The organism is Streptomyces sp. NPDC039423, assembly GCF_055598725.1.
Window position 1 is genome coordinate 1 of the sequence record NZ_JBVKAH010000014.1, and the last position, 56,044, is coordinate 56,044.

Below are 56,044 nucleotides of genomic sequence, written 5' to 3' on the forward strand. Positions count from 1 at the left end.
GTGGAGACGCTGATCGAGGAGGCGATGAAGATCGCCGAGCAGATGGAGAAGGACGGCGTGATGTCCGGCGAACCCGCCGTCACCGTGAGCTGACCGCAGCAGAGAGGGGCCCGAGCGTGACGATTCTCGAGACCATCCGGGGGCCGCACGACCTCAAGGCGCTTGACGGCGCGAAGCTCGACGAACTGGCCGACGAGATCCGGGACTTCCTGATCCGGGCCGTCTCCCGCACCGGCGGCCACCTCGGCCCCAACCTGGGCGTCGTGGAACTCACCATCGCCCTGCACCGGGTCTTCGACTCGCCCGCCGACCGGATCCTGTGGGACACCGGCCACCAGAGCTACGTGCACAAACTGCTCACCGGCCGGCAGGACTTCTCCAAACTGCGCGGCAAGGGCGGCCTGTCCGGCTACCCCTCCCGCGAGGAGTCCGCGCACGACGTCATCGAGAACTCCCACGCCTCCACCGCCCTCGGCTGGGCCGACGGCCTGGCCAAGGCGCGCGACCTGCGGGGCGGGACCGAGCACGTCGTCGCCGTCGTCGGCGACGGCGCGCTCACCGGCGGCATGGCGTGGGAGGCGCTCAACAACATCGCCGCCGCCAAGGACCGCCCCCTGATCGTCGTCGTCAACGACAACGAACGCTCCTACGCGCCGACGATCGGCGGCCTCGCCGGCCACCTCTCCACCCTCCGCATCACCGACGGCTACGAACGCTTCCTGGCCTGGGGCAAGGACGTGCTCCGCCACACCCCCGTCATCGGACCGCCCCTGTACGGGTCGCTGCACGGCGCCAAGAAGGGCTTCAAGGACTTCATCGCCCCCCAGGGCCTGTTCGAGGACCTCGGGCTGAAGTACGTGGGCCCCATCGACGGGCACGACATCGGCGCCGTCGAGTCGGCGCTCCGCCGCGCCAAACGCTTCCACGGCCCGGTCCTCGTGCACTGCCTGACCCAGAAGGGCCACGGCTACGGACCCGCCCTGGAGGACGAGGCCGACCGCTTCCACGCCGTCGGCGCCATGGACCCGCTGACCTGCGAGCCCCTGGTGCCGTCCGCCGGCCCGTCCTGGACGTCGGTGTTCGGCGACGCCATCGCCGAGATCGGGGCCGAGCGGCCGGACGTCGTCGCCCTGACGGCCGCCATGCTGCATCCGGTCGGACTGACGAAGTTCGCCGAGCGGTTCCCCGACCGGGTCTGGGACGTCGGCATCGCCGAGCAGCACGCCGCCGTCTGCGCGGCCGGCCTCGCGACCGGCGGGCTGCACCCGGTCGTCGCCGTCTACGCCACCTTCCTCAACCGGGCCTTCGACCAGCTACTGATGGACGTGGCCCTGCACCGGTGCGGCGTCACCTTCGTCCTGGACCGGGCGGGCGTGACCGGAGTGGACGGCCCCTCGCACAACGGCGTCTGGGACCTGTCCCTGCTCCAGGCCGTGCCCGGGCTGCGGATCGCCGCCCCGCGCGACGCCGGCGAGCTGCGCGCCCAGCTCCGCGAGGCGGTCGACGTGCACGACGCGCCGACCGTGCTGCGCTTCCCCAAGGAGTCGGTGGGTCCCCTGGTACCCGCCCTGGGGCGGATCGGCGGCATGGACGTCCTGCACCGGGCGGACGACGGCCCCGACGTGCTCCTGGTGGCCGTCGGCGCCATGGCGTCCGTCTGCCTCGGGGCGGCCGCGCTGCTCGCCGAACGCGGCATCGGGTGCACCGTCGTCGACCCGCGCTGGGTCAAGCCCGTCGACGCGCGCCTCGCCCCCCTCGCCGCCACCCACCGGCTGGTCGCCGTGGTCGAGGACAACATCCGCAGCGGCGGGGTCGGCTGGGCGGTCGGGCAGGCGCTGCGCGACGCCGGGACCGACGTACCGCTGCGGACCTTCGGCGTCCCGGAGCAGTTCCTGGCCCACGCCAAGCGCGGGGAGGTGCTGGCCGACGTCGGGCTCACCCCGGTGGAGATCGCGGGCCGGATCGGCGGAGCGCTGGCAGGCAAGGAGCACGACGTATGAGCACGAAGTTCGACCTGGCGGCCCTGCTCGCCGAGCGCGGCACGGAGGGCTACGGGCTGCACGCCCGCCACCTCAACCCGCAGCTTCCGCGCATGCTCCGGACGATCGGCTTCGACCGGGTCTACGAGCGCGCCGAGGGCGCCCACTTCTGGGACGCGGACGGCAACGAGTACCTGGACATGCTCGCCGGGTTCGGCGTCATGGGCCTGGGCCGGCACCACCCCGTCGTCCGCAAGGCCCTCCACGACGTCCTGGACGCGGACCTCGCCGACCTCACCCGCTTCGACTGCCCGCCACTGCCCGGGCTGCTCGCCGAGCGGCTGCTGACCCACTCGCCGCACCTGGACCGGGTCTACTTCTCCAACAGCGGGACCGAAGCGGTGGAGACGGCGCTGAAGTTCGCCCGCCGGGCGACCGGCCGGCCCCGCGTCCTGTACTGCTCGCACGCCTTCCACGGGCTGACCACCGGATCCCTGTCGGTCAACGGGGAGAGCTGCTTCCGGGACGGCTTCGACCCGCTGCTGCCCGACACCGCCGTCGCGCTCGGCGACCTCACCGCCCTGGAACGTGAGCTGAAGCGGGGCGACGTGGCCGCCCTCATCGTCGAGCCCATCCAGGGCAAGGGCGTGCACGAGAGCCCGCCCGGCTTCCTGCGGGCCGCGCAGGAGCTGCTGCACCGGCACAAGGCCCTGCTGATCGCCGACGAGGTCCAGACCGGCCTCGGCCGTACCGGCGACTTCTACGCCTACCAGCACGAGGACGGCGTGGAGCCGGACCTGCTGTGCGTCGCCAAGGCCCTGTCCGGGGGCTATGTGCCCGTCGGGGCCACCCTCGGCAAGGACTGGATCTTCAAGAAGGTCTACTCGTCGATGGACCGGGTGCTCGTCCACTCCGCCAGCTTCGGGTCGAACGCCCAGGCGATGGCGGCCGGGCTCGCGGTCCTGGCGGTCATGGAGGACGAGGAGACCGTGGCGAACGCCCGGCGGACCGGTGAGCTGCTGAAGGAACGCCTCACCGCGCTGGTCGACCGCTACGAGATGCTGTCCGAGGTGCGCGGCCGCGGCCTGATGATCGGCATCCAATTCGGCCGCCCGTCCTCGCTGGGCCTGCGCAGCCGCTGGACGATGCTCCAGGCGGCCCGCAAGGGCCTTTTCGCACAGATGGTCGTGGTGCCGCTGCTCCGGCGCCACCGCATCCTCACCCAGGTGTCCGGCGACCGCCTGGAGGTCATCAAGCTGATCCCGCCGCTGATCATCGGGGAGCGGGAGGTCGACCGGTTCGTGGCGGCGTTCACCGACGTGATGGAGGAGGCGCACAGCGGCGGGGGGCTGATCTGGGACTTCGGCCGGACCCTGGTGAAGCAGGCCCTCGCCGACCGCTGACCCGTTGCCGATCACCTGCCCCAGCGCCTACGCCCCGGGGCTTTTGCCTCCGGGGCAAGAAATTTGCCTCTGGGGGAAGGTAGTGGCGCAATGGGCGCATGACCACTTCAGCCGGAGCTCCCTCGGAGCCTTCCGGGCCGGCCGGCGCCGAGCCGGACCCCGGGGCGCCCGCCGCGGTGCCGGACGTCGCGCCGCAGCTTCGGGCGCTGCGCCGGCGCCGGGGCCTGACCCTGGAGGCCGCCGCCCAGCGCGCCGGGCTGTCGCCGGCCCACCTGTCACGGCTGGAGACCGGCCGCCGCCAGCCGTCGCTGCCGATGCTCCTGGGCCTCGCCCGGGTCTACGGTACGACGGTCTCGGAGCTGCTGGGCGAGGTCCCGCCGGAGCGTGACCCGATCGTCCGGGGCGGCCGGGCCGAACCCGCCGAGGCGGACGGCTGGGTCTACCACCAGGCCGGCAGCCCCGGGCGGGCGATGCAGGCACTGCGCGTGCAGGTCCCGTACGCCACCCAGGGAGACCTGGTGCGCGTGCACCCGGGGGAGGAGTGGCTGTACGTCCTCGACGGGCGGGTGCGCCTGGTCCTGGGCGAGGCCGTACACGTCCTCGACCCGGGGGACAGCGCCCACTTCGACTCGCTCACCCCGCACCGCATCGGCGCCGCCACGCGCGGCGGCGCCGGGCTGCTGTTCGTCCACACCCTCATGCAGAGCCCCGCGGCCGACCTGTGCCTCGGCGCGGGCGTCCACCGCCGCTGAACCGATCGGAGAGATCCACCATGACCCAGGAACGGACGTTCCCCCGCGGGCTCGCCATCCGGCTCTTCGCCTACCTGGTCGCGGGCCACCTCTTCGCGGCCTTCCTCTACCTGCTGTTCGCCCTCGGCGCCGAGTAGGACGTCTCCGGTGGATCAGGCCTCGTCGAGCAGCCGCTCGCGCAGCCGCTCCCGCGTGGCGGGGCTGAGCCCCAGCCCTTCCGTCAGGTAGCGCTCGGTCGACCCCCAGGTCTCCTCGATCGTCGCGAAGGCCGCGTCCAGGTACTCGACGCGGGCCTCGAAGAGGGGGTTGAGCAGCTCCATGACCTGCGGTGACATCGCGGAGGGGGAGTCGTCGCTGCGGCGCACCCGGTAGCGGCGGCGGGGGTCGTTCGACTTGAGGTAGTCCTCCTCGATCGCCTCCCGCTCGACGCCGACGGCCAGCAGGGACACCGCTATGGACAGTCCCGCCCGGTCCTTGCCGGCCGCGCAGTGCATCAGGGCCGGGACGCTGTCCTCGGCGAGCGCGTGGAGGACCCGGCTGTGCTCGGCCGTGCGCTCGCGGATGATCATCCGGTACGAGGCGGTCATCCGGGCGGCGGCCTTGCCGTCGGCCAGGAGAGCGCGTAGCTGGTCGAGGTTCCCGTCGCGGACCATGGCCCAGAACTCGGCGCCGTCGGCCGGGTCGGAGAGCGGGAGGTTCACGTTGCGGACCCCGGGCAGCTCGACGTCCGGGCCTTCGATCTTCTGGTCGGCGGCGTTGCGGAAGTCGAAGATCGTGTGGAGGCCGAGGCCGGCCAGGAAGGCGGCGTCCTCTCCCGTCGCGTGCGCGAGGTGTCCGCTGCGGTAGAGCCTGCCGTGCCGCACCCGCCGGCCGTCCACGGTCGGGAGCCCACCGACGTCACGGAAGTTGCGGACTCCGGTCAGCTCGGGCTCGGTCGACGGGACCTGCGGAAGCTGCTGCGTCACGGGGGCTCCTCCGTGTCTGCGGTCGGCGTCGGGCACCGACAATCTCGCCATCCGACGATACGACATCGGTTCGTGACGCGATCAATCTCCGTGCAGGTCGCACATTCGTTGCCCCGCGCAGGTCAGCGACCGGCGGGGCACGCGTCGCGGCTGGGCGGGGCGGTGCCGCCGGGCCGGGGCGGAGCCGCGCGACCCGGGTAGTGGGGGAGGTGTAGGCATCTGTCCGGATTGGTCATCATTGGTCGACCCGGAGTCGGGCTGTCGACATGGCTTGGTGTGGTGCATGGGGATGAAGGTATTGCGGAGGTCCGTCAAGTATTGGGCTGTCTGTCCGTATTGGGGGATTGGGGATAACGTGCCCTGGTCGCGGGGGAGATGACCCCGGCCACGTGAGCAGCGTCATAAACGTGACGGTCCGTGGCGGAGGTCGATTCCTAAATGCCGTGCCCACAGCGGAAATACATGATCCGCAATGGACGCAGGGTGACCGGAATTCCATGACCGCCGAACCTTCCCGAATGCGGGTCGGAAAGCGGCGGCTTGTTCAGGCCGACCCGGCTCGCTTAACGTCACGGCAATCCGGCCGGACCGCCGAATCCTGCCACCGGTCGGAATTCCCACCCACCCACGCGTGGCAGGAGCGGGGGACCCAGGTAGTTCGCCGGCCCGGAATTTCCGGGACCCGGCTCGGGGTGAAGTCGCGTCCATGGCGCGGCCGGACAACTCCAGTCCGAACCCGACAGCTCACCTCGCAGGCGCCGGAGAGGAAAAGCCATGCCCGCGAAGGGTAAGCACCGCCGTCCCAAGTCCAGCCCCATCACGCGTGGTTTCGTCGCCGCCGGAACCGGTGGCGCCGCCATCGCCCTCCCGCTGCTCGGCGCCACCGGCGCACACGCCGCGCCGGCCGCAGCCCCGGCCACCGCCCCGCAGGCGGCCGTCACCGCCGCCAAGGCCGCCCCCGAGGCCGCCGCGAAGAAGGCCGCGCCGCGCACGTACACCGTGGTCGCCGGCGACTACCTCTCCAAGATCGCTTACAACAAGAACGTCAAGGGCGGCTGGCACAAGCTCTACAAGGACAACCGCCAGGTCATCGGCGAGGACCCCTCCCTGATCCTCCCGGGCATGAAGCTCACCCTCGGCGCCAAGTCCACCGCCGCCCCGGCGAAGCCCAAGGCCGACGACACCCGCGCCGAGAGCCGCGCGTCCCGCTCCGCCGCCAAGACCGAGGCCCCGGCCAAGACCCAGGCCCCCGCCCAGGCCGCCCCCCAGGCCAGCGGCTCCGGCTTCACCGCCCCGGTCGACGCCGGCGTCACCACCCCCTACCGGGCCTCCGGCTCGAGCTGGTCCTCCGGCTACCACACGGGCGTCGACTTCGCCGCCTCCTCCGGCACCACCGTCAAGGCCGTCGGCCCGGGCACCGTCGTCTCCGCCGGCTGGAGCGGCGCGTACGGCAACGAGGTCGTCATCCAGCACGCCGACGGCAACTACTCGCAGTACGCCCACCTCTCCTCGCTGTCCGTCTCCTCCGGCCAGACGGTCGGCGGCGGCCAGCAGATCGGCCTGTCCGGCTCCACCGGCAACTCCACCGGTCCGCACCTCCACTTCGAGATCCGGACCAGCCCCAGCTACGGCTCGGACATCGACCCCCTGGCGTACCTCCGCCAGCACGGCGTCTCCGTCTGACACCTGCCCCTGACGGCATCACGAGCGTGAGGCCTCCGCCCGGCACCCCTCCCGGTGCCGGGCGGAGGCGTATTCCGGCTTGGGTGAATCTTGACCGGTGGGAAATATCACGCCCCGTCAACCCCTCCTTACGGTCGCGTAAGTCACATCCCCGGGTGAAGGATGTGTCCCCGTGGCAGACGATTCGGGATTCAGAGACAGTGACGTGTTCGGGTCGTACGCGGCGATCGGTGACAGCTTCACCGAAGGCGTCGGAGACCCCGGCCCCGACGGTACGTTCGTCGGCTGGGCGGACCGCCTCGCGGTGCTCCTGGCGGACCGGCTGCCGGAGCACCAGGGCTTCCGGTACGCCAACCTCGCCGTACGCGGGCGTCTCCTCGACCAGATCGTCGAGGAGCAGGTGCCGCGAGCCAAGGAACTCGCCCCCGACCTGGTGACCTTCTGTGCCGGCGGCAACGACATCATCCGCCCCGGCAGCGACCCGGACGAGGTCGCCGAGCGCTTCGAACGGGCCGTCGCCGATCTGACGTCCGTGGTCGGCACCGTCCTGGTGACCACCGGGTTCGACACCCGCGACGTGCCGGTGCTGCGCCGGCTGCGCGGCAAGATCGCCACCTACAACGGGCACGTGCGCGCCGTCGCGGACCGCTACGGCTGCCCGGTGCTCGACCTGTGGTCCCTCAAGACCGTCCAGGACCGGCGGGCCTGGGACAGCGACCGGCTCCACCTGTCGCCCGAGGGCCACACCCGCGTCGCCCTGCGGGCCGGCCAGGTCCTCGGCGTGCCCGTCCCCGCCGACCCCGACCAGGCATGGCCGCCCCTGCCGCCGCGCGGGCCCCTCGAACTGCGCCGCGACGACATCCAGTGGGCCCGCGAGTACCTGGTCCCGTGGATCGGGCGCCGGCTCCGCGGCGAATCGTCCGGCGACCACGTCTCGGCCAAGCGCCCGGACCTGCTCCCCCTGTAACCGCGCCGCCCTTTTCCTGGTCCGGTTCGCCTTCGGAGCGCTCGGTCCGGTGCCGACGGGCCGTCGTGCTCGGTCGCTGGTGCCTCGCGACGGCCCTTTGGGCACCGGAGCGCTCCTCGGCTCACCCGTGCGAGCCGGGGCGGGGCTCCGGGAGACCTATCTCGCGGGCGAGGGCCTCGTCCGCCCAGGCGCGCATCACGGCGCCGGAGAAGGCGGGGGCGTAGGCGGTCCGCTGCACGGCCAGTCCGTCCAGGAACGCGGTCAGCCGCCAGGCCGCCGCGACCGGGTCACCGCAGCGGAACTCGCCCGCCGCGGCACCCTCCGCGATGACCTCCGCCAGCGCCGCCTTCCACCGCCGGTCGAGGTCCTGGGCCACCTCCCGCAGCGCGGGCTCGCGCAGCGCCGCCGCCCAGCCCTCGATCCACAGGCGCCACCCCTTGGCCCGGCCGGTCGGCGCGTACCAGTGCACGGCCGCCCGCAGCCGGCGCGCCGCCGTCGTCCGGCGGCCCAGCAGCCGGCGCAGGTGCGCGAGGTCGCCCTCGGCGGCGTACGCGAACGCGGCCGCGACGAGCCGTTCCTTCGTGGCGAAGTGGTACAGCACCAGCGCGTTGCTCACGCCCAGCGCGGACGCCACGTCGGCGATCCGCACCGCCGCGACGCCCCGCGCCTCGATCTGCTCGACGGCGGCCCGCAGCAGCTCCTCCCGCCGCTCGGCCACGCTCAACCGCACTCTGCCCACGCCGACACCCTAGGTGCCGTACGGTCCCGCCGTCCGTCACCGGCGGCCGAGGTCGCACTGGTCCCGGAACCCCTGACTGGTCAGGTCAAGCGCGGAATTGATCCGCGAGCGCATGTTCTCCAGCGCCACCATGGCGGTCAGCTCCACGAACGCGGCCTCCCCGAGCGCCCGGCGCAGCCGTTCCGCCAGGGCGTCGCCGACGGCCGGCGGGGTGGCGGTCATCGCCTCGGCGTACTCCAGCACGTCGCGCTCCAGCTCCGTGTACGCGTCGCTGTCCCGCCACACCGGCAGGTCGCGCAGCTTGCGCGCGTCCACCCCGCGCCGGGTGCTCTCCCAGTACCCGAAGTCCAGGCACCAGCCGCACCCGATGGACGCGGCCGACCCCAGCTCCGCCAGCGCCTTGAGGTGCGGGTCCAGCGCGTTCCAGCGGGCGGCGGCCAGCTCGAAGCCGATCGTCGCCCGGAGCACCCGGCCGTTGTGGGCCGCCGCCGACAACGGATCGAGGACCTTCCCGCCGTACGCGCGCTTCGCGTACCACGCGACGGCGCGGAAGAAGAGGGTGCGCGGGGGATCGAGCGATATGCGGGCCATGACGGGCCTCCAGGGGTGTGGTGAACGACCTTCCGCCCGGTACGACGGACGGGCCGCCGCCGATGTGACATCACCCTCGTCGGCCCGGCTCCCGTCCTGTCACACCCCCCGCCCATAATGGAGGCACCCTCACCCTCTGGAGGTTCCGTGACCGGCGCCGGCTCCCCGCACCCGCTGCGTTCCCGACTGCGTGCCCTGCGGCCCGCCGCGTTCGGCGCGGAGCCCACCGGGGAGCGGATGGAGCGCATCCGCCGCTCGCCGAACTTCGCGGACGGCGTCTTCCTCAACCCGGTGGGGACCAGGCACCGCCCGTCCGGGTCCACCGTGGACTTCGCGAAGACCTACTTCGAGAAGGAGTCGCGGGCCCGCCGGGCCCCGGCGGGCCCCATCCCGGTGCACCCCACCACCGTCGCCGACCTCGCCCGCCCGCCGGCCACCGGACTGCGGCTCACCTGGGCGGGGCACTCCAGCGTGCTGGCCGAGATCGACGGCGGCCGGGTCCTCTTCGACCCGGTGTGGGGCGAGCGCTGCTCCCCCTTCCCCTTCGCCGGCCCCCGGCGGCTCCACCCCGCCCCGCTGTCCCTCGCCGCGCTCGGCCCGGTCGACGCCGTCGTCATCTCCCACGACCACTACGACCACCTCGACCTCCCCTCCATCCGCGCCCTCGCCGCCACGGACACCGTCTTCGCCGTACCGCTCGGCGTGGGCGCCCACCTGGAACACTGGGGCGTACCGGCCTCCCGGATACGGGAGCTGGACTGGAACGAGTCCACGGAGATCGCCGGCCTGCGGCTGACGGCCACCCCGGCCCGCCACTTCTGCGGCCGCGGCCTGCGTAACCAGCAGCACACCCTGTGGGCCTCCTGGGTCGTCGCCGGGCCCGAGCACCGCGTCTTCCACAGCGGGGACACCGGCTACTTCGAGGGCTTCGCCGGCATCGGCGCGGAGCACGGCCCGTTCGACGCCACCATGATCCAGCTCGGCGCGTACAGCGAGTACTGGCCGGACATCCACATGACCCCGGACGAGGCCGTGCGCGCCCACCTCGACCTCCAGGGCGGCACCCCCCGGGGCGTGCTGCTGCCCATCCACTGGGGGACGTTCAACCTCGCGCCGCACCCGTGGGCCGAACCCGCCGAGTGGACCAAGGACGCCGCCGGGGACGCCGGTCAGGCGGTCGCCTTCCCCCGTCCCGGCGAGCCGTTCGAGCCGTCCGGGAAGCTGCCCGGGGAGCCGTGGTGGCGAGCGGTGTCCGCCGCCCTGGAGCACCCCTGGCGCGCGGCGAAGGGCTCCGCCGGCACCCCGGCCACGGCCTGAGCCCGGGCGGACGACGCCCCTTCCGGCAGACCCTCTCTACGGCCTGCCGAAGGCGGCCACCATGATGTCCTGCGCCACCTGGTTCATGCCCTGTCCCTTGGCGTCCGTGGAGTTGACGCTGTAGACCAGTGTCCGCGAGCCGTCGCGGGTGGAGGCGATGGCCGCGTTGTACCCCCAGCGGCCGCCGCTCTTCCCCCACACCTCGCGGCCGCCCAGGGTCTTCACGGACAGGCCGACGGAGTACGCGGCCGGGTCGCCGGTCCGCAGGTCCGTCACCCCGGGCACCGTGAACATCTCCGCCAGGAGCGGACCGCGCACGACCTCGCCCCGGAAGAGGGCGTGGGTGAAGCGTTCCAGGTCGGCCGTGGTCGAGACGAGGTCGCCGGCCGCCCAGCCGTCGGTCGCCCCCCAGACCGACACGTCGCGCAGACCGGTCGTGCCGTCCTCCAGCCGCATCGTCTGGTAGCCGTGGTTGTGCCGGCCGGCGATGCGCGGGTCGGACCCGGGGAGGCAGGTGTCGCGCAGGCCGAGCGGACGGAGGACCCTGCCGGCCACCTGCTCCTCGTACGAGTCGCCGGTGACCCGCTCGATCAGCAGTCCGGCGATCGTGTAGCCGATGTTCAGGTAGTGCTGCCGGGTGCCCGGCGCGAACTCGGGCTCCTTCGAGGTGGCCGAACGGACCATGTCCTCCGGGTCATGGATCTCGAAGCGCCGCGCGTACCACTCCTCGACCGTGTCGCCGGGGAGGTCGGCCGCCGGGATGCCGTGCGTGTGGTTGAGCAACTGCCGGACGGTGACGCCCCCGTACGTCGCGGGGATCAGCTCCGGCAGGTACGAGCGCGCGCTCGCGTCCAGGTCCAGACGGCCCTCCGCGGCCAGTTGCAGGGCCACCGCCGCCGTGAACACCTTCGTCACCGAACCCGCCCGGAAGCGGGCACCGGGGTCGGCCGGCCGGCCGGTCCGCAGGTCGTGGACGCCCGCGCTGCCCCGCCAGACGCCCTCCGTGCCGCCGACCCGGACCAGAGCGGCCGTGGCGGCGGCCGTCGGCAATCCCGCGACGGCCCTCTCCAGCGCGGCCGTCCCGGACGGCGCGGCCGGGTGGGGGGACGCGGCGGGGGCGGAGGCGGGGGGCGCGGAGGCGGCGGCCGGCAGGACGGCCGGTCCTGCCACGACGCCCAGCACCAGTGTGGCGGCCAGCAGCGCGCGGGTGGTGCTCTTCATGGTCAACTCCTTGGGTGTGAGCCGTTTTCCCGATGGCCCCATCCTGCTGACCGGCGACTTCCCGCGGATCCCTCCCACCGGCGGTCTTCCCCGGTCAGTTCCTCACCGGCACGGGGGAGGGGCCGCAGCCGGGTGCTCCCCCGTGCGGGGGATCCCCGGCCACGACCAGCCCCGTCTCGTACGCGCAGATCACCGCCTGGATCCGGTCCCGCAGCCCGAGCTTGGCGAGCACATGTCCCACGTGCGTCTTCACCGTGTGGTCGCTGACCACCAGCTCGGCGGCGATCTCCGCGTTCGACAGCCCTCGCGCGAGCAGCAGCAGCGTCTCCCGCTCCCGGCCGGTCAGCACCTCCAGGCGCGGGTCCGGCCGCCGCCGGGCCGCCGCCGGGCGGGTGTACTGCTCCACCAGGCGCCGGGCCACCGGCGGCGCGAGCAGCGAGTCTCCCGCCGCGACCACCCGTACCGCGTGCACGAGATCGTCCCGGCGCACGTCCTTCAGCAGGAACCCGCTCGCGCCCGCGTGCAGCGCCTCGTACACGTACTCGTCGGTGTCGAAGGTCGTCAGCATCACCGTCCGGCAGGCACCGGAGGCGCTGATCGCACGGCACGCCTCGATCCCGTCCGTGCCCGGCATCCGGATGTCCAGCAGCGCCACGTCCGGCGCGTGCCGCCGTACCGCCTCCACCGCCTCCGCGCCGTCCGCCGCCTCCGCGACCACCTCGATGTCCGGCTGGACGTCCAGGATCATCGCGAAGCCGCTGCGCACCAGTTCCTGGTCGTCGGCCACCACCACCCGGATCGTCACCGCGTCACCTCCGCCGCGCACGGTACGGGGACCCGCACCCGCACCTCGAAGCCCCGGCCGCCCGGGCCCGGCCCGGTGACCGCCGTACCGCCGTGCGCGGCGGCCCGCTCCCGCAGCCCGACCAGCCCGTGTCCACCGGCGGACCCGGCCCGTGGACCGCGTCCGTCGTCCGTCACCCGGACCTCCACGTCGTCCTCCCCATAGGCCAGCCGCACCCGCACGGTGCGGGCGTCCGCGTGCCTGACCACGTTCGTGAGCGCTTCCTGGACGACACGGAAGAGGGTCGTCCCGGTGGCGCCGGGCAGCGGCCGCACCCGCCCGGTCGTCCCGTACCGGACGTCGAGCCCGCCGGCCCGTACCCGGTCCAGCAGCGCGGGCAGGCCGGCCAGGCCGGGTTGCGGTGCGCGCGGGGCGCCGCCCGGCTCACCGGCCTCGCGGAGGACGCCCAGCATGCCGCGCAGTTGCGCCATCGCGTCCCGGCCCGCCTCGGAGATCGCGTCGAAGGCGGCCTCCGCGCGCTCCGGCGCCGTGCGCACCGCCACCGGACCCGCCTCCGCCTGCACGACCATCAGGCTCACCGCGTGGGACAGGACGTCGTGCATCTCCCGGGCGATCCGGGCCCGTTCGCGGGCGGCGGCCTGCTCGGCCTCGATCCGGTTCGCCCGCTGCCTGGCGTCCGTCAGCCGTCCGAACACGTACGCCGCCGCGAACACGAAGAGGGAGAAGGTCAGTTCACGGGCCGAGCGCGTGTTCAGCCACACCGACACCGGCACGGCGACCAGCAGCAGCGCCCCGGCGGCCAGCCGCTGCCACGCCGGGCACAGCGCGGCGATCGTGTAGACGATGACGAGCCCGGTGTACGGCAGGGGCTGCCCCGGCCCGTCCAGCGCCAGCCGGTACAGCGCGCCGGCCGCCAGGATCGCGCACAGGACCGCCAGCGGAGCGCGCCGGCGCCATACGAGCGGGACGACGGTCAGCGTCGACAGCGCGTACGCCGGCCAGGTCGCCGGTTCGAGGCCGGGCGGCCGGGGCACCACGAACGGCATGGTCATCGCCGCCTGCACCAGCAGCGCGATGCCGATGTCCACGAGCAGGGGGTTGGCCGCGCCCAGCGCCTCCCCCCGGACCCGCCACTCCCGCGCCCGTCCCCGCACATCCATGAACCACCGCCCCCCGGACGGGTGTCGGTCGACCCCGTCGTCGTCACCGTACGCGACACCGGCAGCGGCGGCGTGCCGGCCCGGGCGGCTTATCGGGCGGCCGTGCGAGGGCTCATACCGGAGCGGGACGCCGGGTGGGCAAGTTCATCAACCGCGCACCACACCCGACCGATGGACGACTACTGTGTGTGGCCGGTGAGCAACGGTGGGCGCATGGGGCGCACGGCGCCCCCACGACACCGGATCCCGACGACCGCCCGCACGCCCAAGCGTCACCACGCCACATCCGCGCATCCCCACCTTGCCGAATCCTGTTCCTGGGCCCCACGTACCGAGGACGCCATGTCTCCACTTCGCCCGCCCGCCGTGCGGCCGGACCGCCGAGAAGGCGGGCGGCACGGCCGGCCAGGCGGCCGCTCCCTGTCCTGCACGGGGAGGCCGCGCCCCTCCTCCGGCTCGCCCGAGACCCGGCTGCGCCCCCGGCTCGTGCGGGCCGCCGTCCTGCCACCGGTGGCGGTGGCCCTCGGCGGGGCGGCCGCCGTGCTCTTCACCATCCGCTCCACCGGGGCTCCCCTCACCCCCGCCCTGTGGGCCGCCCTCTCCGCCTCGGCGGCCCTCGCCGTGGCGGCCGTCGCCACCGCCCTGCTGGGCGCCCACCGCGCGGCCACGGCCGTGCTCGACCGGTGCGACGCCCTGCGCCGGCGCAGCGCACGCGGCCAGAACGAGCTGCGCGCCCTGGTCGAACTGCTCCGCCGGGGGGAACGCCCACCCGCCCGGCAGGGCCCGACGGCGCCCCCCGCCGGCGGGGACGAGTGGGACCTGCTGACGGACGAACTGGGCCGCGCCCACGAGGTGGCGATGGCGACCGTCGTCCAGGCGTCCCGGCTGTCCAGCAGCGTCGGCGACGAACAGAAGGTCGAGGTCTTCGTCAACCTCGCCCGGCGCCTCCAGTCCCTCGTCCACCGCGAGATCCAGCTCCTGGACGAGCTGGAGAACGAGGTCGAGGACCCCGAGCTGCTCAAGGGCCTCTTTCACATCGACCACCTGGCCACCCGGATCCGCCGGCACGCCGAGAACCTCGCCGTCCTCGGCGGGGCCGTCTCCCGCCGCCAGTGGTCCCACCCGGTCACCATGACCGAGGTGCTCCGTTCCGCCATCGCGGAGGTCGAGCACTACCCGCGGGTCAAGCTGGTGCCGCCCGTCGACGGCACCCTGCGCGGGCACGCGGTCGCCGACGTCATTCACCTGCTCGCCGAACTGGTCGAGAACGCCACCCTGTTCTCCGCCCCGCACACCCCGGTCCTGCTGCGGGCCCAGTACGTGACGGCCGGACTCGCCATCGAGGTCGAGGACCGGGGCCTGGGCATGTCCGTCGTCGAGCAGAACCGGATGAACGCCCTGCTCACCGACCCCGATCAGGTGAACGTGGCGCACCTGCTCCAGGACGGCCGGATCGGGCTGTTCGTCGTCGCGGCGCTCGCCCGCCGGCACGGCATCGCCGTACGGCTCCAGTCGAACATCTACGGCGGCGTCCAGGCCGTGCTGGTCCTGCCGCATGCCCTCCTCGGCGGCGAGCCCGACGAGCTGCCCGGCGCCGAACCCGGTGGCGTCCCGGGAGGCGTGCCCGGCGCGGTGCCGGCCCCGGGGCCCGCACACCACGAGTCGGCCCACGCGGCCCCCGTCCCGCCGACGGCCCCGCCCCGGCACGGCGGCCACGCCCCCTTGCCCGTACGCGGCGAACGGCCCGGCCGGCCCGGCCCCGCAACGGCGGTACCCGGCCCGGCCGGCCCCGCCGGTCACCCGGGCCCCGCCGGTCTCCCGGGCCCCGCCGGTCTCCCCGGCCCCGCCGGTCACCCCGGTCCCTCTGGACCCGCCGAGGCCCCCGACCGCCCGCAACTGCCCAGGCGGCGGGCGCAGGAGCACCTCGCACCCCAGCTCCGGGACGCCCCCGCCCCCCGCGCCACCGGTGACGACACCCTGCACGACCCGGGACTCATGGCGGCCTTCCGGCGCGGCATCGGCCTGGCCGAGGCCATGCCCACCATCGAGGATCCCCACCGTCCCGCCCACCCCGGACACCCCGGGCCCCCGGAACCGCAACCCCACGACGAAGCGCACAAGGAGTAGATGCACCATGGCGAGCGATGTGCGGACCGGCCAGTCACCGGATCTCGACTGGCTGCTCGGCGGCCTGGTCCAGCGGGTGCCGTACACCCGCAGCGCGGTCCTGCTCTCCTCGGACGGCCTGGTGAAATCGGTGCACGGCCTCGACCCCGACAGCGCCGACCACATGGCGGCCCTGGCCTCCGGCCTGTACTCCCTCGGCCGCAGCGCCGGCAGCCGCTTCGGCGACGACGGCGAGGTCCGGCAGGTGGTCGTCGAGCTCGACTCCACCCTGCTGTTCGTCTCCACCGCCGGATCCGGCACCTGCCTGGCGGTGCTCGCCGGACGCGAAACGGATGCCGCGGTCCTCGGCTACGAGATGACGATGCTGGTCAAGAGCGTGCGGCCCTACCTGGTCACGCCGGCCAGACAAGCGGCGGCCCCGGGCGGCCCGGGGCGCTGACCCGTGCCGCGCCGACAGGACGGGCCCTGGCTCGACGACGCGGCCGGCCGGCTGGTCCGGCCGTACACGGTGAGCGGCGGCCGCACCCGGCCCACCGCGGCACTGGACCTGCTCTCCCTGGTGATGGCCACCGGAACGGCACCCCAGCCGCACCTCGGCCCCGAGCACCGCACGGCCCTCGGCCTGTGTGCCGGGCCGACCTCGGTGGCCGAGGTCGCGGCGCACTTACGGCTGCCCGCGGTGGTGACGAAAGTGCTGCTCTGCGATCTCGTCGACTGCGGGGCGCTGACCGCCCGGGCGCCCCGCCTCCACGACACCCCCACCGACCGTTCCCTGCTGGAGGCAGTGCTCGATGGCCTACGACGACGGCTCTGAGCGCCGGCCCGGGCAGCGTCCCGGGACCCACGACGACCACGACGCCTTCCCCACCGCGCTGAAGATCCTCGTCGCGGGCGGCTTCGGCGTCGGCAAGACCACCTTCGTCGGAGCGGTCAGCGAGATCCCGCCACTGAGCACGGAGGAGATCCTCACCACGGTGAGCGCCGCGACCGACAGCCTCGAAGGCGTGGAACGCAAGACCACGACCACGGTCGCCATGGACTTCGGCCGCATCAGCCTCGACGGCCGGCACGTGCTCTACCTCTTCGGCACGCCCGGGCAGGAGCGCTTCTGGTTCATGTGGGACGAACTGTCCGAGGGCGCCCTCGGGGCGGTCGTCCTCGCCGACACCCGGCGCCTGGACGCCTCCTTCCCGGCGGTGGACTTCTTCGAACGGCGCGGTATCCGCTTCCTTGTCGCCGTCAACGAGTTCGACGGCTCCCACCGGTACGGACCGGACGAGGTACGGGCGGCGATCGACCTCGCGCCGGAGGTCCCGGTCGTCCTGTGCGACGCCCGGATCGCCAGCTCCGGCATCCAGACCCTGGTCAGCCTCGTCCAGCACCTGCTGGACTCCCATCCGGCCCCCGCGCCGACGCCCAGCCACGGAGCACCGACATGACGTACGACCCGACCGGCCACCTGCTGCTCACCCCCGTCGACCGCGAGGCCCCGCTGCGCGTCCAGCGGCTCCGGACGCTCGGCATCGGACAGCACCCCGACCCCGACTTCGACGCCTTCGCCGAGGAGCTCGCCGAGGTGACCGGCGCGCCGTACGCCATGGTCAACTTCATCGACGAGCACCAGCAGTTCTTCGCGGGCCTGCACACCCCCGACGCCACCCGCGCCCCGGACGTCACCCGTGCCGCCCGGTGGCCCGGCGGCACGACGGCCGCCGGCGGCGTCGGCCGGTACATGGCCCGCGACCACGGCTACTGCCCGCACGTCGTCGTCCGCCGCAAGGCCCTCGTCCTGGAGGACGTCCGCGACTACCCGCGGTTCGCCGGCAACCCGGTCGTCGACGAGATCGGCATCCGCTCCTACCTGGGCGCGCCCCTCATCGACCGTACGGGCACGGCCCTCGGCACCGTCTGCGTGGTCGACACCGAGCCCCGGCCGTGGGGACGGCCGGGGCTGGAGACCATCAAGGCGCACGCCGCCGCCCTGGTGGAGCGGATCCACCGCCGGGAGGACGGCGGCGTGTGACCGGCCCCGCGCGGGGCCCGGGGCAAAGCGGTTCGTGATCACCGGCAGGAGTGCGGTATTGTTCTCGTGCACGCCGGGCCGGGGGAAACCCCAGGTCAGACGGGCACCGGGACGTGGCGCAGCTTGGTAGCGCACTTGACTGGGGGTCAAGGGGTCGCAGGTTCAAATCCTGTCGTCCCGACTGTGCGGAAACGCAGGTCGGAGGCCGTTCTCTCGTGATCGAGAGGGCGGCCTTTCGTGCGTCTGGGGGCGTGGTGGTCGCAGTGTGGTCGCACGTCCGGGCTGGGATTGATTGGCTGCAGCGCTGGAGGAGGGCAGCGCGGGGGAGCGGAGCCGGCCGAGGGCTTCGCGGAGGCGGTGGAGGTGGTCGCGCGGTGGTCGCAGCCACGCGGGCCGGTCCGTACGGTCGGCCGTCTGCTGGGCTCCGCTGAGGACGTGGTCGATGGTGTCGACGGCTGCGTGGGCTGCTTGTTGGGTGAGGTGGCCGTAGAGGTTCGCTGTGGTCGACAGGGTGGAGTGCCGCAGCGTCTTGGAGACCACGGTGAGCGGGACGCCGGCGGTGATGGTGATGGTGGCGGCGAGGTGGCGCAGGTCGTGGACGGTGACTCGGGGGACGCCGGCTTCCTCGGACAGTCGGTGGAGTCGGTCGAGCACCAGGTGCGGCCCGAGCGGGCGGCCGTCGGGTCGGCAGAAGACCAGCCCCGCGAACGGGTCGTTGGGGTCTCCGCGGGTCCGTGCTGCCGAGCGTGCCCGACGCCGGAGGGCTGTGGCGACGCGGGGGGAGATGGCGACCCAGCCTCTGCTCGACCGGGTCTTCGGTGCCGTGAGAACGAGGTGGTTGTTGTCGACGGCGGAGAGCGTGCAGCGGATGTAGAGCACGCCCTCGTTGAGGTGGACGTCGTCCCAGTGCAGGCCGAGGGCCTCGCCCTTGCGCATGCCGGTGCCGATGAGAACCTCGAACAGATCGGCCATCTCCGGGTCGGCCTGGTGCAGTAGACAAGAAAGCGGGCCGCCTCCTCCGCCGTCCAGATCCGCCGCTCCGGGGACGGAGGCCGGCGCAGGACCGAGGGAGAGGCCGGGTTATGGGGGAGGCGGTGCTGGCGGACGGCGTCGCCGAGGGCGCTGGAGAGGGTGGCCAGGCACCTGTAGAGGGTGGTCCGGCCGCGGTCGGCGGCGAGCTGGCCGGTGACGAAGGCCGAGATGTGCCGGTGCGCGAGCTCGTCGAGCTTGAGGGTGCCGAACGCGGGGACGAGATCATTGCGCACGTAGTCCCGGTACCGGGCCATCGTCGTCGGCTTCAGTACCAGCGCCTTCGCCACCAGCCACGCGTCCAGGTACGCGGCGACGGTCTGGTTCGGATCCGCGTCGAACCCGCCGGCCTCACCCTCGAGGAACCGCCGCAGTGCCTCTTCGGCCGCATCCTGGCTGACGAAGCCACCCCGGCGCACCGTCGACCGACGGTGGCCCGGGGCGGGGACGTCGACGGCGAAACCCCACGTCCCGTGCGTGCTGTCGGTGACCAGGTGTGGACAGCGGGCACCGACCTGGTGACGCTGGGTGTCCCGGCAACCACAGCGACGGTAGACACGGCCGCGGCCGACGCTGGTACGCATGGCGATCACCTCCACGAGGCGGGAAGGTCCGACACCCTCATCCTGCGACCACACACGACCACCACACCAGTCAGAGAGGCCGTGACCAGCGAATTTCCCTTGTCTGCGCGCCAAGAGACCCGCAGACGCTCAGTAGATTCTTCGCTGCTGGCGGTACAGCTGGGGTGCCCATGCTGACCTGGTATGACGACGGCCAGTGCGCGGCTTCATGGCGTGGGCTCGTCCGTCAGTGTTCCAGATCTTGGTGCGCGCTGGCCAAGGCGGCAGGGATGGGGAAGGTGTAGGAGTGATGGGGAGCGGGGGCTCTCCAGGGGTGGGGCTTGCCCTCTTGGCTACGGTAGGTGGACGCCGCAGGGCCACCCGGCGGGATAGAAGTACATGGGCGCACCGCATGGCTGTCTCCCTGCCCCGGTCGGCGATCGAGAGTGCTCCCGTCACCCCAGGCACTGTGTGCCTTCTGTCGAGTGGCGGCATCCTGCCATGCCCAGGCACACCTTGCCCTTCGGCGAGCAGGTGAAGCGGGCCGGTTCGGTCAGCGTGTCACCGTCCAGGGCTGGCCGGGTGCAGGGCGGGGAACTAGGTTGTCAGTGAGACTGGCAGCGCTTGGGGGATATGTGGACGAGCGGGAGTTCAACGAGACCGTTGCCCGGTTGATCCGTGAGGCGCGGATGCGTGCCGGGGTGACGCAGGAGTACGTAGGGCGTCAGGCGGGGCTGACGCGTGGTTCGATCACGAACATCGAGTCCGGAACCCAGTCCCCGCCTCTTTACCGGCTTGCCCTGATCGCCGCAGCGGTCAACGCGGATCCTGCCGACCTGCTTCCCTCGCTCCACCTGGACGAAGCGTCCGGACTCGCCGCGCGTCATGCCGCCGATGTCGCCGCGGTGTGGGCGCAGGCCTCGAAGAGGAGGAGCGCCGGTGGCGAAGGCTGACCTGGCGGCCCGCGGGCTGCTGCGAGAATTCCGGATCGACGCCCCACCGGTGGACCCCTTCGCTCTGGCCGAACACCTCGGCGTGCTGGTCGTCCCGCAGCACATGGACGACGATGTCTCCGGCATGCTCCTGCGCAAAGACGGAGCCTGCGTCATCGGGGTCAACCAGTCGCATTCCTTCGAACGGCGACGCTTCACGGTGGCGCACGAATTGGGGCACCTGCGCCTGCACGAAGGACGCCCGCTGATTCTGGACACCGACGCGCGCGTGAACTACCGCAACGCGGTCTCGAGCATGGCCACGGACCGCGAGGAGATCGACGCCAACCGATTCGCTGCGGCACTGCTGGCCCCGGAGGACATGGTCCGCCGGGCGGCACAGCACATCAGTTTCCGCACGACGGACGATCTCGTGCGGGTCTTGGCCAAGCGTTTCCAGATGAGCGAGATGGCCATGACCTACCGCCTGATGAACCTCGGTATCGTCTCCGGCCCCGCTCACTGAAGCCGCCCGGCCAGGCCGCCGGCTCGACCTCCTGCCACCCCTTGTGCGTTCCCGGTGCCGCCCTGCCACGTCTGCTGGGGAGTCTTGCCTTTCCCCCTCCCGCCTCAGATGGCTAAAGACGGGGGAGTCGAACCAGCCGCTGTCTAATCCGCGCTGAAGGGATGTCAGCCAGACTGACCTTCGAAAAGTGTCTTGCGTGAGTGTCGCTGTATGTGGTGCACTGGTTACCGCAGAGAGTGACGGTCTCTGTGTGTAACGGGTGGCCGCTGCTCGGCGTGAGGCTGACGGGTCAGACCACCCCCCTGGGCGATACCGCGTACGCGTGCCTGGCCGTGATGGTCGGCATCGTCGACCGGACCGCACCGGCTCCACTCGATGGCCAGCCGTCACCTAAGGCCATCCGCTGATGCCGCGCATCGGCCGACCCTCTGCCCAGTGCCATGGTCGGCCTCCTCCGCGAGCCCACACCAGGCCCCTCGCGCAAGCACACCCATGTCCGCAGTCGTGCGCCCCCTCATGGGCAAGCTCCCGGACCTTCCCGATCCCTTCATGCCCTGTGCCGTCACGTCTCCCGTCGGCATGCCCCAAACCCATTTCGTCACCCCGAGCCCTCAGCCGGCTCGCCGCAGAAAGGAACCCTCGCCATGGAGTGCCGCAAGAACTTCGACACCTTCCTCAAGAACACCGTGAACCTCAGCCAGGCCAAGCTCACCCTCCTCGACGTACGCGTCGAGGCCATCTATCAGGCCCTCAAGGCCGACCCCGAACTCGGCCCGCTCATCCGCGGCAAGAAGCCCCAGGGGTCCTGGGCGCAGCGCACCATCATCAACCCGGTCGGCGACAGCGAGTTCGACGCCGACTTCATGCTCCACCTCACCGAGAACACCGAGTGGGCCGACAGCCCCAAGACCTACATCGACAAGGTCTACGCCGCACTCCACCGCCACAGCATCTACGGCGCCATGCCTCACACCCGCAAGTGCCGCTGCGTACAGTTGAGTTACGCCAACTCCATGCACGTCGACATCGTCCCCTACCTTCAGCTGGCCGACGGCCGCGAGGTGATCGTCAACCGTGACGCCAACACGTGGGAGCAGACCAACCCGGCCGGGTTCACCGCCTGGATGCAGAAGAAGGACGGCATCGCCAACAACAACCTGCGCAAGGTCATCCGCCTGATGAAGTACCTGCGCAACCACCGTGGCTCCTTCACCGGTACCCGCTCCATCATCCTCACCACCCTGCTCGGCGAGCGCGTCGAGGAGATCAAGCCGCTCACGGACCCCGGCTGCTACAGCGACGTGCCCACCACCCTGCTCACCATCGTCGAGGACCTCGACCGCTGGCTGCAGGCGCGTCCCTGCAAGCCCTCCATCGCCGACCCCTCCGGGTCGGGTGTCACCTTCGACCACCGCTGGGATCAGGTGACCTACAGCTACTTCCGGGCCCGCATCCACACCCACGCCCGCGAGATCCGTGAGGCCTACGACGAGCCGGACTACGACCGGAGCGTGCGGCTGTGGCGCAAGTTGTTCGGCGACGCCTTCCCCGACCAGCCGCGTGCCACCGCTTCCCTCACCCCCACGGCGGCCAAGTTCGCTACCCCACTGCTCATCACCACGACCTCCCGCACCGGACGTGCCGGATGACCAAGCGCAAGCCGCCCGCGGCCCGCCCCAACCCCTCCCAGCGCCGCCTCCTGGAGGAGCTCACCGCGCTGGCAGCCGCGCACGAGCCGGACCTGCGCATCACCGGCCGCCCGCAAACCGACACTGATGGGCTGGTCACCGTCCCCATTAGTGTCCGCACCAGTGGCATGCTGCATGCTCCAGGAGGACTGCAGCTCAAGGAAAATGAGGACTTCCTCCTCACTCTGCCCGCCACCCCGATGATCCCACCCTCGGTGCGCACCACCCACATCCGATTCGCCGGCACCCCCCACGTCCTGCAAGGCAACCGGCTGTGCCTCTACCTCGACCCAGCCCGCGAATGGGACCCCGCCGCCGGAATCGCCTCCGTCATCAACCGGCTGTGGCAGTGGCTCACCGACGCCGCAGCCAGCAGGTTCGACCCCGCCACCGCGCTCTACCACCCCGTCGGCGGTGTCCTGCATCACACCCCAGGCACCCCCACCGTCGTCGTACGAGAATCCGTCTCCCACGGGTCGGCCACAGCCTGGCTCACCCAGCGCACCACCGATCGGCTCGACCTGACCAGCGCCGCCACAGCCTCCACCAGCCACCGCACCCCGATCCTGCCCGTGGCCACGCTGCCCCTGGGGGCGGGCAATACCCTGGCCGAACTTCTTACCCTCACCCATTCCACCACTGCCCACGACCCGCCACCGGCCGATGCATCCTCGGCGCTGTTGACCGCACTTGCTGCCAGCGCCCTGCGTAACCCCGAAGGCACCGCCCAGCACTTCCTCCTGGCCGTCCGACACCCCACCACACCCGCAGCACCCCCCTTCCTCCTCGCCGGCCGGCTGCCGCCCCAGGCAGGCGACACGCTGCGCCGCCTCGCACGCCGCGCGACCCCCAGCCGCCTGGGCAGCCTGCCTGAGGACCTGGCCCACGCCCCCATCGCATGGTGCTACCTCTCCGACGAACGCTCCGAAGTCACCACCCGCCGTGACACCCTCCGCCCCGTCCGCGCCTTCCAGGACCGTCACATCCACATCTGGGGCTGCGGCGGCATCGGCTCCTGGGCCGCCGAGATGGTGGTCCGGGCTGGCGCCTCACATCTCACCCTCAGCGACCCCGGCCGTGTCACCGGCGGCCTGCTGGTGCGGCAGAACTACACCGAACACCACATCGGCATGAGCAAGGCGACAGCTCTGGCCTCACACCTGCGCACCATCCGCGACGACATCTGTATCGACATCGCCACCCCGCCTCCCGCCCCCGCTCTCCTGACCGCCGCGGACCAAGCCGACCTCATCATCGACGCCACCGTCAGCATCACCGTCGGACGCTTCCTCGACCTCCTCGCCCAGCAGCCCCACCGCAAAGCCGTCCTGGCCCAGCTCGCCACGGACAGCCTCACTGCCAGTCTGGGAATCCTCACCATCGCCGCCCCCGGCACCCACACCCCCCTGTCCACCATCGATCACACCGCCGGCGGCCACGTCCTTAACGACCCGCACCTCGAGGCGTACCACGCACTGTGGGCTGAACCCGCCCCGGACGACGAACTGCGCCCCACAAGAGGCTGCTCCACTCCCACATTCCACGGCTCCGCCGCCGACCTGATGGCAACCACCGCCACCCTGGTCACCCTGCTGGGCACCCAGATACGCCACCCCGTATCCGGGACCCACCTGTGCGCTCAGCCCCACACCGGGACAGCCCCGGCGTACCGCTTCGTCCCTCACACCACGTAGGGAGCCTTCCCGCGTCGCTGGACCAGCGGCCCTGCATGCCCGGCAGGGCCGTCAGCGCCCTGAGGTTGCCGGGCGTCGGCAACAGGCCGCACCCCCAGCCGCTCCGGCAGAACTCCGCACACCCTGCCGCGGCTACACACCTCCAAGCCAGGATGAGAAGGCGCTCCACGGCGCCACACGGCGGGCCGCCGTGCGCAGGTTAGCCGGGGACCTGCCCCACCTCCAAGGTGGGCACGTAGCTGCCCGCCAGGCGCTCGTAGATCACGAACTGCGGGTGCACCTGCGGATGGTGGGTACGGCCCAGGGCGACAGCCGCGGCGAGGGGAACGGCAGGCAGGACATGTAGGCGGCGCAACGACTTCGCCTCCCTTTCCAGCCGCGCGAGAAGCATCCGCAGCGTTTCCTCCAGCTGCCGCAGTGACGCCCGGCACCGCAGTATGTCCGGACCGGCCTGCGCGCCCACCGGGCTGACCTCGTAGCGGCGCAGCGCCGAAAGCTCCGGCGGAACCTCATAAGGGGCGATGATCCCGGAGACGTTCACCACGACGACAGCCTCGTCCCCGCCCGAACCGGCCTGAACCGGATGCGCGGCGAACTCGGTGACCGGGCCGCTCTCGGCCGGCCACACCCAGGACTGCTCGTGCCGGTGACGTTGGTAGATGTCTGTCGGCACGGTGTCGTCCAAAAGCGACCCGAGATAGACCAGCAATGGCAGACGCGCGAATCCGAACACGCTCACGTGCTGCACGGATTCCCGCTCTATCCCCGGCCGCAGCCGGTTGCGGACTACGTCATCGATGACCTTGGTCGCGTGCCGGTAGTAGTGACGGCTGGCCTCGGCGGCAGATTCCGCGTCCCAGGTAGCGGCTGCCTGCTCGCCGGGAGTGTGCCGCAGGTCTATCTCCACACCGTGCCGGGTGTAGGACTCCAGGTACAAAGGAAACCGGCGGCCTGCCGTCACAGCGTCCGCAGCGGTCTCCCGCGACAGCTCGACCGCATTTCCGTGCACCGACCCCACCATCCGCACCACCGTGGTGGCCCTCTCCGGCCCCAGCGCGGTCAGGTGCCTGACACGGTCCTCATGTTCCTGCTTCACACGCCGCAGCCACTCGACGGTGAAGACGTCCAGCGAGGCCTTCGCATCGATCTCCATATGCTGCTGGGCACACAGCAGCATCAGATTGTCCGCCTCATCCCGCAACGCCTTCTCCAGCAGATCCCCGCCGCGTGGCGAGCGCGGATCAGTGCTCTGCCCGACAATGTGCGCAACCTCCCCCAAAGGAAGCGTCCGTCCCGACATCGCCCCCTCCAGTAGGTACGCGTTGCACAGCATGCACCTGCCTCCACTGCGCACCCACACGGCGAGAACCGTCTTGGATGAAAGACGGCTCCGTTTCCCGCCGCTCCCGCTCATCAGCACTGCCTCCATCCCTTTGCGACAGACCAGACGCTAGACGACACCTCCCCTGACACCAGCGGGATTTGACAAAGCACGGCACACCCTAGAAGTGCGTCTTCCGCGCGAGACGTGTCCGTGGCGGACTGATACACGCCGGTAGGGGGCGCCGTCGGAAGCCTCAGAAGAGCGCTGGCACAACCAGCCCCCGCTGCACCTGCGGGTCATACGGCCGACTGGACGCCAACTGCGCCTCGACTTCACCCCCGTCCCGTGGGGCGCCCCCTTCCGGCAGCGGCGCTGGGAATTCGGCACCCACCCGCGTGCCTGATCCCGAGCAGAGCCAACCCGTCGGTCGGGCAGATCGTGCTGGTCCCAGCCGGCCCGTGGTGCTCATGGGAGACGGCGGCCGTTTCGGCGGGCCGTACGAAGGAAGCGCTCGACGTGCGGGGGCAGCCCGCGTTCCGCGCACCAGGTCAGGACGACCGGCGTCGGCGGGGTGGCTCGCCGGGTCCCGTCAGCGTCGTGGAGGATGTCGTCCGGGTGGTCGGCGGAGACGAGGGGCGGGGCGTCGAGGTACTGGAGCGTTGTGCGGATGAGGGGACGGGGGTGGCGGCGGTGAGGGGGGCGTGCCAGAGGCGCTCGCCGACCGGGTTTTCTGTCAAGTTCAGCATGTTGAAGTGGACCAGGCATCTGGGGGCATCGGACGAGTCCACCTCGCTCACAGCGGCGCCAAGCGGCAGGATGAGACTGTCTGTGGGATGAGGCCACCGGCAAGCTCGCGCAGAGCGGCTTCACGGCTTCGCCGAATGGGACGTCGATCTGGTCCACTGAGGGTTGACCGCAGACTGACAGTCCGCCGGTCAATCCGCCCTCTCCCCCCTGCAGGGACCAGAGATGCCAGAGCGTGCCTCGCCGCTAGGACGGTGATCCTGGGGACCACTTGGGGACCACACGCTACGCGCGGTGGTGCACGATGCATGCTTCTACGCACAACTTGCGCCCGGATTAAGTCTGTTATATCCAGAAAATACCCCTGACCCTCACTCCTGGGGGTCAAGGGGTCGCAGGTTCAAATCCTGTCGTCCCGACTTGCGACAACGCGAGTCGGAGGTCGTATCGGAGTGATCCGGTACGGCCTCTCGGTCGTTTCCGGGCCCTTTCGCCCGGTGGCCGGGGCCGGTGCGCTCACCGGCCGGTGCGGGCGGTGCGCTCGAACGCCGCGAAGGCGGCCTCCTGACGCCACTGGACGGCGGCCTTGGGGCTGGTGGCCAGCAGCCGCCGGCAGGGCCCGGGGAGGGGGCGGCCGCCGGTGGGGTGGAGGCCGGCGCAGGCGGGTACGGGGCGGTAGCCGCCGGCGGTGGGGTTGCCCCGCCAGAGGCTGCGGCCGGGGAGGAACGCGTACTCCAGGGACGCGCGGGCGAGGTCCTTCAGCTCGGGGTACGACAGGCCGTGGGCCGTCGCGGCGTACTGGTACTCGTGACCGAGGTCGGTCCGCGAGACGCCCGGGTCGTCGGTCGCCAGGACCACGGGCACGCCGTGGGCGCGGTAGGTGGCGAAGGGGTGGTCGTCGCCCCGGACGCCGAGGATCTGGGCGTTGCTGGTGAAGGCCACCTCGACGGCCACCTCGCGGGCCGCCATCGTCCGGGCGGTGGCCCGCCAGTCGTCCTCGTGGACCAGGCCGACGCCGTGCCCGATCCGCTCGGCGCCCGCCACCGTGACCGCTTCCCGGATGTGGAAGGCCAGGTGCTCGGGCCCGGCCAGGCCCGGCCACAGCTCGCCCGCGTGCAGGGTGACGTGCGCCCGGGGGTGGACGCCGCGCAGGTACCGGAGCATGCGCATGTGCAGGCGGTAATGGGCCAGCGCCCCGGCCTCGTCCTCCGGCTGGACCAGGTTGACGGCCACGAACCGGGCGTCGCGTTCGGCCAGCCGCATGGCGAGCGCCAGTTGCGTGAAGACCCGTACGGGTGAATCGCCCCGTGCGACCTGGGAGATCCGGCGCACGGTCAGCCGGCACGCGGCACCGGGCCGCCCGGTGCCGCAGCGCGCCGCCGTACGGAACCCCGCGTCGGCGTCGTCGGCCTCCCTCCGCGCCGCGGCGACCAGCCCGTCCAGCCTGCCGCCGGCGGTGAGCCGGCCGTACAGCCGCCTCAGGTCGGCGTCCCATCCGACGTCGTCGGCCAGCTCCCTCGCCGCGCCCGGCACCGACGTCACCATCGTCTCCAGATAGGACTGGTTCCCGGCGGCCGCCTTCTCCGCCACCTCGGCCAGCAGCTCTCCGGGGTGGCGCGAGGCGACCTCGGCGAACCTGCCGAACGTACCGAAGAAGTGGTCGTGACCGTTCCGCCCCGGCGGCAGGTCCTGCATGGACCAGGCACGCACCAGGGCGGTACGGAAGGACGCGTCCGCCCGGGCGTCCGCGGCCGGCCGCGTACCCGGCCCGCAGGGCGGCGGCACCGCCGTCATGGTCGAGGTGTCCACGCACAGGCCGTCGTCACCGGCCAGCCGGACCAGGTACTCCGTCGTCACCGCGCCCCACAGGTGATGATGCAGGTCACCGCCCTTCGGCAGGCGCCGGAAGAAGTCGCGCAGCAGCCGGGGATCACGGCGGGCGTGCCGCAGCAGGGCGTCGGTGCGCACCTCGGCGGCGGTCGGGGGACGGGGAGCCGGGGGCCGGGGGAGCGGCCCCGCCGAGGCGGGGAGCGGGGCCGGCGGGCCCAGCAGGCCGAGCGCCGCGACGACGGGGACGAGCAGGGTCCGCAGCCGGCGGGCGGTACGGCGGCGGGCGGTACGGCGGGGGTCCGGGATCACGGCCCCATGATCGGCGCCGGGCCGCCGCCCGGACGGCCCCCGGCGCCGTACCCGCCCGGACACCACCCGCCCGAGGGAGCCGGCGAGTGAGCCGAAGGGGCGCGGCGGGTGCCGAGAGGGAGAACGCGCGGAGGGTCGCGAGGCACGAGCGACCCGAGCACGATCGACCGGTCGGCGCACGCTTGAGCGCCCCGGAGGTGAACCGAGCCCGGAAGAGGGGCGGCCGAAGGGGCGCGACGGTGTCGAAAGGGAGAACGCGCGGAGGCCCCGAGGAACGAAGGGTCGAGCACGATCGACCGTCGACGCCGGCTGAGGCGCCCCCGGAGGTGAACCCAGCCCCGGAAAGGGGCGAACGGGCCGGTGGACCCCGGGCCCGTGGGACCGCCCGGTGCGCCCGGTTTGTATTCTCGGCAGGCGCCCCCCGCCCGAGCGGTACCTGTGAGAGGACACACACCATGACCACCGAGCTGAGCCCCGACGTACTGGGCGGGCTCCTCGAGCGCGCCCGCCAGGACTACCAGGACCTCAAGGGGCGCGGCCTCTCGCTCGACCTGACCCGGGGCAAGCCGGCGCCGGAGCAGCTCGACCTCTCCCTCGACCTGCTGGGCCTGCCCGGCGGGACGTACACCTCCGCCGACGGCACGGACGTGCGCAACTACGGCGGCCTGCACGGACTGCCGGAGCTGCGGGAGATCTTCTCCGAGGCTCTCCAGGTCCCGGCCGCGCAGCTCCTCGCGGCGGGCAACTCCAGCCTGGAGCTGATGCACGACTGCCTGGTGCACGCCCTGCTGAGCGTGCTCCCGGGAGCCGGCGCCCGCTGGGTGGAGCAGGAGCGGATCGCGTTCCTGTGCCCCGTGCCCGGCTACGACCGGCACTTCGCGCTCTGCGAGCGGTTCGGCATCGACATGATCCCGGTGCCCATGACCGACCAGGGCCCCGACATGGACGTCGTGGAGCGGCTCGTGGCCGAGGACCCGTCCGTCAAGGGCATCTGGTGCGTCCCGAAGTACAGCAACCCCGACGGCGTCTGCTACAGCGACGACACGGTGGCCCGGCTCGCCTCGATGACCACCGCGGCGCCCGACTTCCGCGTCTTCTGGGACAACGCCTACGCGGTGCACCACCTCACCGACGAGCCCGTCGAGATCGCCGACCTGCTCGCGGCCTGCGCGGACGCGGGGAACCCGGACCGGGCGTTCGTGTTCGGCTCCACCTCGAAGATCACCGCGGCCGGCGCGGGCGTCGCCTTCTTCGGGTCGTCCCCCGACAACGTGCGCTGGCTGCTCGCCAACAACGCCAAGCGGTCCATCGGCCCCGACAAGGTCAACCAGCTCCGGCACGTGCTGTTCCTGCGCGACGCAGACGGCGTGCGGGCCCACATGGAGCGTCAGCGCGCCCTGCTCCAGCCCAAGTTCGAGGCCGTGGCGCGCATCCTGGACGCCGAACTCGGCGGCACGGGCCTCGCGACCTGGACCTCCCCGAAGGGCGGCTACTTCGTGACCCTCCAGGTGCCGGACGGCTGCGCCAAGGAGGTCGTGCGCCGCGCCGCGGAGGCGGGCATCGTGCTGACCCCGGCCGGCGCCACCCACCCGTACGGCGACGACCCGCGCGACGCGGTCATCCGCATCGCGCCGAGCTACCCGGGCCTCGCGGAGCTGGAGCAGGCCATCGAGGGCCTGGCCGTCTGCGTCCGGCTGGCCGGCTACGAGCAGCGGGCCGCCTGAGCGGCGGTACGCGCACGGCCCCGCGCCCCGCGCCCCGCGCCCCGCGCCCCGCGCCCCCCGCCCCGCGCGCCGGCCCGGCGGGGGGCCGGAGCCGGCTCCGGGGGCGGCGCGGTCCCGGTCCGGCCCGACGAGCCGGTCTCCACCGGCATTGCAGGGCGGACCGGCAGGCTGGGGGCGATCGGCACGGCCACCGGGCCGGCCGTCTCGAAGGGAGCATCCATGTCTCAGCCGGTCGGGACCCTGCCCAGCCAGGTCACCGGGGACCTCTACGCCGAGGTGCAGACGTTCTACGCCCAGCAGATGCGGCGGGTGGACGCCCTCGACATCGAGGGGTTCGCCGACACCTTCACCGAGGACGGCGAGGTGGTGCACGCGGGCGGCCACCGGCAGCGGGGCCGGGCCGAGATGATCGCCGGCATGAAGGCCAGCCTGCCCCGGTACCGGGACATCGCCGTACGGCACTGGTTCGGCCACCTGATCATCGAGACGGACCCGGCGGACGCCGATCTGCTCCGCGTCTCGTACTACACCCTCGTCACCCAGACCGACCGCGAGGGCAAGGTGAACTTCCAGCCGACCTTCACCGTCGAGGACGAGCTCGTCCGGTGCGACGGCCGGCTCCTGACCCGGTCGCGGGTCATCCACCGCGACGGCCCCGCGACGCCGCCCGCCGCCTGAACCACCACATGGGAATGGGGCCCCTCCACAGGGGCCCCATTCCCATGGGTCGCGCCGCCTCAGTCGATCCCCCGGCAGATGTGCGGCTCGCCGTCATCGTCGTCCGCCTCGCCCGCGAGCAGCAACAGCGGTACCAGGAAGGGGTCGTCGGGGACCTGCTCGTACGGTGTTCCGTCGCGGCGCTCCAACAGGCTCGTGACCATGTCCGTCTCCTCTCCGGTGTGTCAGGCGTGGCACGTGGGCAGCGCCCCGTGGAACGCGACCATCTCCTGGAACGAGGTGATCACGTCGATCCGTGCGGCGGGCGGCAGCCCGTCCTGCTCGGCGTACGCGCGGTGCAGGTTGCCCACCAGGCGCTCGGAGTCGACCAGCTCCTTGAACCGCCCGAGGTCCGCGCGGTGTGCCGCCTGGAGCGGGGTCAGCCCGTCGCTCACCCCGTCCTCCGCCAGCCGCTGGAGCCAGCGCAGGTAGTCCTCGGTCTCGTCCAGCAACTCCGGCCCGCCCACCGGGCCGTGGCCCGGGACGACCGTACGGGCGCCCAGGGCGCGCATCCGGTCCAGCGCCCGCAGCGACCCGGTGATCGACCCGAAGAGCACGAAGGGCGTCACCCCCGACCAGACCACGTCACCGGTGAACAGCACCTTCCGCCCCGGCACCCACGCCACCACGTCGTTGGCGGTGTGCGCGGGGCCGACGTGGAGCAGCTCGGTGCGCAGGTCGCCGGCGTACAGCGTCAGCGAGCCGCGGAACGTCAGCGTGGGCAGGACCAGGGGCGTCTCGCCCCACTCCACGGCGGGCCACAACTGCCGCAGCCCCAGCCCCGCCTCCGCCGAGTCGGCGCGGGTGCCCTCGTGGGCCACGACCACGGCGCGCGGTGTGAACTGGCCGTTGCCGAAGGTGTGGTCGCCGTGGAAATGGGTGTTGACGACGAAGTCCGCCCCGCCGGGCGCGACCCGCTCGACCTCCGCGCGCAGCCGGCGGGCGCGGGCCTCGGTCGCCGCGGTGTCGACCAGGACGGTCCGGCCCTCACCGACGACCAGGCCCGCGTTGTTCAGGCACCACCCGCCGTCCGGCTGGACGAAGGCGTACACCCCGTCGGCCACCTCGTGCAGCGTCCCGGGCCCGGCCGCGGGGCCCGCGGTGTCCCCGGCGCTCACGCGGCCTCCGTCCGTGCCGTGCCCGGCAGCCGGGTGAAACGGCCGCGGTGGAACACCAGCGGGTCCGGGTCGCCCGGCCCGTCGGACAGGGCCACCACCCGGCCGATCAGCAGCGTGTGGTCACCCGCCTGGTGCTGCGCGTCCAGCACGCACTCGAAGTACGCCTCGGCGGACGGGATCACGGCGTTGCCGGTGACACCCTCCACCGCGGCCAGCCGCAGCATCGCGGCCTGCCCCTCCGACCGGTCGGGACGGCAGAACTCCTGCGCCAGGTCGCGCTGCGACTCCGTCAGGACGTTCACCGCGAAGCTCCCGGCGCCGACCACCCGGGGACGCATCCTGCCGTCCCCCTTGACCGACACGAGGATCAGGAGCGGGTCCAGGGACACCGAGGTCAGACTATTGAGGGTGATCACCATGGTGTCGTCGCCGCTGCCCTGGGTGAGCAGCGTGACACCGGTGGGAAACCGGCCCATCACGGACCGGAAGAGGGCCAGATCGGGCTCGGCGAGCGTTGCGCCTGCGGCTGTCATGTCCTGGGCTCCGTCTCTGTCGGCGCGGCATCGGTGGGGATCGGTGGTCACTCAGTAGTTGCCGAGTCCGCCGCAGACGTTCAGCGCCTGGGCGGTGATCGACGCGGCGATGTCCGAGGCGAGGTAGCCCACCAGCCCGGCGACCTCCTCGGGGGTGGAATAGCGGCCGAGCGGGATCTTGGCGTTGAACTGCTCCTGGATCGCCTCCTCGCTCACGCCGTAGTGGCCCGCGTAGCCCTGGCGCACGCGCTGCGCCATCGGCGTCTCGACGTACCCCGGGCAGACCGCGTTCACGGTGATGCCGCTCTTGGCCAGCTCCTTGCCGACCGCCTTGGTGAAGCCGACCACACCGTGCTTCGAGGCGGAGTACGGCGCGGCGAGCTCCACGCCCTGCTTGCCACCGGTGGAGGCGATGTTGATGATCCGGCCCCAGTCGCCGTCCCGCATCCGGCCGGTGCTCAGCACCTCGCGCGTGACGCGGAACGTACCGGTGAGGTTCGTCTCGATGACGTCGTCCCACACCGAGTCCGCCAGCTCGGCCGTGACACCGCCGCCGCCCCGGCCCGCGTTGTTGACGAGCACGTCGATCCGCCCGTAGGTGTCCACGGCCTCCCGGACGGCGGTACGGATCTGGTCGAGGGAGGTGACGTCGCACACCGCGCCGGCGACCTCCAGGCCCTCCTCGCGGAGCTGCTTGACCATGGTGCGCACGCTCTCCTCGCCGCGGGCGACCCCGAACACCGCCATGCCCTGCCGGGCCAGCAGCTCGGTCACGGCGAGGCCGATCCCGCTGGTCGCGCCGGTGACGAAGGCCACCCGTCGTCCCGCCTGTGTCATGGTGCTCTCCCGTTCACGTAGGTGATGTGGTGCGCTCTGGGTGGGGACGACCGTGACCGGGCAGCCTCGTGCGGCTCTCGGCGCCGGGTGGAGAACGGCCGGAACGCGGCGCTTCGAGCGGTACTCGACAAGCGGCCTAGCGGCCACGGCGAGCGTGGGGGGCGTTCCGTGCGGCGGCCGGTGACCGTGACCGGCCGGCCACAGGCCCGGGACACCGGGCGGCAGCAGGTGACACCCGGCGAGATCGAGCGAGGAGGCCCCGTGCCCGAACAGCAGCAGACCCTTCCCGATGTACGGAAGTCGGTGACCGTGGCGGCCACGCCGGAGCAGTGCTTCGCCGTCTTCACCGAGCGGCCCAAGGACTGGTGGCCCGCCTCCCACATCCTGGTCAGGAAGGAGCGGGCCGGCCTCGCCTTCGAGCCGGGTGTCGGCGGCCGCTACTACGAGTGGGACGTCGACGGGACCGAGATCGCCTGGGGCCGGGTCCTCGAGTGGGAGCCGGGCCGCCGGCTCGCCATGACCTGGCGGATCGACCCCAACTGGCAGTCCATACCGGACGACGAGCGTGCCAGCGAGATCGAGGTCGACTTCGAGCCCGTCGACGACCGGCACACCCGCGTCACCCTCGCGCACGTCAAGCTCGACAAGCACGGTGAGGGCGCCGAGCGGATCTTCAGGGCGCTGGACGGGCCGAGCCCGGGCGAGACGCTGGAGCTCTTCGCCAAGGCCGTCGCGAACGGGCCCCGGGCATGAGCGGCACGGCCCCCGCGGGGACGGTCCTGGAGGAGGCGGCCGGGACGGGCCTGGGGGAGGCGGCCGAGAAGGTACGGATCCTCGCCGCCCAGCACGCCGCCGACGCGGACGCCGACCGCGCCATGAACCGCGAGGTCGTCGCCGCGCTGCGCGAGGCCGGCTTCGCCCGGCACTTCGTCGCCTCCCGCTTCGGCGGCGCCGAGGGCTCGTTCGCCGAGCTCACGTCGGCGGTCATGACGGTCGGCGAGGCCTGTGCGGCCACCGCGTGGTGCGCCTCGCTGTGCGCCTACTCGGCCCGCTTCGCCGCGCACCTGCCGGAGGAGGGGCACCGGGCGCTGTGGGGCGACGACCCGGACACGGTCGTCGCCACGGCGCTGATGCCGGTCGGCCGCGCCCGCCGGACGGACGGCGGCTGGCGGCTGACCGGCCAGTGGGCGTACGTCAGCGGCATCGACTTCGCCGACTGGGCCCTGGTGTGCGCGGTGGTCCCCGGCGCGGGCGAGGGCCCGCCCAGGATGCGCTTCTTCGCGCTGCCCCGGGGGACGTACACCGTCCGCGAGACCTGGGACAGCGTCGGCATGCGGGCCACCGGCAGCCACACGGTCGTCGTCGACGACGTCCTGGTGCCCGACCACCTGTCGTTCGACCGTGGGGACATGCTGAGCGGCCGCAACGGCACCTCGGACCTGCCGGCGCACAACGTGCCCTTCCAGGCGGTCGGCGGACTGACGTTCATCGCCCCGGTCGTCGGGGCCGCCACCGGCGCGCTGTCGGCCGCGGCGGGCACGCTCACGGGGCGCAAGCGGAGCCAGACGGGCGAGCTGAAGGTGGTCCGCGCGTCGGGCCGGATCGACGCGGCCCGGCACCTCGTCCTCGAGAACGCCCGGGTGCTCGACGAACGGCTCTTCACGCCCGGGCACATGGCCCGCAACGAACGCAACGCCACGTTCGCCGCGGAGCTGCTCCAGGAGGCCGTGGGCCTGCTGGTCGGGGCGGCGGGCACCGGCGGCCTGGGCGAGGGGCAGGCGCTCCAGCGCTTCTGGCGGGACGTCACGTCGGCGACCAGCCATGTCGCGTTGCAGTACGACACGGCGGCGCGGAAGAACTACGGGGCGGTGCTGCTGGGTCCGGAGGACTGAGCGGCGACGGGACGGGGGAGGGGGTGTCCGGGACGACGAGGTCCCGGACGCCCCCTCCTCCCGTCCCGGGGGCCCGTGCCTCCCGCCCACCGGCGGTGACCGCACCACCCGCGCCCGGAACGCACCCGTGCGGCGCACCGCCCCGGGGGGAACGGAAAAGGGGCGCCGCCCCGGTTCCGTTGTGCCCACCCGTTCCGCCCCGGCGGAACGAATGCCCACAACGGCGCGGGCAACGCCCCGGCGGAACGAATGCCCACGACGTGGGGGGCCGGAGGCGCGGTCCGGCTCCAGGAAGGAGCGACCCGGTCTCCATCGGGGGTTCCTAGGGTGCTGCGTGACTGTAGCGACCCAAGCGGAGGTGTCACCATGACCGCCCCTCAGGAGACGGACGTCTTCCCCCTCACCGGATCGACCTACCGGGGTCCCGCCCCGCGGTACGCGGAGTTGCGGGCGGAGCAGCCCGTGGTGAAGGTGCCGACGGCGGGCGGTGTGGACGCCTGGCTGATCACCCGGTACGAGGACGTGCGCCGGCTGTCCGCCGACCCGAGGCTCAGCCGCGCGCTGGCCTGCGGCCCCGGCGCGCCGCGCATCGGCGGGACGATGCACACCACGCCCGAGATGATCATTTCGCTGGACTCGCCGGAGCACTCCCGGCTGCGCAAGCTCGTCGCGGGCGCCTTCACACTGCGCCGGGTCGAGCGGATGCGGGCCAACGTGCAGAAGGTCACCGACGAGCTGCTCGACGACATGGAGGCCAAGGGCGGCACGATCGACCTGGTGCAGCAGCTCGCGCTGCCGCTGCCGCTGACGGTCATCGGTGAGCTGCTCGGGGTGCCGTCGGAGGACTTGCGCAAGTTCGAGAAGTGGGCGCGTGCCTTCGCCACGGTGGACGACCGGGCGGGCGGCGAGGAGTCGCTGAACGGTCTGGCGAAGCTCAGCGAGTACATCGTGGGGCTGATCGCCGACAAGCGGGCCACCCCCACCGACGACATGCTGTCCGAGCTGATCGCCGCCCGTGACAACGACGACCGGCTCAGCGAACCGGAGCTGGTCACCTTCGGCTTCACCCTCATCGGCGCCGGCTTCGACACCACGGCCAACCAGCTCGCCAACTCGGTGCTGGCGCTGCTGGCGGACGGCGGGGAGCAGTGGCGGTGGCTGGCCGAGGACCGCGGCCGCATCCCGACCGCGGTGGAGGAGCTGCTGCGGCACGTGAACCTGTTCGCCACCGACACCTCGGGCTTCCCGCGCATCGCGGCGGAGGACATCGAGGTCGGCGGGGTCACCATCGAGAAGGGTGACGCGGTGCTGCTCGCGCTCGCCTCCGCGAACCGGGACGAGAGCGTGTTCCCGGACGCGGACCGGCTGGACCTGGCCCGGGAGCACAACCCGCACATCTCCTTCGGCCACGGGGTCCACTACTGCCTGGGCAAGCACCTCGGGCGGATGGAGATGGAGATCGCCCTCGACGGCCTGGTGCGGCGCTTCCCCGCCCTGCGGCTCGCGGTCCCGGAGGACGAACTGCCCTGGCACAACGGCGAGATCAACCACACGCTCACCAGCCTGCCGGTCACCTGGGGCCGGTGAGGCGGCGGTACGCCGGTAGGTGTTCGGCCCCCGGGGCGCCGCGAGGAACTTCGCGGCGCCCCGGGGGCCGTTCGGCGGCATACGGAAAAGCCGGTCCCGTCGGCCGGGACCGGCTTCTCGTCACGCGTGCCGGAGGGCTCAGCCGGCGTCCTTCACCGGGCCCATGACGGCGAACCGCGCGCCCTGGTCGTCGGAGACCAGCGCGGAGCGCCCGAAGGGGCTGTCCGACGGCTCGCGGCTCACGTCGCCGCCCAGCTCACGGATCTTGGCCACGGCCGCGTCGGTGTCCTCGACGGAGAAGTAGACCAGGGCGTGCGCGGGGACGTCCTCCGGGATGAACGGGCCCATCTGGAGGCGGCCCGCGGTCGGCGCCTGCGCGCCGGGCGCGAACCACAGCTTGAAGTCGAACTCGGTGCCCTCGGAGATCTGCTGCCCGGTGAAGCCGAACACCGTCTCGTAGAAGGCGTCCACGTCGGCCTTGGCGCGGGTGTAGATCTCCGGCCAGAAGAAGGAGCCCGGAACGCCCTGGAGCCCGAAGCCGGCACGGGTCCCGGGCTGCCAGGCGCCGAAGGCCGCGCCACCGGGGTCGACGGCCTGGAGGACGGTGCCCGCGTCGGCGACGGCGAACGGGCCGCCCGTCACCTTGCCGCCCGCCTCCGCGACGCGGCGGGCGAGGTCCTGGACGTCGGGCGTGGAGAAGTACAGGTTCCAGGCGGTGGGGGCGCCGCCCTGCGCGGGGACGAGCGCCGCCACGTCCTTGCCGTCCTTGAGCGCCGGGGTGTAGTTGCCGAACGCCTCCGCACCGGCCTCGAACGTCCACCCGAACAGCTCGCCGTAGAAGCGCTTGCCGGCCTCCAGGTCGGCCACGGTCAGGTCCACCCAGCAGGGGGTTCCAGCATCGAACGAGGTCATGTCCTGCCTCTCTCGGTCACGTACGGAGTCACGGTCGTCCAGACGCTAACCGCGGCCGCTCGAGCCACGGACGAGCGCCGCCCGCGCCCCGCTCGCGGGGAGCGGGGCGCGGGCGCGCGGTGGGGGAGCGGGGCGTCAGCGGGTCGTGGCGGACACCCGGGTGGCGACGCTGCTGACGGAGATGGGGCCCTGCGTGTCGCCGGCGGCCGTGGTGGTGACGAAGGCGTGGGCCGAGGTCGCGAACGTGCCGCCGGTGATGCGGCCCAGGTGTACGGCCTGGACGGTGCCCAGGTACGCGCCGTCCTCACGGCCGGGGTGGGTGACGTAGAAGGTGAACGTGCCGTCGGTGCGCTCGTTCCAGAAGCCGGTCGCCCGGTACTGCGGGGCGCCGTCGGTGTCCGGCGGCCCCTCGGCGGTCAGCTTGTGGTCGGGGCGGAAGACGAATCTGGGGGTGGTGCTCGTGGACCCGCCGTCGGGCGTTCTCACGGTCACGGTCAGGTCCCATATGCCTTCCAGCGAGGGGCGCCGGGGCTTGGCGTCCCCGGCCGAGGCGGTGGCCGTGCCGAGACCGACGACAGCCGCCAGCATCGCGAGCCACACGCCGACGAGACGCAGGGTGAGGTGCCGGGTCCGGCGCCGGGGTGACGGCGGAGCCGTCTGTGACTGGTGCATGGGTGGACAACCTTTCTGGTGAGGGAATCACGCCGTCGGCGCGCCGGCCGCGGCGGCGGTGCGGGCGACGGTCTTGAGGTCGAAGCCCGGCCGCCGGACGTCGTCGGCGGTCAGGTCCGTACCGGAGGCGAGGAGGCGCCGGGCGATGCCGTGGTCGGCCGGTCGGTTCACCGACTCCACGCCGGTCAGCCGGCCGTCGCGGAAGCAGAAGACGGAGAAGCGGCCGCCCTCCGGGTCGCCCACGACCACCGTCTCGTCGTGCCCCGCGGTCAGGCCGGCGATCTGGAGGCGCAGCGCGTACTGCTCCGACCAGAACCACGGCACGGCCGTGTACGGGACGCGGTCGCCGCAGATCCCGGCGGCGACGCACTTGGCCTGGTCGGCGGCGTTCTGCACCGACTCCAGCCGGACGTGGCGGCCCGCGTGGGGGCTGGGGAAGCGGGCGCAGTCGCCCAGGGCGTAGACATCGGGGTCGTCGGTCCGCAGGTACGCGTCGACGATCACGCCGTCGCCGACCTGGAGCTGGGCGACGGCGGCCAGCTCGGTGTTGGGCAGCACGCCGATCCCGACCACCACGAGGTCGGCGGGGATGCGTTCCGCGCCGTCGAGTTCGACGACCTCCACCCGGCCGGCGGAGTCGCCCCACAGGGCGGTCACCTCGCGGTCCAGCAGCACGCGTACGCCCGCGCCGGTGTGCTCGGCGACCAGGCGGGCCGACATCACGGGGGTGAGCGCCCGCGCCAGGGCGCGTGACTGCGCCTCCACCACCGTCACCTCGTGGCCCAGCTTCCGGGCGGTGGCGGCCAGTTCGAGGCCGATGAACCCCGCGCCGATCACCACGAGCCGGCGCGGCGGGCCGGTCAGCCGCGCGCGCAGGCCCTCGGCGTCGGCCAGTCCGCGCAGCGTCAGCACCCCGGCCAGCGAGGCCGCGCCCGGGACGGGCAGGGTGCGGGGGCGCGCCCCGGTGGCCAGGACGAGGCTGTCGTACGGCAGGGTCGCACCGGTCTCCAGGGAGACGGTCCGCCGCTCCCGGTCGATCTTCGTCGCCCGGGTGCCCGACACCAGTTCGACGTCCTGGGCGGCGAAGTAGGCGCGCGGGCGCAGTTCGAGGTCGGCCGCGGCCGTGTCCCCGGTCAGGAAGCCCTTCGACAGGGGCGGCCGCTGGTAGGGCAGCGTGGGCTCTTCCCCGACGAGGGTGATCCGGCCGCGGTAGCCGCGGCCGCGCAGCGCGGCGGCGGTGTCGAGCCCGCCCTGGCCCGCGCCGATGACGACGACTCCTCGCGGGCCCATCAGCTCTGCGCCTCCGGCAGGTGGACGACCAGTCCGTCGATCGCCTCCGTGACCGGTAGCTGGCAGGACAGCCGGCTGTGCTCGGTGCGCTCGCAGGCCGTCCCGTACAGGACGTCGTCCTCGACGGAGTCCATGGGCGGCAGCGGCAGCTCGTTGGCCTCGTCGATGTAGACGTGGCAGGTGCCGCACTGGGCGGACCCGCCGCACTGGGCCTCGATGCCCTCGACGCCGTTCAGCTTCGCACCGCGCATGACCGTGTTGGGCGCCTCGACATCGACGATGGTGACGGTGCCGCTCGGATGCTTGTACGTGATCTTGGCCATGCGCTCTCCTCTGGAGTGTCGACCGGCTTGCGGAGATACGGCCAGGACTGTGGCGACGGCCCCTGGGGGCGCGGTGGAGGAGGCCTCGAAGCGGCCGGACGCCTCGACCGGACCCCCACCGGGGTTCGATCGCCCGCGCGCAGGGTGCCGCCATGACTGCTGCCAGGACGCCGCACACCGCCGCCCCGCCCGCCCCGTCCGCCTCCCGCGCCCCGACCGGCAGCCGGCTCCGGCTCGTCCTGGCCGCCTGCTGCCTGGGCCAGTTCATGAACGTGCTGGACGCCTCGGTGGTGAACGTGGCCCTCCCCGTCATCGCCGAGGAGCTGCGCTTCGACCGCCACAACCTGCAACTGGTCAACAACGCCTACACCGTGGTCGTCTGCGGGTTCCTGCTGCTCGGCGGCCGCCTCGCCGACCTCTTCGGGCAGCGCCGGATCTTCCTGTGCGGGGTGGCGCTCTTCACCCTCGCCAGCACCGTCGGCGGCGCGGCGGACGACCCCGCCACCCTCGTCCTCGCCCGCGCCTTCCAGGGGCTGGGGGCCGCGGTCATGGCACCCGCCACCCTCACCGTGCTCGGCACCACGTTCACCCGGCCCGCCGACCGTGCCAAGGCGTTCGGCTGGTGGAGCGCGGTCTCCGGGGCCGCCGGCGCGGTCGGGGTGCTGCTCGGCGGGGTCATCACCGAGTTCTTCTCCTGGCGCTGGATCCTGCTGATCAACCTGCCCATCGGCATCGCCCTGTTCGCCGCCGTGTGCTGGGTCGTGCCCGAGTCCCCGGCGCGCCAGGAGCGGCGCACCCTCGACGTGCCCGGCGCGGTGACGGTGACCCTCGGCCTGATGGCCGCCGTGTACGGCGTGTCCGAGGCCCATGTGCACGGCTGGGGCTCGGGCCGCGTCCTCGGGCCGCTGCTCGGCGGCGCCGCCCTGCTCGCCCTGTTCGTACTGATCCAGGCCAGGTTCGCCCGGCACCCGCTGGTCCCGCTGGGGATCTTCCGCAACCGGGCGGTCGCCGCCGCCAACCTCGTCGCCTTCTTCGGCATCGCGGCCCTCTTCAGCACCTTCTACTTCTTCACCCTGCTCCTCCAGCAGGTGCTCGGCTACACCCCGTTGCAGACGGGCCTCGGCTACCTGCCCCTGTCCCTGGGCATCGCACTCGGCGGCTGGGGCATCTCCTCCGTGGTGCCCCGCAGTGGTCCCCGGCCGGTGCTGATCGGCGGACTCGCCCTGGCCGGTGCGGGACTGCTGTGGCTGGCCCGGACCGACGCGACGGCCTCGTACACCACCGACGTCCTCGGCCCGGTGCTGCTCCTCGGCTTCGGCATGGGCGCCGTGCTCAACGCCACCACCAACGCGGCCACCGCGGGCCTGCCCGCCCACCAGGCCGGGCTGGGCTCGGGCCTGCTCAACACGACGCGCCAGCTCGGCAGCGCCGTGGGCCTGGTGACCCTGGCCGCGTTCTCCACGGCGAGGATCGACGCCGCCGCGACGGGCGGCACGGCCTCGCCCGAGGCCCTCGCCTCCGGGTACGGCACGGCACTGACCGGCGCGGCGCTGTTCGCCGCCGTGGGCGTGCTGGCCGCCCTGGCCGTACCGGTCAGGGAGCGGTCCAGGGCGTCTCGAGGCGACACCGAGAGGCTGGCACCCTGACGAGAACGGAGGTTTGCGGTGGTCAACGAGTTCCGCACACAACGGCCGCAGTGGTCGCCCGCACCGCACGACGACCAGCTCGAACACGCCACGATCGAGGTGCCCCGCGATTACGCCGACCCGGGGGGCGAACGCATCACCCTGGCCCTCAGCCGCCGCCGCGCCACCGCCCCCGAGCGGCGGCGCGGCATCCTGCTCGCCGTCAACGGCGGCCCGGGCGGCGACTGGGGGCACGGCCGTGCGCTGCCCGACAAGTACGCCGGCACGCCCCTGCACGAGGTGTACGACCTGATCGGCTTCGACCCGCGCGGTACCGGTGCCTCCACCCCGCTGCACGCCGAAGTGACCGTGCCGAGCGCCCCGTTCGACTCCCGTCCGCCGGACTCGGCGTTCGCCGCGCTCGCCGAGGACATGCGGCTGCGGGAGGAGGCGTGCGCCCGGGCGGGCGGCGACCTGCGCCCCCACATCAGCACCCGCAACACGGCCCGCGACATGGACGTCATCCGCGCCGTCCTCGGCGAGGAGAAGCTCAGCTTCGTCGGGTACGCCTACGGGGCCTACGTCGGCGCCGTGTACGGCAGCATGTTCCCCGCGCACCTGGACCGCAGCGTGCTCGACTCGTGCGTCAACCCCGACTGGACCTGGCGCGAGCAGTTCCTGTGGCAGGGCGACGCGGTGCAGCGCAACGTCGACCGGTGGGCCGCCTGGACGGGCGAGCGCCACGGTCACTTCGGGCTCGGCACCTCCGCGGCCCGGGTCCTCGCCACCGTGGAGGACGTCGTCGCCCTCCTCGAAGGGCTCACCCACGGTGCCCAGTTGCGCACCCTGTTCGACGGGGCCGTCGGCAACCGTGCCGCCGACCGCGGCCAGTGGACCGATCTGGGCATCCTCGTCGGCCGGCTGCGCGAGACGGCCGCCGCCGGCGGGGACGGCGCCGGCGACGCCTGCCGGGGCCTGCTCTCCCAGCAGGGCACCTGGCGGCCCGGCGACAGCGAGGGCGACCTCCGCTGCGGCGTGCTGGAGGCGATCACCCTGGAGCACGCCTGGCCGGCCGACCTGGAGGTCTACTACCAGGACATGCGGGACTTCCGGAAGCGGTTCCCCTACGGGTACGGGGTGCTCCGCGCCCAGCCGTGGGTCGGCGCCTTCCGCGCCTTCGAGGCCCCCGAGGCACCGACCGTCCTCACCCGCGACGGCTACCCGGCCGGGCTGGTCGTCCAGGCCGACGGCGACCCGATGGACCACTACGCGGGCGGTGTCGCCATGGCGGAACGCCTCGGCCACCACCTGCTGACCGTCGAGGACTCGGGCGAGCACGAGGTGTACGTCCTCGGCGGCAACCCGCACGTCGACGAGGTGGTCCACCGCTACCTGGTGGAGGGCGTCCTGCCGCCCGCCGGCACCTCCTGCCCCGGCCGCACCCCCCGGCCCGACGTCCCCGCCGACGCCGCCTGAACCGGCCGGTGGACGACGGGAAGGCCCGGTACCGATCGGTACCGGGCCTTCGTGGTGCGGGGGCGGTGTCACCAGCGGACGGGCAGCTCCCACAGGCCGTAGATCACGGCGCCCTCCTTGCGGGGGATCTCCAGGAACGGCTTGGCCAGCCGGAGCGTCGGGATGCGCTGGAACAGCTTGCTCCATACGATCTCCAGCTCCAGCCGCGCCAGGTCGGCGCCGATGCAGTGGTGCACCCCGTGCCCGAAGCCCAGGTGCTTGCGGCTGCCCCGGGTGATGTCCAGCTTCTCCGGCTCCGGGAACACCTCCGGGTCGCGGTTGGCGGCCAGCCCCAGGCACAGGATGCCGTCGCCCTTGCGGATGACCTGCCCGCCGATCTCGATGTCCTCCAGGGCCACCCGGGGCACGGCCGTGTCACCGATGGTGGCGAAGCGCACCAGCTCCTCGACGGCCGGCCGGACCAGCGACGGGTCGTTCAGCAGCAGTTCGAGCTGGTCCGGGTTCTCCAGCAGGCAGGCGGTGCCCAGCGAGATCTGGCTGGCGGTGGTCTCGTGACCGCCGTTCATCAGCAGCCGCACCATGTTGAACAGGTCGCGGTCGGTGTACTCCTCGCCCGAGGCCTCGTAGTCGGCCATCGCCCGGCTGAGCAGGTCCTCGCCCGGCTCGGCCTTCTTCTGCTGGATCAGGTCGCTGATGTACGCGTTGACCTCGACGATCGCCGCCTGCCGCTCCTCCGTGGAGCTGTGGCCGCCGAGCAGGGCCGTACCGTGCTTGATGAAGAAGTCGTGCTGGTCCTGCGGGATGCCCAGCAGCTCGCAGATCACCGTCATGGGCACCGCCAGCGAGAACACCCGGTGGAAGTCCACCGGGGGCTCCAGCGCCAGCAGCTTGTCCAGGTGGTCGTCGACGATCTCCTCGATGCGCGGCCGCAGCCGCTGCACCTGGCGGTTGGTGAACGTCAGCGCCGCCTTGCGCCGGGTGTTGCTGTGGTCCTTGCCGTCGTACCCGATGAACGACGTCTCCGTCCGGTACTCCGGCGGGGCGACGAAGTAGAACGGGAAGTTGTCGTGCTTGCGCGAGGCGCTGACCCGCGGGTCGGTCAGCAGCTCGCGTATGGTTTGGTAGCCGGTGACCGTCCAGATGCGCAGGCCGGAACCGTCCAGGGTGACCTGCGAGACGTCCTTCTCGATCATCTCGGCGTATTCCCGCGGCGGCGTGAACGGGCACTGCCGCGCGTAGGGGAACGTCTTGGTCTCCGCCTTCGCGAGGGCCTCCGGCTCCATGGCACTGGTTGTCACGGTGAGTCCTTTCCGTTTTCTTGGAAGATCGGGCGAGAGGGGCTGACGGGCCGGGGCGTGTCCTCCGGACCGGGCACGACCTAGCGGGCGGCGATGTCCATGCCGCCGTCGACGGTGACGACCTGGCCGGTGACCAGCGAGTCGGCCGGCCCGGACAGCCGGACCACCCAGGACGCGATGTCCTCCGCCTCGGCGACCCGGCCCAGCGGGATCGAGTGCGTCACCCCGGCGAACAGGCCCTCGACCTGTTCGGCCGACAGCCCGTTGGCGGCGTACGCCTCGGTACGGACGAAGCCCGGGGCGACGGCGTTGACGCGCACCCCCCGGGGCGCCAGCTCCGCGGCCCAGCTCCTGGTGAAGCTGTGCACGGCGGCCTTGCTGGCGGAGTACAGCGAGCTCTCCGGGCCGGGGTTGTGACCGCCCCGGCTGGAGACCAGGACGATGTGCCCGCCCGGGCTGCGCAGCAGCGGCAGCAGGTGCGTGGTCAGCAGGGCGGGACCCAGGACGTTGGTCTCCAGCACCTCGCGGGCCGTCGCCGCGTCGAGCCCCGCGAGCGGGCTGAACCGGAAGACACCGGCGTTGTGCACCAGGACGTCCAGGGTGCCGCCGTTCTCCCGTACCGCCTCGGAGACGGCCTCGGCGCCCACCTCGGTGGTCACGTCGGCGGTGACGGGGACGATCGCCGGGTGCAGCTCCGCCACCTCGGCGAGCCGCTCCTTGCGCCGCCCGGTGATGACCACGGCGCCGGCGCCGAGCCCGGCGAAGGCCAGCGCGGAGGCCCGGCCGATGCCGGTGCCTCCTCCGGTGACGACGACGGTCCGTTCGGCAAAGGGCGTGTCCGACATGGCGATTTCCTCTCTCGGCCGGTGTGTGACGGGCGGACGGATCCAGCCGCGAGCCAGTACACCGGGTCCGGCTGGGGCGCCGGTCGAGCGGACGGGGAGTCGTCCGGATCCGGTCACTCCCCCTCGTCGAAACGTACCTCCGGCGCGGAGCAGCCGGCCGCCGCGAACGCCAGCAGCCGCAGCCCCTCCTCGACCAGCTCCGCACGCTCCTCCCGGGTCAGGGGGGCGAACGGCTCCAGCACCAGCGCGGCCGTGTCACGGCCGCGCTCCAGGCGCCACATGCCGTGGACGAAACCGTCCACGAGGAAAGTCGGCCGGATCAGACCGTTCCGGGTGAAGACCCGCGCACGCCGTTCCTCGGTCAGGATCCGGGAACGGTCGGCGTGTGAGAGCAGGATGTTGTCGAAGTCGGGCAGGTACCGCACGGGCGCCGGGGTCCCGGGCCCGGGCCGGGGCGCGTCGGGCAGGTCGTAGAGCCGCACCCCGTTCTCGTCGCGGAAGGTCACCAGCCGCGGCGCGAGGCGCCGGACCACCGCGCCCAGACGGGTCATCCCGGACCAGACCTGCATGTCCTTCACGCTCGCCGGCCCGAACGCGGCCAGGTAGCGCAGTACCGTCCCGTCGGGAGACCCGTCGGTGTCCAGCGGCCGGCCCAGCCACGCCTCGGCGGTGGTGTGCACGGCCTGCCCGCTCTCGCCCCACAACCCGCGCGGTGGGACCTGGACCAGGGGTTCCAGGTTGCGTACGGCGTTGGCCAGCGCGAACGGGTCACGGCCGGGGAAGCGTTCGGCGAGCCCGGTGCCCAGCCCGCCCAGCGTCAGCGGCTCCTTCTCGACCAGCTCACGGCCGGCCGCCGCCACCTCCGCCAGGTCCAGGCCGGCGAGCCGCTTGCCGAAGGTGCCGTTCAGCCGGCTCGCCAGCGCGTCGCGGAGGACCGCCCGCAGCCGCAGGCAGTCCCGCGCGGTGACCAGGTGCAGGGTGCCGCGCATCAGCACCAGCCGCACCGCCTCCCGGTCCGAGACCAGCCGCGACAGGTCCTCGATGCGGAACCCGGCCAGCCGCGTCCACAGCCCGACGTACGGCGGGTCCGGCGCCTGCGCCTGCATGCCGACCAGGTGCTCCACCGCCTCCGCCGCGCCCATCGGCGAGCGCTCCAGCAGCAGTTGGCGGGCCAGCAGCGCCCGGTTCAGCGCCCGCCGGCCGAGCACGACCGCGTCCTGGGTCATTGACGTACCTCTCTCCCGAAGCGTGACAGCGGCGGTGCCCCGGGACGTTCCACGGGGCACCGCCGCAGCGTACGGCCGAGCGCTCTCAGCTCAGCCTGACCAGGACGGTGCCGCTGTAACGGCGCTCCAGCAGCGCGACGAACGCCTCCGGCAGCGCGGGCACCCCACCCTCGACGACCGTGTGCGGGAAGACGATCCGCCCCTCGCGCAGCCACTGGCCGAACCGGTCGTTCCAGTGCTCGATCTGGTCCGGGGTGTGCAGCGTGGCGAAACCGCGCAGCGTCAGGTCCTTGGTGATCACCGACATCAGCGGCAGCCGCGGGCTGCCCCCGTCACCGCCGCCGTGCTGCCCCGCCAGCGCGCCGCACAGCGCGAACCGCGCCCCCCGGGACGCCACCCGCACGGCGGCCTCGAACTGCTCGCCGCCCACGTTGTCGAAGACCACGTCCAGGCCGTCCGGCGCCAGTTCGGCCAGCCGCTCGGCCACCGGGCCGTCGTGGTAGTCGAACGCGGCGTCGAAGCCCAGCTCGTCGACCAGGAAGTCGATCTTCTCCTTGGATCCGGTGCTGCCGATGACCCGCTTGGCGCCCTTCAGCCGGGCGATCTGGCCCGCCAGCGCGCCCACGCCGTTGGTGGCGCCGGACACGAACACGACGTCACCCTCCCGTACGTCCGCGGTCCCCACCATGCCGTGCCAGGCCGTGGGGCCCTGCGAGAGGAAGTACTCCGGACCGGGCAGCAGCGACCGGTCGCGCCGGAAGAACTCGTGGGAGGACCCGACGGCGTACTCCCGCCACCCGGAGAAGTGCTCCACCAGATCACCGACCGCCAGGTCCGCGCTGTTGGACCGGACGACCGTGCCGACCGTCCGGCCCCACATGGCGACGCCCGGCTGGAACACCGGGATGGGCAGCTTGGTGTCCGGGTCCATCTGGTCGCGGGCCACCGACCCCAGGGTCATCCAGTCGTTGCGCACCACGACCTGGCCCTCGCCCGGCTCGGCGAGCGGGGACTCGCCGAGCTCGAAGTGCTCCAGGGTGACGTCCCCCTGGGGGTACGAGGCCAGCCGTACCTCCCGGCTGGTCGCCGGCAGCTTTTCGACGGTCATGCGGTGCTCCTTGACAGTTCGACGGGAAGGGCGAGCAGGTTGTGGTTCACGTCCCCGGCCCGCCAGCACAGCTCGTGCTCGGGGACCGCGAGCCGCGCGCCGGGGTAGCGGCGGGTCAGTTCCTCCAGCGCCACCGCGAGCTCCAGACGCGCCAGCGGGGCGCCCAGACAGCGGTGGATGCCGTGGCCGAAGGCCAGGTGGGGGTTGTCGGCGCGGCCGAAGTCGGTGCGGTCGGGGGCGGGGAAGACCGAGGCGTCGCGGTTGGCCGAGGGGAACGCCACGAACACGGCCTCGCCCGCCGGGATCACCACGCCGCCCACGGTGACGTCCTCGGTGGCGATCCTCGGCAGCCCCGAGGTGTCGTTGCCGTTCAGGTTGACGGTGCGCAGCAGTTCCTCCACCGCGGCCGGGACGTCCTCGGGACGCTCGCCCAGCCGGCGCCACACGTCGCGGTGACCGGCGAGCAGCGTGACGGCGAAGTTGCCGATCTGGCCGGCGGACGAGTCGAAGCCGGCGCCCAGCAGGGTGAAGCCCAGCCCGACCAGTTCGTCGAAGCCCAGCCGGTCGCTGCCGGGCCGCTCGCCCTCCAACCGGGCCGCGATCAGCGCGGAGAGCACGTCGTCGGCGGGCTCCCGCTGCTTGGCCGCCACCAGGCCCGCGATGTAGCCGCCCAGCCTCTCGCCGCCCTCCGCCGCCAGCTCCGGGGGCGCCGACACGTCGGCGAACTGCCGTACCCACGCGTGGAACTGCTCCCGGTCGCCCTCCGGCACGCCGAGCAGCTCGCAGATGACCGTCATCGCGAGCGGCGCGGCGAAGCCCGCCACGAGGTCGACCGGTCCCTCGCCGGAACCCTTCTCCAGCGCGTCGAGCAGCCGGCCCGCCACCTCGCGCACCCGGGGGCGCATGCCCTCGATCCGCTCCGGGGAGAACGCCTGCTCGGCCAGGGCCCGCAGCCGGGTGTGGTCCGGCGGGTCCAGCGAGATGATCATCCCGGGCGGTGCCTGGAACAGGCCGCTGAACCGCGGTGCCTCCGGGGCGTACGAGGCGGCCCGGCTGAACCGTGGGTCGTCCAGGACGCGGACCACGTCCTCGTGACGGGTCACCAGCCAGGCGTGGCCGCCGCCCCGCCAGGCCACCCGTACGACCGGCCGCTCGGCGCGGAGCCGGGTGAACAGGGGCGCGGGGCCCCGGTGGCTGCTGCCGGGGAAGGGGAACTCGGGCAGCTCCAGGCCCTCGGGCGGTTCCGGGCCCTCGGGCGGTTCCGGGCCCTCGGGCGGTTCCGGGCCCTCGGCGGCGGGAGCCGGCCGGTCCGGGCCGTGGGTGCTGTCCGGGCCGTGGGTGCGGGGCGGCAGGCCCGCTCGGGGCGGGGCGTCCGGGCGGGCGGTCATCGTCAGGCCCCCTCGGGGCGGGCCAGCGGACGGAAGAACGACCGCAGCTCGTCCACCAGCAGCTCCGGCTGCTCCAGCGCGGGGAAGTGGCCGCCCCGCTCGTGGTCCGTCCAGCGGCGGAGATCGCTGAACCGGTGCTCGCACCACGCGCGCGGCATCCGCGCGTCCTTGGGGAACACCGAACAGGCCGTGGGGACGGCCACCGGGCCGAGCGCCATGTTGTTGTGGCTCTCCCAGTAGATGCGGGCCGACGAGGCGCCCGTGCCGGCCAGCCACGCCAGCGTCACCACGTCCAGCAGCCGGTCGCGGGGGACGGCCTTCTCCAGGTCGCCGTCGTGGTCGCTCCACGCCCAGTACTTCTCGACGATCCACGCGAGCTGGCCGACCGGGGAGTCCGTCAGCGCGTAGCCGAGGGTCTGGGGGCGGGTGGACTGGAGGACCGAGTAGCCGCCCTCGTTCTGCTGGAACTCCTTGAGGGCCGCGAGACCCGCCAGGTCCCGCTCGTCCAGCGCCACCTGCTCCTGCGGCGGCTTGGCGAACGGCATCGCCAGATGGATCCCGAGCAGGTGCTCCGCGTCGATGCCGCCCAGTTCCCCGGTGATGAACGAGCCCCAGTCGACGCCGTGCGCCGCGTACCGCTCGTACCCGAGCCGCGCCATCAGCGCCGCCCAGGCGGCCGCGGTGCGCTCCACGGTCCACCCGGTGGCCGCCGGCTTGTCGCTGAACGCGTAGCCGGGCAGCGAGGGGCACACCACGTGAAAGGCGTCCGCCGGGTCCTCCGGGTCCGTCAGCGGCCCCAGCAGGTCCAGGAACTCGATCACCGAGCCGGGCCAGCCGTGGCTGAGCAGCAGCGGTGTCGCGTCCGGGTGCGGGGAACGCACGTGCAGGAAGTGGATGCCGAGGCCGTCGATCTCGGTACGGAACTGGGGCACGGCGTTCAGCCGGGCCTCGGTCGCCCGCCAGTCGTAGGAGGTCCGCCAGTACTCGGCCAGCTCGCGGAGGCGGTCGAGCGGCACGCCCTGGGACCAGTCGTCGACGGTCTCCGCCTCCGGCCACCGGGTGCGCGCGAGACGGTCCTTGAGGTCGGCGAGGTCCGCGTCGGGGATCCCGGCCCTGAAGGGCGTGAGCGCGGTACTCATGGATGAGCTCCTCCTGTGCTGCCGAAGGCTGTGTGCCACCGCACGCTAGGGATCAGCGCTCGAGGCGGGGTCGAACAGCCGTCTGTCCGGCGGCGCGGTCGCGGCGGGCCGACCGGTGTACGAGCGGAACGCGAGCGACCGCCCCCACCGTGCGCCGTGCCCCACCGTGCGCGCCGCCCCGCCCCCGTGGCGTACCGCGCCCCCGCTCCGTGCCGCCCAACCATCGGGCGCGTGCCGTGCCGTACCCCGACGAGGAGGACCCCGCGATGACGACACCCGACGCCACCGGGCCGCTGCGCGGGCTGAAGGTCGTGGAACTGGCGGCCATCGGCCCCGTGCCCTTCGCCTGCATGATGTTCGCCGACCTGGGGGCCGACGTCCTGCGCGTCGACCGGGCCGACGGCCGCCGGTCGTTCGCCGACTGGCACCGGGTCCTGGACCGGGGGAGGCGTACGACGGTCCTGGACCTCAAGGACCCGGCCGGCCCGGACGCGCTCCTCCGCCTGGTGGCGGACGCCGACGTCCTCGTCGAGGGCTTCCGCCCCGGCGTGGCGGAGCGGCTCGGCATCGGCCCCGACGCCTGCCTGGCGCGCAACCCCGGCCTGGTCTACGCCCGGATGACCGGCTGGGGCCAGGACGGCCCGCTCGCCCGCACCCCGGGGCACGACATCAACTACCTCGCCCTGACCGGGGCCCTGGCCGCCGTCGGCGAGGCGGGCGGTCCGCCGGTGCCGCCGGTGAACCTGCTGGGCGACTTCGGGGGCGGCGCGATGTTCCTCGTCGCCGGCGTCCTCGCCGCGCTGTACGAGCGGCGCACGTCCGGGCGCGGCCAGGTCGTCGACGCGTCGATCGTGGACGGCACCAACGCCCTGCTCGGGATGCTGGTCGCCATGACCGGCGCCGGCGCCTGGCGGGAGGAGCGCGGGGTCAACCTGCTGGACGGCGGGGCGCCGTTCTACACCTGCTACGCCTGCGCCGACGGCCGCTACGTCGCGGTGGGCGCGCTGGAGGACCGCTTCTACGCGGCCCTCCTGCACGGACTGGACCTCGACCCCGCCGCGCTGCCCGACCGCGACGACCCCACCGAGTGGCCCGCGCTGCGCCGGGTGCTCGCCGACCGCTTCCTGCGCCGCGACCGCGACACCTGGGCCCGCCGGTTCGAGGCCACGGAGGCCTGTGTGACCCCGGTGCTGACGGTGACCGAGGCCGCCGTGCACCCGCACCACCGGGCGCGCGGCAGCCGGCCCGCCGCCCCCGCCCCCCGCTTCAGCCGCACTCCAGCGGAACTCCACTGACCGCCGTCATCCTCCGTATCGACGCTCACGGCCTTCGGCCGGTCCGCCGGTTTCCCCCCGGGACCCCGATACCCCCCCAAGTATCAGAGAGGTACACCATGGCTATTTCGTCCGAGCAGGCTCCGTCCGTGGAGACGGAGGTGGAGAGGAAGACGACGGGCGCGGATGCGGCGGCCGACGCGGTGAAGCTCGACCCGAAGCGCTGGGCCGCCCTGCTGGTCCTGCTGGTGTCCGCGTTCATGGATCTGCTGGACGGCACGATCGCCAACGTGGCGGCACCCTCCATGCAGCGCGAACTGGGGGCGGGCTACTCGGCCATCCAGTGGGTCCTGGTGGGGTACCAGCTCGCGTTCGCGCTGACGCTGATCCTCGGCGGACGGCTGGGTGACATCTTCGGGCGCAAGAAGATGTTCCTCGTGGGCGTCGCCGGCTTCACGCTGACCTCCCTGACGGCCGGTCTGGCGCAGGAGCCGTGGCAACTGGTGGTCTCGCGCGTCCTCCAGGGCGCGTTCTCCGGCATCATGGTGCCGCAGGTGCTGTCGATCATCCACGTGACGTTCTCCGACAAGGAGCGCGGGACGGCGTTCGCCCTGCACGGCCTGGTCGGTGGCCTCGCCGCCACCCTGGGCCTCGCCCTGGGCGGCCTGCTGGTCCAGTGGAACCTCTTCGGGCTGGACTGGCGGCTGATCTTCCTGATCAACGTGCCGGTGGGCCTCGTCGGCCTGCTGTACGGCACGAAGGTGATCACCGAGTCCAAGGCGCCGCAGGCCCTCCGGCTCGACACGCTGGGCGTCGTCCTGGCCACTGTCGGCCTGGTCATGCTGGTCTACCCGCTTCTCCAGGGCCGCGAGCTGGGCTGGCCGGCCTGGGGCTACGTCTCCATGATCGCGTCGCTTCCGGTGCTCGGGGCGTTCGTCGCCTGGCAGCGCCGCAAGACCCGCAAGGACGGTTCCCCGCTGGTGGAGCTGGGCCTGTTCCGCACCCGCAGCTTCTCCTCCGGCCTCGCCGTCAACATGATCTTCTACGTCGGCATGGGCATGTTCACCATCGGCTGGACCCTGTATATGCAGATCGGCCAGGGCTGGTCGCCGATGCGTGCCGGTCTCACCAGCCTGCCGTTCTGCGTCGGCGCCTTCCTCACCGCCACCTCGTCGGTGATGATCCTGGTGCCCAAGTTCGGCCGCAAGGCCATGCAGGCCGGCGCGGGCGTCCTGGTCCTGGGTCTCGGCGCGTACATCTGGGTGGCCGGTGAGTACGGCAGCGACGTCACCTCCTGGCACCTCGTCGTCCCGCTGTTCCTGATCGGCCTCGGCTTCGGCACGGTGGCCACCCCGCTGCCCCTGATCGTCACCTCCGAGGTCCCGCACAAGGACGCCGGGTCCGCCTCTGGCCTGGTGAACACCAACACGCAGCTCGGCTTCGCCATCGGCGGCGCGCTGGTGAGCGTGGTCTTCTTCGGCGGCCTGGCGGGCAACACCGGCGCCGGCGTCGACGAGCAGGTTCCCCAGCTCCGCCAGGACCTGGTCGCCACCGCCGGGGTCACCCCCGGTGAAGCCGACCGGATCACCGCCGCCTTCCGCACCTGCGCGGTGGACCGCGCCGGCGAGAAGGACCTCGCCATCGTCCCCGAGAGCTGCACCGTGGCACCGCTCCGGGACGAGAAGGTCGCCTCCGTGCTCGCCGGCCACCAGCAGGACGTCACGGGCACCTCGTTCGCGGCCAGCTTCCAGACGCTCCTGTGGGTGTTCATGGGCGTCACCGCGGTGGTCTTCCTGCTGATGTTCGCCATCCCCCGGCGGCTGCGCCAGGAGGGCGAGGGAGCTCCCGACGGCCGTCCGGCCGAGGTCTCCTGACCCCGCCCCCTCCGCCGGCGCGGCGGGTCCGGACGGCCACGCGCCGTCCGGACCCGCCGCGCCGTCGCGCATCCCCGCGGTCGACCGCCGTTCGAGCCGTTCTCCGGCCCGTCGCCCGACCGTGGGACGACCAACCGGCGCTCCGAGACCGCCGGAACAGACACCGGACAAGGGAGGGGCGATGGCTGAGCAGAGCTTCCAGCTCTACGACACGACCCTGCGCGACGGCACCCAGCAGGAGGGCCTGGTGCTGACGGTCGAGGACAAGCTCGCCGTCGCGCGTCGGCTCGACGCCCTCGGCGTGGGCTTCATCGAGGGCGGCTGGCCCGGCGCCGTGCCCAAGGACACCGAGTTCTTCCGCCGCGCACGCGGCGAACTGGACCTGAAGAACGCCGTCCTGGCCGCCTTCGGCGCCACCCGCAGGCCCGGCATCCCCGTGTCCGTCGACACGCAGGTACGGGCCCTGCTGGCGGCCGAGACGCCCGTGGTGACCCTGGTCGCCAAGAGCCACACGGGCCATGTGCAGAACGCCCTGCGCACCACCCTCGCGGAGAACCTCGCCATGATCGGCAGCACGGTACGGCACCTGGTGCACGCCGGCCGCCGCGTCTTCCTCGACGCCGAGCACTACTTCGACGGCTACCTCATCAACCGGGAGTACGCCCTGGCGGTCGTCCGCACGGCCGCCGAGGCCGGGGCCGAGACCGTGGTGCTGTGCGACACCAACGGCGGGTCGCTGCCCGACGAGGTACGGGCCGTGGTGGCGGACACCATCGCCATGACGGGCGCCCCCATCGGCATCCACTGCCACGACGACACCGGGTGCGCCGTCGCCAACACCATGGCCGCCGTCGACGCGGGCGCCGTCCACGCCCAGGGCACCGCCCACGGCTACGGCGAACGGTGCGGCAACGCCAACCTCTTCACCGTGATCGCCAACCTGGTGCTCAAGCGGGGCCGCGAGGTCGTCCCGCTGGAGCAGCTACGGGACCTGACCCGCACGGGCCGGGCGATCACCGAACTCACCGGTGTGCCGAGCAACCCGGCGGCCCCCTACACGGGCCTGTCCGCCTTCACCCACAAGGCGGGCCTGCACGCCTCCGCCCTGCGCGTCGACCCCGACCTGTACCAGCACACCGACCCCTCCCGGGTCGGCAACGCGATGCGCACCCTGGTCTCCGACATGGGCGGGCGCTCCTCCATCGAACTCAAGGCCCGCGAGCTCGGTTACGACGTCGAGGCCGGCTCCGAGGAGGTCGCGCGTGCCGCGGCCCGCGTCAAGGAGCTGGAGAACCGCGGCTACAGCTTCGAGTCCGCCGACGCCTCCTTCGTCCTGCTGCTGCGCGAGGAACTCGCCGGCGGCCCGGCGGCGCCGCCCTTCGAGGTCGACTCGTGGGCCGTGGGCGTCTCCCGGCGGCGCGACGGCGAGGTCCGGACGGAGGCGTCGGTGCGGCTGCGCGTCGACGGCGAGGTCGTCACCGCCACCGGACTGGGCAACGGCCCGGTCAACGCCCTGGACACCGCGCTGCACTCGGCGCTCGACCCGTACTTCCCCGCCCTGACGCGCCTCGAACTGGTGGACTACCAGGTCCGGGTGCTGGGCGGCCAGGTCGGCAGCGGAGCCGCCGCCCGGGTCCTCATCTCCTACCGGGACGGCGAGCGCCGGTGGGGCACCGTGGGGGTCGACGAGAACACGGTGACGGCCAGCTGGGCCGCTCTGCTCGACGCCGTCCACTTCGTCCTGATCGACGGGCCCTCGGAGGCCCACGGCTCACCCACCCTGGCCGCGGCGGCCACGGGCTGAGCCCCCGAATCTCCCCGGGAGCCACTGTGCGTGTGGAAGACATCTATATACGGGGGACCTCCGTGCGGCTCCCCTCCGTCGTCACGGTCGCCGACGCCGTCGCCTCCGGGGCCTGCCCGCCCCGGGTGGCCTCGGCGACCGGCCTGGTCTCCGTGGCGTACTCGCCCGACGAGTCGGCCGCCGAGATGGGCGCGGCGGCCGCCCGCACCGCCCTGGACCGGGCGGACAGCGGCCCCGGTGACATCGACCTGCTGCTGCACGCCGACACCTACCACCAGGGCCAGGACCTGTGGCCCGTGGCCTCGTACATCCAGCGCGAGACCCTCGGCAACGGCTGCCAGGCCATCGAGATCCGGCAGATGTCCAACGGCGGCCTCGCGGCGGTCGACCTGGCCACCGCCTACCTCACCGCCGGCCACGGACGCGGGGACGCCCTGCTCACCACCGCCGACCGGTTCTGCGAGCCCGGCATCGACCGCTGGCGGACCGACCCCGGCACCCCCTACGCCGACGGCGCCAGCGCCCTGGTCCTCTCCCGCCGCGGCGGCTTCGCCAGGCTCCTCTCCCTGGCCCTGCACGCCGACCCCGAACTGGAACCCCTCCACCGGGGGGACGAGCCCTTCGGCCCCGCCCCGTTCAGCCAGCGCATCCCGGTCGACTTCGAGGAGGCCAAACGCGCCTTCATCGGCCGGGTCGGCATGTCGTACGCCATCACCCGCGCCCACAACGGCCAGCAGACGGTGATGAAGCAGGCCCTGGCGGACGCGGGACTGGAGCTGGCCGACGCGGAGTGGGTCGTCCTGCCCCACTTCGGGCGCCGCCGCCTCCAGTCCATCTACTACCAGCCGTTCGGCATCGACCCCGAACGGACCACCTGGGACTTCAGCCGCACCGTCGGCCACCTCGGCGCCGGCGACCAGTTCGCCGGCCTCGACCACCTGCTCGTCTCCGGGAAGGCCCGCCCCGGCGACCGCTGCGTCCTCGTCAGCGTGGGCGCCGGCTACAGCTGGG

General features: G+C 72.9%; 50 protein-coding genes, 1 tRNA gene, 1 pseudogene and 1 riboswitch (1 of these 53 cut by a window edge). Of the genes and pseudogenes, 28 read left to right on the forward strand and 24 right to left on the reverse strand.

The genetic code is table 11. The features are described 5' to 3' along the window. Positions 1–116 precede the first annotated feature (116 nt). The 4 genes from dxs to ACZ7LK_RS30520 all read left to right on the forward strand — a co-directional run bounded on the left by dxs (position 117) and on the right by ACZ7LK_RS30520 (position 4,271). The gene (gene dxs / locus ACZ7LK_RS30505) at positions 117–2,000 is read left to right on the forward strand and encodes a 1-deoxy-D-xylulose-5-phosphate synthase (RefSeq protein WP_471144498.1); all 1,884 of its coding nucleotides are present in this window, start codon (positions 117–119) and stop codon (positions 1,998–2,000) included. Next, positions 1,997–3,382: an aspartate aminotransferase family protein gene (locus tag ACZ7LK_RS30510; RefSeq protein ID WP_392277430.1), complete on the forward strand. Its 1,386-nt coding sequence runs from the start codon at positions 1,997–1,999 to the stop codon at positions 3,380–3,382. Before dxs ends, ACZ7LK_RS30510 begins: the two co-directional genes overlap by 4 nt. Positions 3,383–3,480: 98 nt before the next feature. Further along, the gene (locus ACZ7LK_RS30515) at positions 3,481–4,134 is read left to right on the forward strand and encodes an XRE family transcriptional regulator (protein WP_392277431.1); all 654 of its coding nucleotides are present in this window, start codon (positions 3,481–3,483) and stop codon (positions 4,132–4,134) included. A 20-nt stretch (positions 4,135–4,154) separates the two neighbouring features. Beyond that, the gene (locus ACZ7LK_RS30520) at positions 4,155–4,271 is read left to right on the forward strand and encodes a DUF6126 family protein (protein WP_392277432.1); all 117 of its coding nucleotides are present in this window, start codon (positions 4,155–4,157) and stop codon (positions 4,269–4,271) included. 15 nt (positions 4,272–4,286) lie between these two features. Here the strand turns inward: ACZ7LK_RS30520 and ACZ7LK_RS30525 are convergent, their stop codons facing one another. Next, positions 4,287–5,099, reverse strand: a complete 813-nt coding sequence (locus ACZ7LK_RS30525; RefSeq protein ID WP_392277433.1) for a tyrosine-protein phosphatase — start codon at positions 5,097–5,099, stop codon at positions 4,287–4,289. A 612-nt stretch (positions 5,100–5,711) separates the two neighbouring features. Further along, a riboswitch (cyclic di-AMP (ydaO/yuaA leader) is annotated at positions 5,712–5,872 on the forward strand. A gap of 1 nt (position 5,873) precedes the next feature. On the opposite strand from ACZ7LK_RS30525, the gene ACZ7LK_RS30530 reads away from it, so the two are divergent. Further along, positions 5,874–6,782: a M23 family metallopeptidase gene (locus tag ACZ7LK_RS30530; RefSeq protein ID WP_469463964.1), complete on the forward strand. Its 909-nt coding sequence runs from the start codon at positions 5,874–5,876 to the stop codon at positions 6,780–6,782. A 172-nt stretch (positions 6,783–6,954) separates the two neighbouring features. After that, a complete protein-coding gene (locus tag ACZ7LK_RS30535) occupies positions 6,955–7,749 on the forward strand; it encodes an SGNH/GDSL hydrolase family protein (protein ID WP_392277435.1) in 795 nt (264 codons plus the stop codon). 121 nt (positions 7,750–7,870) lie between these two features. Here ACZ7LK_RS30535 and ACZ7LK_RS30540 read toward each other — a convergent pair whose 3' ends face one another. Together ACZ7LK_RS30540 and ACZ7LK_RS30545 are read right to left on the reverse strand one after the other, a co-directional pair. Beyond that, on the reverse strand, positions 7,871–8,488 hold the full coding sequence (locus tag ACZ7LK_RS30540) for a TetR/AcrR family transcriptional regulator (RefSeq protein ID WP_469463963.1): 618 nt from the start codon (positions 8,486–8,488) through the stop codon (positions 7,871–7,873). Between the two features lie 36 nt (positions 8,489–8,524). Further along, the gene (locus ACZ7LK_RS30545; protein ID WP_471144499.1) at positions 8,525–9,079 is read right to left on the reverse strand and encodes a carboxymuconolactone decarboxylase family protein; all 555 of its coding nucleotides are present in this window, start codon (positions 9,077–9,079) and stop codon (positions 8,525–8,527) included. A 147-nt stretch (positions 9,080–9,226) separates the two neighbouring features. Here ACZ7LK_RS30545 and ACZ7LK_RS30550 point away from each other — a divergent pair, with 147 nt between their 5' ends. Then, complete coding sequence (locus ACZ7LK_RS30550; protein WP_471144500.1) at positions 9,227–10,396, forward strand: MBL fold metallo-hydrolase; 1,170 nt, start codon at positions 9,227–9,229, stop codon at positions 10,394–10,396. 36 nt (positions 10,397–10,432) lie between these two features. On the opposite strand, the gene ACZ7LK_RS30555 is transcribed toward ACZ7LK_RS30550, so the two are convergent. The 3 genes from ACZ7LK_RS30555 to ACZ7LK_RS30565 all read right to left on the reverse strand — a co-directional run bounded on the left by ACZ7LK_RS30555 (position 10,433) and on the right by ACZ7LK_RS30565 (position 13,582). Further along, positions 10,433–11,617 carry a serine hydrolase domain-containing protein gene (locus ACZ7LK_RS30555; protein ID WP_469463961.1) on the reverse strand — a complete coding sequence of 395 codons (1,185 nt, stop codon included), beginning with the start codon at positions 11,615–11,617 and terminating at the stop codon, positions 10,433–10,435. Positions 11,618–11,711: 94 nt separating this feature from the next. Then, a complete protein-coding gene (locus ACZ7LK_RS30560) occupies positions 11,712–12,422 on the reverse strand; it encodes a response regulator (RefSeq protein WP_469463960.1) in 711 nt (236 codons plus the stop codon). After that, entirely contained in the window at positions 12,419–13,582 is a 1,164-nt protein-coding gene (locus ACZ7LK_RS30565; RefSeq protein WP_392277441.1) for a sensor histidine kinase, read from the reverse strand. Before ACZ7LK_RS30565 ends, ACZ7LK_RS30560 begins: the two co-directional genes overlap by 4 nt. A gap of 342 nt (positions 13,583–13,924) precedes the next feature. Between ACZ7LK_RS30565 and ACZ7LK_RS30570 the strand changes: the two genes are divergently transcribed. From ACZ7LK_RS30570 to ACZ7LK_RS30595, 6 genes are all read left to right on the forward strand, one after another. Then, entirely contained in the window at positions 13,925–15,709 is a 1,785-nt protein-coding gene (locus ACZ7LK_RS30570; RefSeq protein WP_471144501.1) for an ATP-binding protein, read from the forward strand. Between the two features lie 7 nt (positions 15,710–15,716). Then, entirely contained in the window at positions 15,717–16,148 is a 432-nt protein-coding gene (locus tag ACZ7LK_RS30575) for a roadblock/LC7 domain-containing protein (protein ID WP_392277443.1), read from the forward strand. Positions 16,149–16,151: 3 nt separating this feature from the next. Beyond that, complete coding sequence (locus tag ACZ7LK_RS30580) at positions 16,152–16,523, forward strand: DUF742 domain-containing protein (protein ID WP_392277444.1); 372 nt, start codon at positions 16,152–16,154, stop codon at positions 16,521–16,523. Further along, positions 16,501–17,148: a GTP-binding protein gene (locus tag ACZ7LK_RS30585; protein WP_392277445.1), complete on the forward strand. Its 648-nt coding sequence runs from the start codon at positions 16,501–16,503 to the stop codon at positions 17,146–17,148. The genes ACZ7LK_RS30580 and ACZ7LK_RS30585 overlap by 23 nt, the downstream gene beginning before the upstream one ends. After that, the gene (locus ACZ7LK_RS30590; protein ID WP_471144502.1) at positions 17,145–17,732 is read left to right on the forward strand and encodes a GAF domain-containing protein; all 588 of its coding nucleotides are present in this window, start codon (positions 17,145–17,147) and stop codon (positions 17,730–17,732) included. Before ACZ7LK_RS30585 ends, ACZ7LK_RS30590 begins: the two co-directional genes overlap by 4 nt. A gap of 107 nt (positions 17,733–17,839) precedes the next feature. Next, positions 17,840–17,913: transfer RNA gene (locus tag ACZ7LK_RS30595), tRNA-Pro, on the forward strand. On the opposite strand, the gene ACZ7LK_RS30600 is transcribed toward ACZ7LK_RS30595, so the two are convergent. Further along, positions 17,895–18,704: a site-specific integrase gene (locus ACZ7LK_RS30600; protein WP_471144503.1), complete on the reverse strand. Its 810-nt coding sequence runs from the start codon at positions 18,702–18,704 to the stop codon at positions 17,895–17,897. The two genes, ACZ7LK_RS30595 and ACZ7LK_RS30600, sit on opposite strands and share 19 nt — an antisense overlap. A 275-nt stretch (positions 18,705–18,979) precedes the next feature. After that, a pseudogene (locus tag ACZ7LK_RS30605) lies at positions 18,980–19,345 on the reverse strand (hypothetical protein); the annotation flags it as partial. Positions 19,346–19,959: 614 nt separating this feature from the next. Between ACZ7LK_RS30605 and ACZ7LK_RS30610 the strand changes: the two are divergent. From ACZ7LK_RS30610 to ACZ7LK_RS30625, 4 genes are all read left to right on the forward strand, one after another. After that, the gene (locus tag ACZ7LK_RS30610; protein WP_037916176.1) at positions 19,960–20,277 is read left to right on the forward strand and encodes a helix-turn-helix domain-containing protein; all 318 of its coding nucleotides are present in this window, start codon (positions 19,960–19,962) and stop codon (positions 20,275–20,277) included. Next, the gene (locus tag ACZ7LK_RS30615; protein WP_471144504.1) at positions 20,264–20,782 is read left to right on the forward strand and encodes an ImmA/IrrE family metallo-endopeptidase; all 519 of its coding nucleotides are present in this window, start codon (positions 20,264–20,266) and stop codon (positions 20,780–20,782) included. Before ACZ7LK_RS30610 ends, ACZ7LK_RS30615 begins: the two co-directional genes overlap by 14 nt. A gap of 644 nt (positions 20,783–21,426) precedes the next feature. Next, the gene (locus ACZ7LK_RS30620; RefSeq protein ID WP_471144505.1) at positions 21,427–22,431 is read left to right on the forward strand and encodes an SMODS domain-containing nucleotidyltransferase; all 1,005 of its coding nucleotides are present in this window, start codon (positions 21,427–21,429) and stop codon (positions 22,429–22,431) included. Further along, entirely contained in the window at positions 22,428–24,164 is a 1,737-nt protein-coding gene (locus ACZ7LK_RS30625; protein WP_471144506.1) for a ThiF family adenylyltransferase, read from the forward strand. Before ACZ7LK_RS30620 ends, ACZ7LK_RS30625 begins: the two co-directional genes overlap by 4 nt. A 199-nt stretch (positions 24,165–24,363) precedes the next feature. Here ACZ7LK_RS30625 and ACZ7LK_RS30630 read toward each other — a convergent pair whose 3' ends face one another. Both ACZ7LK_RS30630 and ACZ7LK_RS30635 read right to left on the reverse strand, forming a co-directional pair. Beyond that, the gene (locus tag ACZ7LK_RS30630; protein WP_471144507.1) at positions 24,364–25,497 is read right to left on the reverse strand and encodes an SAVED domain-containing protein; all 1,134 of its coding nucleotides are present in this window, start codon (positions 25,495–25,497) and stop codon (positions 24,364–24,366) included. A 1,251-nt stretch (positions 25,498–26,748) separates the two neighbouring features. Further along, positions 26,749–28,371, reverse strand: a complete 1,623-nt coding sequence (locus ACZ7LK_RS30635; RefSeq protein WP_471144508.1) for an adenosine deaminase family protein — start codon at positions 28,369–28,371, stop codon at positions 26,749–26,751. 455 nt (positions 28,372–28,826) lie between these two features. Between ACZ7LK_RS30635 and ACZ7LK_RS30640 the strand changes: the two genes are divergently transcribed. Then, positions 28,827–30,095: an aspartate aminotransferase type Ic gene (locus ACZ7LK_RS30640; RefSeq protein ID WP_471144509.1), complete on the forward strand. Its 1,269-nt coding sequence runs from the start codon at positions 28,827–28,829 to the stop codon at positions 30,093–30,095. A gap of 219 nt (positions 30,096–30,314) precedes the next feature. Then, positions 30,315–30,773, forward strand: coding sequence for a nuclear transport factor 2 family protein (locus ACZ7LK_RS30645; RefSeq protein WP_471144510.1), 459 nt, complete (start codon positions 30,315–30,317; stop codon positions 30,771–30,773). 59 nt (positions 30,774–30,832) lie between these two features. Here the strand turns inward: ACZ7LK_RS30645 and ACZ7LK_RS30650 are convergent, their stop codons facing one another. From ACZ7LK_RS30650 to ACZ7LK_RS30665, 4 genes are read right to left on the reverse strand one after another with little or no spacing between them, the layout of a single operon-like run. After that, positions 30,833–30,976 (reverse strand): hypothetical protein, encoded by a 144-nt coding sequence (locus ACZ7LK_RS30650; RefSeq protein ID WP_392277450.1) that lies wholly within the window; start codon positions 30,974–30,976, stop codon positions 30,833–30,835. A gap of 21 nt (positions 30,977–30,997) precedes the next feature. Next, complete coding sequence (locus ACZ7LK_RS30655; protein ID WP_471144511.1) at positions 30,998–31,930, reverse strand: MBL fold metallo-hydrolase; 933 nt, start codon at positions 31,928–31,930, stop codon at positions 30,998–31,000. Beyond that, entirely contained in the window at positions 31,927–32,463 is a 537-nt protein-coding gene (locus ACZ7LK_RS30660; protein WP_471144512.1) for a flavin reductase family protein, read from the reverse strand. The genes ACZ7LK_RS30655 and ACZ7LK_RS30660 overlap by 4 nt, the downstream gene beginning before the upstream one ends. A 51-nt stretch (positions 32,464–32,514) precedes the next feature. Further along, entirely contained in the window at positions 32,515–33,300 is a 786-nt protein-coding gene (locus ACZ7LK_RS30665) for an SDR family NAD(P)-dependent oxidoreductase (RefSeq protein ID WP_392277453.1), read from the reverse strand. A 261-nt stretch (positions 33,301–33,561) separates the two neighbouring features. On the opposite strand from ACZ7LK_RS30665, the gene ACZ7LK_RS30670 reads away from it, so the two are divergent. From ACZ7LK_RS30670 to ACZ7LK_RS30680, 3 genes are all read left to right on the forward strand, one after another. Next, positions 33,562–34,053: an SRPBCC family protein gene (locus tag ACZ7LK_RS30670; protein WP_392277454.1), complete on the forward strand. Its 492-nt coding sequence runs from the start codon at positions 33,562–33,564 to the stop codon at positions 34,051–34,053. Then, positions 34,050–35,192, forward strand: coding sequence for an acyl-CoA dehydrogenase family protein (locus ACZ7LK_RS30675; protein ID WP_471144513.1), 1,143 nt, complete (start codon positions 34,050–34,052; stop codon positions 35,190–35,192). The genes ACZ7LK_RS30670 and ACZ7LK_RS30675 overlap by 4 nt, the downstream gene beginning before the upstream one ends. A 366-nt stretch (positions 35,193–35,558) precedes the next feature. Next, positions 35,559–36,779: a cytochrome P450 gene (locus ACZ7LK_RS30680; RefSeq protein ID WP_392277456.1), complete on the forward strand. Its 1,221-nt coding sequence runs from the start codon at positions 35,559–35,561 to the stop codon at positions 36,777–36,779. A 138-nt stretch (positions 36,780–36,917) separates the two neighbouring features. On the opposite strand, the gene ACZ7LK_RS30685 is transcribed toward ACZ7LK_RS30680, so the two are convergent. The 4 genes from ACZ7LK_RS30685 to ACZ7LK_RS30700 form a co-directional block, all read right to left on the reverse strand. After that, complete coding sequence (locus ACZ7LK_RS30685; RefSeq protein WP_392277457.1) at positions 36,918–37,691, reverse strand: VOC family protein; 774 nt, start codon at positions 37,689–37,691, stop codon at positions 36,918–36,920. 135 nt (positions 37,692–37,826) lie between these two features. Then, on the reverse strand, positions 37,827–38,363 hold the full coding sequence (locus tag ACZ7LK_RS30690; RefSeq protein WP_469463951.1) for a hypothetical protein: 537 nt from the start codon (positions 38,361–38,363) through the stop codon (positions 37,827–37,829). A gap of 27 nt (positions 38,364–38,390) precedes the next feature. Then, positions 38,391–39,653, reverse strand: a complete 1,263-nt coding sequence (locus ACZ7LK_RS30695) for an NAD(P)/FAD-dependent oxidoreductase (RefSeq protein ID WP_469463950.1) — start codon at positions 39,651–39,653, stop codon at positions 38,391–38,393. After that, positions 39,653–39,976 (reverse strand): 2Fe-2S iron-sulfur cluster-binding protein, encoded by a 324-nt coding sequence (locus ACZ7LK_RS30700; protein ID WP_392277460.1) that lies wholly within the window; start codon positions 39,974–39,976, stop codon positions 39,653–39,655. The genes ACZ7LK_RS30695 and ACZ7LK_RS30700 overlap by 1 nt, the downstream gene beginning before the upstream one ends. Before the next feature lie 152 nt (positions 39,977–40,128). On the opposite strand from ACZ7LK_RS30700, the gene ACZ7LK_RS30705 reads away from it, so the two are divergent. After that, complete coding sequence (locus ACZ7LK_RS30705) at positions 40,129–41,622, forward strand: MFS transporter (RefSeq protein WP_392277461.1); 1,494 nt, start codon at positions 40,129–40,131, stop codon at positions 41,620–41,622. 18 nt (positions 41,623–41,640) lie between these two features. After that, complete coding sequence (locus tag ACZ7LK_RS30710) at positions 41,641–43,077, forward strand: alpha/beta fold hydrolase (RefSeq protein ID WP_471144514.1); 1,437 nt, start codon at positions 41,641–41,643, stop codon at positions 43,075–43,077. Between the two features lie 68 nt (positions 43,078–43,145). On the opposite strand, the gene ACZ7LK_RS30715 is transcribed toward ACZ7LK_RS30710, so the two are convergent. The 6 genes from ACZ7LK_RS30715 to ACZ7LK_RS30740 form a co-directional block, all read right to left on the reverse strand. After that, positions 43,146–44,375 carry a cytochrome P450 gene (locus tag ACZ7LK_RS30715; protein WP_469463948.1) on the reverse strand — a complete coding sequence of 410 codons (1,230 nt, stop codon included), beginning with the start codon at positions 44,373–44,375 and terminating at the stop codon, positions 43,146–43,148. Between the two features lie 80 nt (positions 44,376–44,455). Beyond that, positions 44,456–45,220, reverse strand: a complete 765-nt coding sequence (locus ACZ7LK_RS30720) for an SDR family NAD(P)-dependent oxidoreductase (RefSeq protein ID WP_392277464.1) — start codon at positions 45,218–45,220, stop codon at positions 44,456–44,458. Between the two features lie 113 nt (positions 45,221–45,333). Beyond that, entirely contained in the window at positions 45,334–46,446 is a 1,113-nt protein-coding gene (locus tag ACZ7LK_RS30725; RefSeq protein WP_471144515.1) for a winged helix DNA-binding domain-containing protein, read from the reverse strand. Positions 46,447–46,531: 85 nt separating this feature from the next. Beyond that, positions 46,532–47,554, reverse strand: coding sequence for a zinc-binding dehydrogenase (locus tag ACZ7LK_RS30730; RefSeq protein ID WP_392277466.1), 1,023 nt, complete (start codon positions 47,552–47,554; stop codon positions 46,532–46,534). Next, positions 47,551–48,942 (reverse strand): cytochrome P450, encoded by a 1,392-nt coding sequence (locus ACZ7LK_RS30735; protein ID WP_471144516.1) that lies wholly within the window; start codon positions 48,940–48,942, stop codon positions 47,551–47,553. The genes ACZ7LK_RS30730 and ACZ7LK_RS30735 overlap by 4 nt, the downstream gene beginning before the upstream one ends. Before the next feature lie 2 nt (positions 48,943–48,944). Beyond that, positions 48,945–50,081 (reverse strand): epoxide hydrolase family protein, encoded by a 1,137-nt coding sequence (locus ACZ7LK_RS30740; protein ID WP_471144517.1) that lies wholly within the window; start codon positions 50,079–50,081, stop codon positions 48,945–48,947. A gap of 266 nt (positions 50,082–50,347) precedes the next feature. Between ACZ7LK_RS30740 and ACZ7LK_RS30745 the strand changes: the two genes are divergently transcribed. From ACZ7LK_RS30745 to ACZ7LK_RS30760, 4 genes are all read left to right on the forward strand, one after another. After that, positions 50,348–51,376: a CaiB/BaiF CoA transferase family protein gene (locus tag ACZ7LK_RS30745; RefSeq protein ID WP_471144518.1), complete on the forward strand. Its 1,029-nt coding sequence runs from the start codon at positions 50,348–50,350 to the stop codon at positions 51,374–51,376. 98 nt (positions 51,377–51,474) lie between these two features. Continuing rightward, positions 51,475–53,229, forward strand: a complete 1,755-nt coding sequence (locus ACZ7LK_RS30750) for an MFS transporter (RefSeq protein ID WP_392277470.1) — start codon at positions 51,475–51,477, stop codon at positions 53,227–53,229. Positions 53,230–53,410: 181 nt separating this feature from the next. Next, complete coding sequence (cimA, locus tag ACZ7LK_RS30755; protein ID WP_392277471.1) at positions 53,411–55,033, forward strand: citramalate synthase; 1,623 nt, start codon at positions 53,411–53,413, stop codon at positions 55,031–55,033. A 26-nt stretch (positions 55,034–55,059) separates the two neighbouring features. Continuing rightward, on the forward strand, positions 55,060–56,044 hold the 5' portion of the coding sequence (locus ACZ7LK_RS30760) for a ketoacyl-ACP synthase III family protein (protein WP_392277472.1). Its footprint extends 62 nt past the window's final position; only the first 985 of its 1,047 coding nucleotides appear in the window; the start codon lies at positions 55,060–55,062; the stop codon falls past the right edge of the window.

Bases quoted from the DNA above. Each gene is read 5' to 3' on its own strand.
- ACZ7LK_RS30530 (WP_469463964.1), top strand. From the start codon at position 5,874: ATGCCCGCGAAGGGTAAGCACCGCCGTCCCAAGTCCAGCCCCATCACG.
- ACZ7LK_RS30695 (WP_469463950.1), bottom strand. From the start codon at position 39,653: ATGGGCCCGCGAGGAGTCGTCGTCATCGGCGCGGGCCAGGGCGGGCTC.
- ACZ7LK_RS30740 (WP_471144517.1), bottom strand. From the start codon at position 50,081: ATGAGTACCGCGCTCACGCCCTTCAGGGCCGGGATCCCCGACGCGGAC.
- ACZ7LK_RS30750 (WP_392277470.1), top strand. From the start codon at position 51,475: ATGGCTATTTCGTCCGAGCAGGCTCCGTCCGTGGAGACGGAGGTGGAG.
- ACZ7LK_RS30660 (WP_471144512.1), bottom strand. From the start codon at position 32,463: ATGACAGCCGCAGGCGCAACGCTCGCCGAGCCCGATCTGGCCCTCTTC.
- ACZ7LK_RS30745 (WP_471144518.1), top strand. From the start codon at position 50,348: ATGACGACACCCGACGCCACCGGGCCGCTGCGCGGGCTGAAGGTCGTG.
- ACZ7LK_RS30545 (WP_471144499.1), bottom strand. From the start codon at position 9,079: ATGGCCCGCATATCGCTCGATCCCCCGCGCACCCTCTTCTTCCGCGCC.
- ACZ7LK_RS30510 (WP_392277430.1), top strand. From the start codon at position 1,997: ATGAGCACGAAGTTCGACCTGGCGGCCCTGCTCGCCGAGCGCGGCACG.
- ACZ7LK_RS30570 (WP_471144501.1), top strand. From the start codon at position 13,925: ATGTCTCCACTTCGCCCGCCCGCCGTGCGGCCGGACCGCCGAGAAGGC.
- ACZ7LK_RS30645 (WP_471144510.1), top strand. From the start codon at position 30,315: ATGTCTCAGCCGGTCGGGACCCTGCCCAGCCAGGTCACCGGGGACCTC.
- ACZ7LK_RS30675 (WP_471144513.1), top strand. From the start codon at position 34,050: ATGAGCGGCACGGCCCCCGCGGGGACGGTCCTGGAGGAGGCGGCCGGG.
- ACZ7LK_RS30585 (WP_392277445.1), top strand. From the start codon at position 16,501: ATGGCCTACGACGACGGCTCTGAGCGCCGGCCCGGGCAGCGTCCCGGG.
- ACZ7LK_RS30680 (WP_392277456.1), top strand. From the start codon at position 35,559: ATGACCGCCCCTCAGGAGACGGACGTCTTCCCCCTCACCGGATCGACC.
- ACZ7LK_RS30720 (WP_392277464.1), bottom strand. From the start codon at position 45,220: ATGTCGGACACGCCCTTTGCCGAACGGACCGTCGTCGTCACCGGAGGA.
- ACZ7LK_RS30690 (WP_469463951.1), bottom strand. From the start codon at position 38,363: ATGCACCAGTCACAGACGGCTCCGCCGTCACCCCGGCGCCGGACCCGG.
- ACZ7LK_RS30575 (WP_392277443.1), top strand. From the start codon at position 15,717: ATGGCGAGCGATGTGCGGACCGGCCAGTCACCGGATCTCGACTGGCTG.
- ACZ7LK_RS30700 (WP_392277460.1), bottom strand. From the start codon at position 39,976: ATGGCCAAGATCACGTACAAGCATCCGAGCGGCACCGTCACCATCGTC.
- ACZ7LK_RS30515 (WP_392277431.1), top strand. From the start codon at position 3,481: ATGACCACTTCAGCCGGAGCTCCCTCGGAGCCTTCCGGGCCGGCCGGC.
- ACZ7LK_RS30565 (WP_392277441.1), bottom strand. From the start codon at position 13,582: ATGGATGTGCGGGGACGGGCGCGGGAGTGGCGGGTCCGGGGGGAGGCG.
- ACZ7LK_RS30685 (WP_392277457.1), bottom strand. From the start codon at position 37,691: ATGACCTCGTTCGATGCTGGAACCCCCTGCTGGGTGGACCTGACCGTG.
- ACZ7LK_RS30620 (WP_471144505.1), top strand. From the start codon at position 21,427: ATGGAGTGCCGCAAGAACTTCGACACCTTCCTCAAGAACACCGTGAAC.
- ACZ7LK_RS30735 (WP_471144516.1), bottom strand. From the start codon at position 48,942: ATGACCGCCCGCCCGGACGCCCCGCCCCGAGCGGGCCTGCCGCCCCGC.
- ACZ7LK_RS30600 (WP_471144503.1), bottom strand. From the start codon at position 18,704: ATGGCCGATCTGTTCGAGGTTCTCATCGGCACCGGCATGCGCAAGGGC.
- ACZ7LK_RS30705 (WP_392277461.1), top strand. From the start codon at position 40,129: ATGACTGCTGCCAGGACGCCGCACACCGCCGCCCCGCCCGCCCCGTCC.
- ACZ7LK_RS30725 (WP_471144515.1), bottom strand. From the start codon at position 46,446: ATGACCCAGGACGCGGTCGTGCTCGGCCGGCGGGCGCTGAACCGGGCG.
- ACZ7LK_RS30640 (WP_471144509.1), top strand. From the start codon at position 28,827: ATGACCACCGAGCTGAGCCCCGACGTACTGGGCGGGCTCCTCGAGCGC.
- cimA (WP_392277471.1), top strand. From the start codon at position 53,411: ATGGCTGAGCAGAGCTTCCAGCTCTACGACACGACCCTGCGCGACGGC.
- ACZ7LK_RS30665 (WP_392277453.1), bottom strand. From the start codon at position 33,300: ATGACACAGGCGGGACGACGGGTGGCCTTCGTCACCGGCGCGACCAGC.
- ACZ7LK_RS30520 (WP_392277432.1), top strand. From the start codon at position 4,155: ATGACCCAGGAACGGACGTTCCCCCGCGGGCTCGCCATCCGGCTCTTC.
- ACZ7LK_RS30555 (WP_469463961.1), bottom strand. From the start codon at position 11,617: ATGAAGAGCACCACCCGCGCGCTGCTGGCCGCCACACTGGTGCTGGGC.
- ACZ7LK_RS30590 (WP_471144502.1), top strand. From the start codon at position 17,145: ATGACGTACGACCCGACCGGCCACCTGCTGCTCACCCCCGTCGACCGC.
- ACZ7LK_RS30630 (WP_471144507.1), bottom strand. From the start codon at position 25,497: ATGCTGTGCAACGCGTACCTACTGGAGGGGGCGATGTCGGGACGGACG.
- ACZ7LK_RS30730 (WP_392277466.1), bottom strand. From the start codon at position 47,554: ATGACCGTCGAAAAGCTGCCGGCGACCAGCCGGGAGGTACGGCTGGCC.
- ACZ7LK_RS30625 (WP_471144506.1), top strand. From the start codon at position 22,428: ATGACCAAGCGCAAGCCGCCCGCGGCCCGCCCCAACCCCTCCCAGCGC.
- ACZ7LK_RS30650 (WP_392277450.1), bottom strand. From the start codon at position 30,976: ATGGTCACGAGCCTGTTGGAGCGCCGCGACGGAACACCGTACGAGCAG.